Origin of the sequence: Pseudomonas sp. 51_B (genome assembly GCF_017491595.1) — a bacterium.
In the GTDB taxonomy this organism is placed as follows: Bacteria; Pseudomonadota; Gammaproteobacteria; order Pseudomonadales; family Pseudomonadaceae; genus Aquipseudomonas; species Aquipseudomonas promysalinigenes.
The window spans coordinates 1-57,671 of record NZ_JAFGYW010000014.1; the positions used below are offsets into that span (position 1 = coordinate 1).

Annotated in this window: 48 protein-coding genes (1 of these 48 running past the window's edge); 25 read left to right on the plus strand and 23 right to left on the minus strand. The window is 61.0% G+C overall.

Translation table 11 applies throughout. The annotated features are described in order from the left end of the window. Positions 1–412 precede the first annotated feature (412 nt). Together rhtA and J5M56_RS15740 are read left to right on the plus strand one after the other, a co-directional pair. Positions 413–1,300 (plus strand): threonine/homoserine exporter RhtA, encoded by an 888-nt coding sequence (gene rhtA, locus J5M56_RS15735; protein WP_186478515.1) that lies wholly within the window; start codon positions 413–415, stop codon positions 1,298–1,300. Between the two features lie 189 nt (positions 1,301–1,489). Beyond that, positions 1,490–1,771, plus strand: a complete 282-nt coding sequence (locus tag J5M56_RS15740) for a hypothetical protein (protein ID WP_060480660.1) — start codon at positions 1,490–1,492, stop codon at positions 1,769–1,771. 43 nt (positions 1,772–1,814) lie between these two features. On the opposite strand, the gene J5M56_RS15745 is transcribed toward J5M56_RS15740, so the two are convergent. After that, positions 1,815–3,632: an aminopeptidase P family protein gene (locus tag J5M56_RS15745; protein WP_207937276.1), complete on the minus strand. Its 1,818-nt coding sequence runs from the start codon at positions 3,630–3,632 to the stop codon at positions 1,815–1,817. Between the two features lie 224 nt (positions 3,633–3,856). Here J5M56_RS15745 and J5M56_RS15750 point away from each other — a divergent pair, with 224 nt between their 5' ends. Together J5M56_RS15750 and J5M56_RS15755 are read left to right on the plus strand one after the other, a co-directional pair. Next, positions 3,857–4,969 carry a DUF3182 family protein gene (locus tag J5M56_RS15750; protein ID WP_207937277.1) on the plus strand — a complete coding sequence of 371 codons (1,113 nt, stop codon included), beginning with the start codon at positions 3,857–3,859 and terminating at the stop codon, positions 4,967–4,969. Further along, entirely contained in the window at positions 4,953–5,723 is a 771-nt protein-coding gene (locus tag J5M56_RS15755; RefSeq protein WP_060479320.1) for an alpha/beta hydrolase, read from the plus strand. Before J5M56_RS15750 ends, J5M56_RS15755 begins: the two co-directional genes overlap by 17 nt. On the opposite strand, the gene J5M56_RS15760 is transcribed toward J5M56_RS15755, so the two are convergent. Further along, entirely contained in the window at positions 5,702–6,082 is a 381-nt protein-coding gene (locus tag J5M56_RS15760; RefSeq protein WP_207937278.1) for an antibiotic biosynthesis monooxygenase, read from the minus strand. The genes J5M56_RS15755 and J5M56_RS15760 overlap by 22 nt on opposite strands. 85 nt (positions 6,083–6,167) lie before the next feature. Between J5M56_RS15760 and soxR the strand changes: the two genes are divergently transcribed. Continuing rightward, positions 6,168–6,620, plus strand: a complete 453-nt coding sequence (gene soxR / locus J5M56_RS15765) for a redox-sensitive transcriptional activator SoxR (RefSeq protein ID WP_186478519.1) — start codon at positions 6,168–6,170, stop codon at positions 6,618–6,620. A gap of 85 nt (positions 6,621–6,705) precedes the next feature. Here the strand turns inward: soxR and J5M56_RS15770 are convergent, their stop codons facing one another. Further along, positions 6,706–7,269 (minus strand): XRE family transcriptional regulator, encoded by a 564-nt coding sequence (locus tag J5M56_RS15770; RefSeq protein WP_186478520.1) that lies wholly within the window; start codon positions 7,267–7,269, stop codon positions 6,706–6,708. An 82-nt stretch (positions 7,270–7,351) separates the two neighbouring features. Here J5M56_RS15770 and J5M56_RS15775 point away from each other — a divergent pair, with 82 nt between their 5' ends. The 7 genes from J5M56_RS15775 (at position 7,352) to J5M56_RS15805 (ending at position 14,509) form a co-directional block, all read left to right on the plus strand. Continuing rightward, positions 7,352–8,302: a DMT family transporter gene (locus J5M56_RS15775; RefSeq protein ID WP_186478521.1), complete on the plus strand. Its 951-nt coding sequence runs from the start codon at positions 7,352–7,354 to the stop codon at positions 8,300–8,302. Between the two features lie 149 nt (positions 8,303–8,451). Next, complete coding sequence (locus tag J5M56_RS15780) at positions 8,452–11,367, plus strand: monovalent cation/H+ antiporter subunit A (protein WP_207937279.1); 2,916 nt, start codon at positions 8,452–8,454, stop codon at positions 11,365–11,367. After that, the gene (locus J5M56_RS15785; RefSeq protein ID WP_003250128.1) at positions 11,367–11,711 is read left to right on the plus strand and encodes a Na+/H+ antiporter subunit C; all 345 of its coding nucleotides are present in this window, start codon (positions 11,367–11,369) and stop codon (positions 11,709–11,711) included. The genes J5M56_RS15780 and J5M56_RS15785 overlap by 1 nt, the downstream gene beginning before the upstream one ends. Next, positions 11,708–13,387, plus strand: a complete 1,680-nt coding sequence (locus tag J5M56_RS15790; protein WP_207937280.1) for a monovalent cation/H+ antiporter subunit D — start codon at positions 11,708–11,710, stop codon at positions 13,385–13,387. Before J5M56_RS15785 ends, J5M56_RS15790 begins: the two co-directional genes overlap by 4 nt. Continuing rightward, complete coding sequence (locus tag J5M56_RS15795) at positions 13,384–13,872, plus strand: Na+/H+ antiporter subunit E (protein ID WP_060479292.1); 489 nt, start codon at positions 13,384–13,386, stop codon at positions 13,870–13,872. Before J5M56_RS15790 ends, J5M56_RS15795 begins: the two co-directional genes overlap by 4 nt. Continuing rightward, positions 13,869–14,147, plus strand: a complete 279-nt coding sequence (locus tag J5M56_RS15800; protein ID WP_060479293.1) for a K+/H+ antiporter subunit F — start codon at positions 13,869–13,871, stop codon at positions 14,145–14,147. Before J5M56_RS15795 ends, J5M56_RS15800 begins: the two co-directional genes overlap by 4 nt. After that, a complete protein-coding gene (locus tag J5M56_RS15805) occupies positions 14,144–14,509 on the plus strand; it encodes a Na+/H+ antiporter subunit G (protein ID WP_060479294.1) in 366 nt (121 codons plus the stop codon). Before J5M56_RS15800 ends, J5M56_RS15805 begins: the two co-directional genes overlap by 4 nt. A gap of 11 nt (positions 14,510–14,520) precedes the next feature. Here J5M56_RS15805 and J5M56_RS15810 read toward each other — a convergent pair whose 3' ends face one another. Then, entirely contained in the window at positions 14,521–14,733 is a 213-nt protein-coding gene (locus tag J5M56_RS15810; protein WP_207937281.1) for a hypothetical protein, read from the minus strand. Further along, on the minus strand, positions 14,730–15,200 hold the full coding sequence (locus tag J5M56_RS15815) for a hypothetical protein (RefSeq protein ID WP_186478526.1): 471 nt from the start codon (positions 15,198–15,200) through the stop codon (positions 14,730–14,732). Before J5M56_RS15815 ends, J5M56_RS15810 begins: the two co-directional genes overlap by 4 nt. Positions 15,201–15,507: 307 nt before the next feature. Here J5M56_RS15815 and J5M56_RS15820 point away from each other — a divergent pair, with 307 nt between their 5' ends. Continuing rightward, positions 15,508–15,705, plus strand: coding sequence for a hypothetical protein (locus tag J5M56_RS15820; protein ID WP_060479297.1), 198 nt, complete (start codon positions 15,508–15,510; stop codon positions 15,703–15,705). 6 nt (positions 15,706–15,711) lie between these two features. Here the strand turns inward: J5M56_RS15820 and J5M56_RS15825 are convergent, their stop codons facing one another. From J5M56_RS15825 to J5M56_RS15875, 11 genes are all read right to left on the minus strand, one after another. Continuing rightward, a complete protein-coding gene (locus J5M56_RS15825; RefSeq protein WP_186478527.1) occupies positions 15,712–15,906 on the minus strand; it encodes a hypothetical protein in 195 nt (64 codons plus the stop codon). A gap of 186 nt (positions 15,907–16,092) precedes the next feature. Continuing rightward, entirely contained in the window at positions 16,093–16,497 is a 405-nt protein-coding gene (locus J5M56_RS15830; RefSeq protein ID WP_027919101.1) for a TraR/DksA C4-type zinc finger protein, read from the minus strand. Positions 16,498–16,786: 289 nt separating this feature from the next. Beyond that, positions 16,787–17,560, minus strand: coding sequence for an enoyl-CoA hydratase (locus tag J5M56_RS15835; protein WP_060479299.1), 774 nt, complete (start codon positions 17,558–17,560; stop codon positions 16,787–16,789). Positions 17,561–17,572: 12 nt separating this feature from the next. Continuing rightward, positions 17,573–18,700 carry an acyl-CoA dehydrogenase gene (locus J5M56_RS15840; protein WP_207937282.1) on the minus strand — a complete coding sequence of 376 codons (1,128 nt, stop codon included), beginning with the start codon at positions 18,698–18,700 and terminating at the stop codon, positions 17,573–17,575. An 8-nt stretch (positions 18,701–18,708) separates the two neighbouring features. Continuing rightward, positions 18,709–19,902 (minus strand): acetyl-CoA C-acyltransferase, encoded by a 1,194-nt coding sequence (locus tag J5M56_RS15845; protein WP_207937283.1) that lies wholly within the window; start codon positions 19,900–19,902, stop codon positions 18,709–18,711. Positions 19,903–19,913: 11 nt separating this feature from the next. Further along, on the minus strand, positions 19,914–20,681 hold the full coding sequence (locus J5M56_RS15850; RefSeq protein ID WP_186478530.1) for an SDR family NAD(P)-dependent oxidoreductase: 768 nt from the start codon (positions 20,679–20,681) through the stop codon (positions 19,914–19,916). A gap of 13 nt (positions 20,682–20,694) precedes the next feature. Further along, a complete protein-coding gene (locus J5M56_RS15855; protein ID WP_207937284.1) occupies positions 20,695–22,341 on the minus strand; it encodes an acyl-CoA synthetase in 1,647 nt (548 codons plus the stop codon). Between the two features lie 122 nt (positions 22,342–22,463). Then, positions 22,464–26,918 carry an NEL-type E3 ubiquitin ligase domain-containing protein gene (locus tag J5M56_RS15860; protein ID WP_207937285.1) on the minus strand — a complete coding sequence of 1,485 codons (4,455 nt, stop codon included), beginning with the start codon at positions 26,916–26,918 and terminating at the stop codon, positions 22,464–22,466. A 125-nt stretch (positions 26,919–27,043) separates the two neighbouring features. Beyond that, positions 27,044–31,558 (minus strand): NEL-type E3 ubiquitin ligase domain-containing protein, encoded by a 4,515-nt coding sequence (locus J5M56_RS15865; RefSeq protein WP_207937286.1) that lies wholly within the window; start codon positions 31,556–31,558, stop codon positions 27,044–27,046. 65 nt (positions 31,559–31,623) lie between these two features. Further along, positions 31,624–32,646 (minus strand): AraC family transcriptional regulator, encoded by a 1,023-nt coding sequence (locus tag J5M56_RS15870; RefSeq protein ID WP_186478534.1) that lies wholly within the window; start codon positions 32,644–32,646, stop codon positions 31,624–31,626. 57 nt (positions 32,647–32,703) lie between these two features. Beyond that, complete coding sequence (locus tag J5M56_RS15875; protein WP_207937296.1) at positions 32,704–33,564, minus strand: LysR substrate-binding domain-containing protein; 861 nt, start codon at positions 33,562–33,564, stop codon at positions 32,704–32,706. Positions 33,565–33,677: 113 nt separating this feature from the next. Here J5M56_RS15875 and J5M56_RS15880 point away from each other — a divergent pair, with 113 nt between their 5' ends. Both J5M56_RS15880 and phnX read left to right on the plus strand, forming a co-directional pair. Beyond that, positions 33,678–34,784, plus strand: a complete 1,107-nt coding sequence (locus J5M56_RS15880) for a 2-aminoethylphosphonate--pyruvate transaminase (RefSeq protein WP_207937287.1) — start codon at positions 33,678–33,680, stop codon at positions 34,782–34,784. Positions 34,785–34,816: 32 nt separating this feature from the next. Beyond that, positions 34,817–35,644 carry a phosphonoacetaldehyde hydrolase gene (gene phnX / locus J5M56_RS15885; protein ID WP_207937288.1) on the plus strand — a complete coding sequence of 276 codons (828 nt, stop codon included), beginning with the start codon at positions 34,817–34,819 and terminating at the stop codon, positions 35,642–35,644. A gap of 57 nt (positions 35,645–35,701) precedes the next feature. Here the strand turns inward: phnX and J5M56_RS15890 are convergent, their stop codons facing one another. After that, positions 35,702–36,262: an NADPH-dependent FMN reductase gene (locus J5M56_RS15890; RefSeq protein ID WP_060479310.1), complete on the minus strand. Its 561-nt coding sequence runs from the start codon at positions 36,260–36,262 to the stop codon at positions 35,702–35,704. A 156-nt stretch (positions 36,263–36,418) separates the two neighbouring features. Here J5M56_RS15890 and J5M56_RS15895 point away from each other — a divergent pair, with 156 nt between their 5' ends. Further along, entirely contained in the window at positions 36,419–36,637 is a 219-nt protein-coding gene (locus J5M56_RS15895) for a hypothetical protein (RefSeq protein ID WP_060479311.1), read from the plus strand. On the opposite strand, the gene J5M56_RS15900 is transcribed toward J5M56_RS15895, so the two are convergent. From J5M56_RS15900 to J5M56_RS15915, 4 genes are all read right to left on the minus strand, one after another. Further along, positions 36,621–38,870, minus strand: coding sequence for an Orn/Lys/Arg decarboxylase N-terminal domain-containing protein (locus tag J5M56_RS15900; RefSeq protein WP_186478593.1), 2,250 nt, complete (start codon positions 38,868–38,870; stop codon positions 36,621–36,623). The genes J5M56_RS15895 and J5M56_RS15900 overlap by 17 nt on opposite strands. Positions 38,871–39,025: 155 nt before the next feature. Next, positions 39,026–39,781 (minus strand): DNA polymerase III subunit epsilon, encoded by a 756-nt coding sequence (gene dnaQ / locus J5M56_RS15905; protein WP_225915491.1) that lies wholly within the window; start codon positions 39,779–39,781, stop codon positions 39,026–39,028. 51 nt (positions 39,782–39,832) lie between these two features. Then, complete coding sequence (rnhA, locus tag J5M56_RS15910) at positions 39,833–40,279, minus strand: ribonuclease HI (protein WP_060479314.1); 447 nt, start codon at positions 40,277–40,279, stop codon at positions 39,833–39,835. A gap of 13 nt (positions 40,280–40,292) precedes the next feature. Next, positions 40,293–41,066, minus strand: a complete 774-nt coding sequence (locus tag J5M56_RS15915) for a methyltransferase domain-containing protein (protein ID WP_060479315.1) — start codon at positions 41,064–41,066, stop codon at positions 40,293–40,295. 85 nt (positions 41,067–41,151) lie between these two features. On the opposite strand from J5M56_RS15915, the gene gloB reads away from it, so the two are divergent. The 9 genes from gloB (at position 41,152) to J5M56_RS15960 (ending at position 54,993) form a co-directional block, all read left to right on the plus strand. Then, positions 41,152–41,931, plus strand: a complete 780-nt coding sequence (gloB, locus tag J5M56_RS15920) for a hydroxyacylglutathione hydrolase (RefSeq protein WP_186478538.1) — start codon at positions 41,152–41,154, stop codon at positions 41,929–41,931. A 100-nt stretch (positions 41,932–42,031) separates the two neighbouring features. Next, on the plus strand, positions 42,032–43,456 hold the full coding sequence (locus tag J5M56_RS15925; protein WP_060479317.1) for a lytic transglycosylase domain-containing protein: 1,425 nt from the start codon (positions 42,032–42,034) through the stop codon (positions 43,454–43,456). A gap of 211 nt (positions 43,457–43,667) precedes the next feature. Beyond that, positions 43,668–45,440, plus strand: coding sequence for an extracellular solute-binding protein (locus J5M56_RS15930; RefSeq protein WP_186478594.1), 1,773 nt, complete (start codon positions 43,668–43,670; stop codon positions 45,438–45,440). After that, positions 45,437–47,263 (plus strand): extracellular solute-binding protein, encoded by a 1,827-nt coding sequence (locus J5M56_RS15935; RefSeq protein WP_207937289.1) that lies wholly within the window; start codon positions 45,437–45,439, stop codon positions 47,261–47,263. Before J5M56_RS15930 ends, J5M56_RS15935 begins: the two co-directional genes overlap by 4 nt. A gap of 1 nt (position 47,264) precedes the next feature. Beyond that, on the plus strand, positions 47,265–48,338 hold the full coding sequence (locus J5M56_RS15940; RefSeq protein WP_186478540.1) for a microcin C ABC transporter permease YejB: 1,074 nt from the start codon (positions 47,265–47,267) through the stop codon (positions 48,336–48,338). Position 48,339: 1 nt separating this feature from the next. Continuing rightward, on the plus strand, positions 48,340–49,359 hold the full coding sequence (locus tag J5M56_RS15945) for an ABC transporter permease (protein WP_186478541.1): 1,020 nt from the start codon (positions 48,340–48,342) through the stop codon (positions 49,357–49,359). Position 49,360: 1 nt separating this feature from the next. Beyond that, positions 49,361–50,956, plus strand: a complete 1,596-nt coding sequence (locus tag J5M56_RS15950; protein ID WP_186478542.1) for an ABC transporter ATP-binding protein — start codon at positions 49,361–49,363, stop codon at positions 50,954–50,956. 140 nt (positions 50,957–51,096) lie between these two features. Continuing rightward, positions 51,097–54,024 (plus strand): aminotransferase, encoded by a 2,928-nt coding sequence (locus J5M56_RS15955; RefSeq protein WP_186478543.1) that lies wholly within the window; start codon positions 51,097–51,099, stop codon positions 54,022–54,024. A gap of 63 nt (positions 54,025–54,087) precedes the next feature. Then, positions 54,088–54,993, plus strand: a complete 906-nt coding sequence (locus tag J5M56_RS15960; RefSeq protein WP_060478552.1) for a LysR family transcriptional regulator — start codon at positions 54,088–54,090, stop codon at positions 54,991–54,993. A 7-nt stretch (positions 54,994–55,000) separates the two neighbouring features. On the opposite strand, the gene J5M56_RS15965 is transcribed toward J5M56_RS15960, so the two are convergent. Both J5M56_RS15965 and J5M56_RS15970 read right to left on the minus strand, forming a co-directional pair. After that, entirely contained in the window at positions 55,001–55,699 is a 699-nt protein-coding gene (locus tag J5M56_RS15965; RefSeq protein ID WP_186478544.1) for a response regulator, read from the minus strand. Then, positions 55,696–57,671 carry the 3' portion of a sensor histidine kinase KdpD gene (locus J5M56_RS15970; protein WP_186478545.1) on the minus strand. It continues 679 nt past the right edge of the window, so the window shows 1,976 of its 2,655 coding nt (coding positions 680–2,655); the start codon falls outside the window, past its right edge — the gene reads right to left on this strand; it ends in the stop codon at positions 55,696–55,698. Before J5M56_RS15970 ends, J5M56_RS15965 begins: the two co-directional genes overlap by 4 nt.

A 57,671-nucleotide genomic window follows, 5' to 3' on the forward strand; every position in this document is an offset into this window, starting at 1 on the left:
AGGCGCGCATTCTACGCTTTCCTCATTTGCTGTCAAGCGTTTATTTTGAAGTTTTTTGCGAGAAACTCGTTTAGCTTCAAACACTTGACTCGCTGCGATCTCTCGTAGCGGGAGGCGAATCATACAGTGTTTAAAACCGCTGTCAACCTTCATCTCCACCCTATCGATCAGTCGACCGAAGCGCTTCCAATCTCGCCCGAACTTATTAACTCGTTGAATCTCAAGGAGTTTTTCGTTCCGATGTCGCTGGAAGTGAGGCGCAGTATAAAGGGATTCGAACCCACGTCAAGTCATAATCGTATGAAATCATGCCCCGCAGCGAAAAACGTCAGGCAAGACACCTTGCGCCCTCCCGCAGGATTTGCGCACTATATTGCACACCCTGTGCAGCTCAAAGGATTGTCGCCCTGAAATGAACACCGCCGCCCGCAGCATGGCCAGCACCCTTTTCCCCATTGGCCTGCTGCTTATTGCCATGGCTTCGATCCAGTCCGGAGCATCCCTGGCCAAGAGCATGTTCCCGCTAGTCGGTGCCCAAGGCACCACCACTCTGCGGTTGATTTTCGCCAGCATCATCATGCTTTTGATACTGCGACCATGGCGCGCGCGCATGACCGGCAAGACACTGCGCAACGTCATTATCTACGGGATGTCTTTGGGCGGCATGAACTTCCTCTTCTATATGTCGCTGCAAACTACCCCGCTGGGCATTGCCGTTGCCCTGGAATTCACAGGCCCACTGGCTGTGGCACTGTTCGCCTCTCGCCGTGCGCTGGATTTTCTCTGGATAGCTCTGGCTGTGGCCGGCCTGTTGCTATTGCTGCCAGTAGGGCATGGCGGACAGCCGCTGGATGTATTGGGTGCTGCGTATGCGCTGGGTGCAGGTGTCTGCTGGGCACTCTACATTTTGTTTGGCCAACGCGCAGGCGCGGAGCACGGCATCCAGAGCGCCGCCTTGGGGGTGGTGGTTGCAGCCCTGTTCGTTGCCCCCATAGGCATCGTTCATGCTGGCAGTGCACTGCTGAGTCCTGCAATCATTCCTCTGGCCTTGGGCGTCGCCATTCTCTCGACTGCACTTCCCTATAGCCTGGAAATGGTTGCCCTGACTCGCATGCCAGCTCGCACCTTCGGCACCCTGATGAGCATAGAGCCGGCGATTGGTGCTCTTTCAGGCCTGTTGTTCCTGGGCGAAGTATTGAGCACAACTCAGTGGCTGGCGATCCTCGCCATCATTGCGGCCTCGGCTGGCGCTACGCTGTCGATGCGGCGGGAAGCCAAGCCAGCCATTGTCGCAGACTGATTTGAGAATCAGCTTCATTTAGCTGTGATTAAACATTGTCCTCATCAGCCTCCCTCATTAAGCTGTAACCCGATCATCATCTTTACGCTATCTACTTGAGCGAACACGGAAGTCGAAGAAAATTCAGGAAGAACCAAAGCGATAACGCCAGGGTCACAGTGCTGATGGGCCCTGCATTTAAGGACAGGAATGAAACGTATCATGATCATCCTGGCTGTCCTGGCCATCGCTGGATGTGCCGCGACCGCCAAGACTGAGGTCAGGAAAGGAAAAAAGGGCGTGCATATCAATTGCTCCGGCCTGTCTTCGTCGTGGGACAAGTGCTACAGCAAGGCAGCTGCCTCCTGCAGCTCGCGCGGCTACAAGGTGGTTGCACGCTCAGGCGACGCTGACGAAGAGGCAGGGGATTACCTCTTCGGCATCAATCCAGCTGGCTACACCAGCCGCAGCATGATCGTCATCTGTAAGTAAGAGAGGGCAGCACACAAGCTGCCCTTTTTTGTGCATAGCACCATCACGCCACTTGGACGGGTGCAGTACGCATTCTCAGCCAGTCCAGTGCAGCGCCCTGCAGCAAGGGAGCAAGTCGCTCTGACACCAGGGCGTGATACTGGTCAAGCCAATCCAACTCTTCTTTGGTTAGCATGTCGGGAAGCAGACAGCGGGTATCGATGGGGCACAGCGTCAAGGTTTCGAAGTACAGGAAATCACCGAATGCACTTCTGCCCAGTGCTCGAGTGGCGACCAGATTCTCGATACGCACTCCCCACGCCCCCGGCCGGTAGGTACCCGGCTCGATGGAACTGATCATGCCTTCCTGCATTGCCGTGTGCGGCGCGGTTGCGGCCTGATAGGCAATCACCTGCGGCCCTTCATGCACGTTCATGAAATAGCCGACGCCATGCCCGGTGCCATGGCCGTAATCGACCTGATCTGCCCATATCGGTGCCCTGGCGATGGCATCGAGCAGCGGGGAAAGAATGCCTCGCGGAAATCGGGCGCGGGACAAAGCGATCATGCCCTTGAGCACGCGAGTGCAATCCTGCTTCTGTTCCAGGCTCGGCGTCCCTATTGGGACCATACGCGTGATGTCTGTGGTGCCGCCCAGATATTGCCCGCCGGAGTCGATCAGCAATAGGCCATCGCCTTCGATGATCGCATGGGATTTTTCGGTTGCGCGGTAATGCGGCATTGCGCCATTGCCGTTGAACGCCGCAATAGTGGCAAAGCTCAACGAGACGAACCCTGGCCGACGAGCGCGGGCAGCACTCAACTGTTCATCGACCGTCAACTCAGTGATGGTTTCTTGGCCCATATGGTTCTCTAACCAAGCGAAGAACTCACACAGCGCAGCGCCGTCCTGCTCCATTACCTGGCGTACATGCACCAGCTCGTCTTCGCTCTTGCAGGATTTGCTCAGCGTGGTCGGGTTCAACCCCTCTACCAGTTGCACCCGTTCATCGAGCGCTTTGAGCAAACCGCTAGTCACCCGAGCCGGGTCTATGAGCAACCGGCTGCTGGGCGCCAGCCCGGACAGGGCATCGTGCACTGCCGAATAGTCGCGCACTTCGATACCGTCAGCTTCAAGGACATGGCGCAGGTGCTCATCGACCTTGCCGGCCCCCACGAACAGGAAAGCCTGATCCATGCCGATCAAGGCGAAAGCGAGGAAAACCGGGTTGTAGGAAACATCGCTGCCGCGCAGGTTGAACAACCAGGCTATGTCGTCGAGAGTCGCAATGAAATGCCAGTCAGCACCCCTCTCCTGCAACTTGGCGCGCAGCTGGCCAAGCTTGCCAGCACGGCTGACCGTGGCGTGAGGCGGCAGGTGCTGATAGACGGGGTTATCAGGTAGCGTCGGACGCGCCTCCCATACTTCACCAAGCAAGTCCCGATCAGTGATCAGCCGAGCCTGACGTGACTCAAGGCTCTGCTCGAGCAGGCGCGCTTGAGACAGCGCCATTACCGCACCGTCCACCGCTACGGCGCCATTGGCGCGAATGTTCTCTGCTAGCCACTCCAAGGCGCCAGGTTTACCCGGCAGCAATTTCATCAAGGCTATACCGCTGCCGGTCAGCTCATTTTCCGCTTGTTCCCAATAGCGGCTGTCGGCCCACAAGCCAGCAAAGTCAGCAGTCACCACCAATGTGCCTACTGAGCCATCGAACCCCGAGAGCCACCGACGACCTTGCCAATACCCCGGTAGGTATTCGGACAAATGCGGATCAGCTGAAGGTACCAGTAGTGCATCGACGCCCTCACGCGCCATGACTTGGCGCACGCGCATCAGGCGCTCTGGCACACTTTGCTCAATCGTGTTCTGAACGTTCATGCGCACTCCTGCCAAAATTCGGGGGTAATTCCACAGGGAGAATAATGAAACAGCTGACACCGTGTCGCAATCGTCGACCGCTCTGACTAAGAGCAATCACGCTGAACGCTTTGCGAATAGGACAATTCCTACAGCTGACGCGAGACCGTCAGTCCATTCGGGCTGAACTTCCCACTGACTGAAGCTTCACAGCCTGTACATCCATTGCACACAGGCACCTAGCTATGCCCAGTGCCCTCCATCGGAAATCTGCCGTAGTTCTGCTCGACACCCGCGAGCGAACCCCAGAGCACGAACACGCCGTACACCTGAAGCTGGCCGCTCGCTTGGCGCAGCTTCTGGGCTGCCATGCGGTGCTGCCTGAAGCGCCGATTAGGGGAGACTCTCACTACTATTACCTTCCCACCGAAACCCTGGTCGACACTGAACGCTATGCCGCCTTGGGTATTTCCGGCGAGCAGGACTTCTTCGGCGGCTTGGTTAGCCAACCTTACATGGCCACCAAAGCCATATCCCACCCGCTCCCGCCTGATGCCCGATTTCCGCATGGCTGGACCAACGAGTTCGCTCCCCAGGCAAGTACCGCACTGCTGCGCGGCTATACGGTGTTCAGTAAAGTCGATGCCCGTCGCGCGGCCCAGTTGCTGCTGCTTGAAGGCCCACTGAGGATCAAGCCAGTGCGCGCCTGTGCCGGTCGTGGCCAGCAAGTCTTGACCCAAGCGGACGAACTGGAGCCGCTGCTGGCCAACATCGATGAAAGAGAGCTGGGAGTATGGGGGCTAGTACTGGAAGAAAATCTGAGCAACGTACAGACCTTCAGCGTCGGCCAGGTTCGCGTCGCCGGCCTGACCTGCAGCTACTACGGCACCCAGCAGCTTACCCGTGACCATCAAGGTGCCGAAGTATACGGAGGTTCCGAGCTCATCGTAGTGCGCGGCGACTATCTCGCTTTATTGCAGCGGCCCATGGAGGATTGCCTGCGCTTGGCGATCAATCAGGCCATGGTTTATGAGCATGCTGCCGAGCAGCACTTCCCAGGCTTCATCGCATCACGGCGCAATTATGATGTTGCCCGGGGCATCACAGGCCAAGGCCAGGTGCGCAGTGGGGTGCTTGAGCAATCTTGGCGAATGGGCGGGGCAAGCAGCGCCGAACTACTGGCTTTGCAAGCATTTGCTGATGATCCGGCTCTTCTGCAGGTATGCGCATCCACGCACGAGGTGTACGGCGCACCCGATTTACCTCCTGACGCCACGCTTTTCTATCAGGGAAACGACAGTGAACTCGGACAACTCAGCAAATACGCGCGAATCCGCCAGCATCGGCATTCAGAGTGAAACCGTGGAATTGCAGGTCGATGATGACAGCATCGTCGGCACCATAGTCAGCCCTGGCCCCAAGATGCCCGGCATACTTTTCGTCCATGGCTGGGGCGGTAGCCAACAGCGTGATCTGGCTCGGGCCCGGCACATCACCGGCCTGGGTTGCGTTTGTATGACTTTCGACTTGCGTGGCCATGAAAAGACTGAAGGCCAGCGCCTGACTGTGACTCGCGAACAGAATCTGAAAGACCTGTTGGTCGCGTACGATCGACTGGTCAGCCACCCGGCTGTGGACAGCGGTGCGATCGCTATCATCGGCAGCAGCTACGGCGGTTATTTGGCAACTCTCCTCAGCTTGCAACGGCCGGTGAAATGGCTGGCGTTGCGGGTGCCGGCGATGTATTGGGACGATGAGTGGAACATGCCTAAACAAGCCCTGGACCGTCAGCGACTGAACGTCTACCGCCAACGTGTTCTCGGCCCGGCAGACAATCAGGCCTTGGCCGCCTGCGCCGAATTTGCCGGCGACGTGCTGCTGGTGGAGTCAGAGCATGATGACTACGTGCCGCACACCACTTTGATGAGCTACCGCTCTGCATTCATCAATGCCCATTCGCTGACCCATCGTACCGTCGACGGTGCCGATCACGCCCTATCCAGCGAGCAGAGCCAGAAAGCGTACAGTTCGATCCTTGCCTCCTGGATCAGTGAAATGGTTATAGGCGCGCGTCTTGACCGCTATCCACACTACGCCCCTTGGTACGCGTGATCCGAAGCGAGCGGGCAGTGAAAGCCCCCATCGCTGCCTCGCACCAGCCCGCGTAGCGCCTGATAGGCAGCAAAATTGACGCTCCGCGCCTGATAGTGACTGAGCAATTCCAGAAAAGGCTCTTGAGCGAACCACCGGGCAGCTTGCTCCCACGCTAGCCGGGACTGCCACTGCAAGCATTGCAGAACCCGGCTGCCATCATCGCTGGCCTCAATTGATACACTCTGCAACCCCAGACACCGCTCAGCCAGCGCTTCACTGCGCGCGATCAGTGCTTCAGCCAGCGCTGCCTGGCGTGTGGAAGGCACCTCATATTCGATCATCCGGGTAAACCAAAGAGAATGTGGCGCGGTGGTCATGGCAGATCTCCTTCCTACGAGCGTTGCTACGGAATGGCCAGCAGGGTAAAACCTTGAGTTAACTCTAGGTCAAGCAGTATTTCTCATGCCTACTACCTCCTCTGTAAGCGAAGACAAGATGCTCAGCGTCGGCCAACTGGCTGCCCGCAGCGGCGTGGCAGTAACTGCGCTGCATTTCTATGAAACCAAGGGGCTAATCCATAGCACGCGTAACGCTGGCAACCAGCGCCGTTATCCCAGAGCAGTGCTGCGGCGGGTAGCGGTGATCAAGATGGCCCAACGTTTGGGCATACCATTGGCCCAGATCGCAGCTGCCTTGGCCGAGCTGCCAAGCGATCACACGCCCAACGCCGAAGACTGGCAGCGCCTTTCGGCGCGCTGGCGTGATGACTTGAGCCAACGTATTGAGCAGATGATCAAGCTGCGCGACCAACTCGATGGCTGCATCGGCTGTGGTTGCATGTCGCTAAAAGAGTGCCCGCTGCGTAATCACCAGGACCACCTGGCTGATGCAGGACCAGGGCCGCATCTGCCATGAGCGATGCGTGAACGGCTATTTACCGTGGACTAAACGAGCTGCTCGGTGCCCCGGTGCCGGTCAGCAGGGCGCTGCGGCGCGCCGCTCAGATCACCACGTTGCGTACGAAGCGCACCGGTTCGTGCCCATCATTACGGTAGGCGTAGCGGCAATTGCTGGGGAAGACATGAAACTGGCCAACTTCCAGACAGTGCTCCGTGCCTTCGATGACGAGCGTCAGTTGGCCTGCGGCCACATAGATTTGTTCACTCCAACCCTCGGCATCCGCCTCACTGGCGTAGCGCTCACCTGGCGCGAGGGTCCACTCCCAGATTTCCACTTCCCGCCGAGCACTGCTGCTTGCCAGCAACACGGCTTTGCTCTGCGGATGCTCACCGGCCCAGGCTAGCTCGTCGATACGGCTGGGATCACGCTGATCGGGCGCTTGAATCAGCGTGCTGAAAACCACCCCAAGCGCTTGTGCAATAGCATCCAGGGTCGTCAGGCTGACATTCTTCTCCCCCGCCTCGATCGCCACCAGCATGCGCCGGCTGACGCCGGAACGTTCTGCCAAAACACTCTGGCTCATGCCAGCTGTATTGCGCAGGCGCCGCACATTGAGGCTGACATGCTGTAGCACCGACGCCTGACGCGAAGAATCTTTGTGCACTATATTGCTCACCTTTACCCGTTGCGCAGTATACTGCTCATTTGCGGCGATTGTGCGCCGCCTTCTCCGAGTACGCAAGATCATGAACCAGCCAACCAGCAGCCCGCAGCCCACCTTGTCTTTGCGCCTGAGCAAAGCGGAAATGGTGCTGGTATTCATCACCATGCTATGGGGCGGCACCTTCCTGCTGGTCCATAACGTCATGACTGTAAGCGGCCCGATGTTCTTCGTCGGCCTGCGCTTCGCGGCAGCGGCGCTGTTCGTCGGGCTGGCTTCGGGGCGGGCACTGGCAGGCCTGACCTTCACTGAACTGAAGGCCGGCATGTTGATCGGGGTGTCGATCATGCTGGGCTACGGCTTGCAGACCATGGGCCTGCAGACCATCAGCAGCAGCCAGTCAGCGTTCATTACAGCGCTCTACGTACCTTTCGTACCACTTTTACAGTGGCTGGTGTTGGGGCGCCGACCAGGGCTCATGCCTAGCATCGGCATCGGCCTTGCCTTCATTGGCTTGATGTTGCTGGCCGGCCCCGAGGGAGGCGCCTTGCATTTCAGTGAAGGTGAAGTGGTCACCCTGGTAAGCGCAGTGGCCATCGCCGCCGAGATCATCCTGATCAGCCGCTTCGCAGGCCAAGTGGATGTGCGCCGCGTCACCGTGGTGCAATTGGCCACCGCTTCGCTGCTAGCGTTCCTGATGGTTGTCCCCACCCAGGAACGTCTGCCTGACTTCTCCTGGTTGCTATTGCTTAGCGCGTTAGGCCTAGGGGCCATGAGCGCGGTGATCCAAGTGGCGATGAATTGGGCGCAAAAGTCGGTGTCACCCACGCGCGCCACGTTGATCTATGCGGGAGAACCCGTGTGGGCAGGCATCGTTGGGCGCATCGCCGGCGAGCGCCTGCCAGGTATTGCATTGCTGGGTGGTCTGTTGATCGTCATTGCCGTAGTGGTCAGCGAGCTAAAGCTTCGCCGCAACCGTCAAGTGAGCGAAACCTTGCAGACGCCAGGGACACACGAGCAAGAGATCGGCCTGTGAAACGCCACTTGCAAACTATGCTCTGTAAAAAACTGTCATAAAAAAACAGCTTGTCACAGCGCTTTTGTAGGATTCTGCGACAGCTTGCGTGTTGGTGATAAACGGCCCGGCACGTATGATCCTTGCAAACCTTTCAAGAATAGAACGCTATGTCATTGATAGTGCTACTGCTTCTGCCGTTCCTGGGCAGTTGCCTGGCAGCTGTCCTGCCGCACAACGCGCGTAATGCCGAGTCCGTCTTAGCCGGGCTCGTTGCCCTGGTCGGCACCGTCCAGGTAGCACTGCTGTATCCGCAGATCGCTCACGGCGGCGTAATTCGCGAAGAACTCCTGTGGTTACCGAGCCTTGGCCTGAATTTTGTGCTGCGCATGGACGGTTTCGCCTGGTTGTTCTCGTTGCTGGTACTGGGCATCGGCACTCTGGTATCGCTGTACGCACGCTACTACATGTCACCGCAGGACCCAGTACCCCGATTTTTCGCTTTCTTCCTGGCATTCATGGGGGCCATGCTCGGCCTGGTAATCTCCGGCAACCTGATCCAGCTGGTATTTTTCTGGGAGCTGACCAGCCTCTTTTCCTTCCTGCTGATCGGCTACTGGCACCACCGCGCAGACGCGCGCCGCGGCGCCTACATGGCCTTGATGGTTACTGGCGCAGGTGGTCTGTGCCTGCTGGTCGGGGCGCTTCTGCTCGGCCATGTGGTGGGCAGCTACGACCTGGACAAGGTTTTGGCTGCCGGCGAAGCCATTCGCCAACACTCACTTTATCCGGTATTGCTGCCACTGATCCTGATCGGCGCATTGAGCAAGAGTGCGCAATTCCCCTTCCAGTTCTGGCTGCCCCACGCCATGGCGGCTCCCACTCCGGTTTCCGCCTACCTGCACTCGGCAACGATGGTCAAGGCCGGTGTATTCCTGCTGGCTCGCCTCTGGCCCGTGTTGTCGGGCAGTGATGAGTGGTTCTGGATCGTCGGCGGCGCAGGTGCCATAACTTTGCTGCTGGGCGCGTTCGCGGCAATGTTCCAAAACGACCTCAAGGGCCTGCTGGCTTACTCGACAATCAGCCACCTGGGCCTGATCACCCTGCTGCTGGGACTCAACAGCCCGCTTGCTGCGGTCGCCGCAGTGTTTCACATCCTCAACCACGCCACCTTCAAGGCCTCGCTGTTCATGGCCGCCGGGATCATCGACCATGAAAGCGGCACTCGTGACATACGGCGACTGAGTGGCTTGATACGCCTGGTTCCCTACACCGCGACCCTGGCCATGGTAGCCAGCGCGGCGATGGCAGGGGTGCCGTTGATGAATGGCTTCCTGTCCAAAGAGATGTTCTTCGCCGAAACCGTATTCATCAGCTCCACTGCTTGGGTCGAAGCCGCACTGCCAGTTATCGCCACCCTCGCCGGCACCTTCAGTGTGGCCTACGCCTTGCGTTTCACCGTTGACGTATTCTTCGGGCCGCCCGCTACCGATCTGCCGCACACGCCCCATGAACCTCCGCGCTGGATGCGTGCGCCCGTGGAGCTGCTGGTGCTGGCCTGCCTGGTGGTTGGCATCTTTCCGTCTCAATCGGTGGGCCCACTGCTGGCTGCCGCTGCACTGCCAGTGGTGGGCGGTACCTTGCCAGACTACAGCCTGGCTATCTGGCACGGCTGGAACGCACCGCTGATGATGAGCTTGCTCGCCATGAGCGGCGGTATCGTTCTCTATCTGCTGCTGCGCAAACAGCTGCGTCGGGGCCGCTTCCCCTACCCGCCGCTGATCGAACGCTTCAATGGCAAGCGCCTGTTCGAGCAAGGCCAGGTCCAGCTGATGCTAATAGCTAGGCGAGTTGAGCGTGTGACCACTAGCCGCCGCCTGCAATCACAGCTGTTCATGCTGGTATTGGCCGCCTTCATCGCCGGCCTCACCCCCATGCTCTACAGCGGCCTGAGCTGGGGAGATCGGCCAAAGATTCCAGGCTCCGGGGTATTTGTCGCGCTCTGGTTGATCGCCATTGCCTGTGCCATCGGTGCCGCCTGGCAGGCCAAGTACCACCGTTTGGCCGCCTTGATCATGGTGGGTGTCTGCGGCCTTATGACCTGCATCACTTTCGTATGGTTTTCAGCCCCTGATCTGGCTCTGACTCAACTGGTCGTCGAAGTGGTAACCACGGTACTGATTTTGCTGGGCCTGCGCTGGCTGCCACGGCGTATCGAAGGCGTCTCGCCACTGCCTGGCAGCCGTGATCGAGCCCGTGCCCGGCGCCTGCGCGACCTGCTGCTGGCTGTGCTGGTCGGTGGCGGTATGGCCCTTCTGTCTTATGCCATGCTTACCCGGCCGACGCCCAACGACATTTCTTCGTTCTATCTCAGCCGCGCCCTGCCCCAAGGCGGTGGCACCAACGTGGTCAATGTCATGCTGGTGGACTTCCGAGGTTTCGACACCCTCGGCGAGATCACTGTGCTGGTGGCCGTGGCTTTGACCGTGTTCGCGCTGCTGCGCCGTTTCCGCCCGCCGAAAGAGAGCATGCAGTTGCCAGCTCAGCAGCGGCAGTTGGCTCCAGACCTGGTAACCGACTTGATCAACCCACGGCATGCGACCGACACCGCTCTGGGCTTCATGATGGTGCCAGCCGTATTGGTGCGCCTGCTGCTGCCCATTGCCCTGCTGGTGTCGATGTACCTGTTCATGCGTGGCCACAACCAGCCAGGTGGCGGCTTTGTCGCTGGCCTGGTGATGTCGGTAGCGTTCATTCTCCAATACATGGTGGCAGGCACCCAGTGGGTCGAAGCACAGATGAGCCTGCGGCCCTTGCGCTGGATGGGCACCGGGCTGCTCTGCGCCACCTTGACCGGGGTCGGCGCCATGTTGCTGGGGTACCCGTTCCTCACTACCCATACTGCTCACCTACACGTGCCGCTGCTCGGCGACATGCACGTGGCCAGTGCGCTGCTTTTCGACATTGGTGTGTACACCGTGGTAGTGGGCTCGACCCTACTGATTCTCACCGCTCTGGCGCACCAATCAGTACGGGCTTACCGCCCGGCGAACCCGCCGAAGTCCAGCCAAGCAGGAGTCGCCTGATGGAAGAAGTCATTGCAGTCGCCATCGGCGTATTGGCAGCATCGGGGGTATGGTTGATCCTGCGCCCACGTACCTATCAGGTGATCATGGGGCTATGCCTGTTGTCGTATGGCGTCAACCTGTTCATTTTCAGCATGGGCAGCCTGTTCATCGGCAAGGAGCCGATCATCAAAGATGGCGTGACTCAGGACCTGCTGCATTACACCGACCCGCTGCCGCAAGCGCTGGTGCTCACCGCCATCGTCATCAGCTTTGCCATGACCGCACTTTTCCTGGTAGTACTGCTGGCCTCGCGGGGCCTGACCGGCACTGACCATGTGGACGGCCGGGAGCGTGACGAATGAGTGGCATTAGCCAACTGATGGTTGCGCCCATCCTGCTACCCCTGCTGACGGCAGCAGTGATGCTGTTGCTGGGCGAAAAGCACCGCCCGCTCAAGGCTCGCTTGAACCTGCTCTCCACCTTCGCAGGGCTGGGAGTCGCTGTAACGCTGTTGATGTGGGTGCGTGCACAAGGCCAGGCGGAGTCGATCGGCGTCTATCTACCGGGCAACTGGCCCGCGCCCTTTGGCATCGTACTGGTGGTGGACCACCTCTCGGCCCTGATGCTGACCCTCACCGGGGTTATCGGCGTCAGCGCGCTATTGTTCGCCAGAGCTCGGTGGGACGGCGCGGGGGCCAGCTTTCATGCGTTGTTCCAGATCCAGCTGATGGGCCTGTATGGCGCATTTCTCACTGCCGACCTGTTCAACCTGTTCGTGTTTTTCGAAGTGCTGCTAGCCGCATCCTACGGCCTGCTGCTCCATGGTTCGGGCAGAGCGCGGGTGCGCGCCGGGCTGCACTATATCGCCATCAACCTGTTCGCCTCCTCCCTGTTTCTGATTGGCGCAGCGATGCTGTATGGCGTCACCGGCACCCTGAATATGGCTGACCTGGCGTTGAAGATTCCGTTAGTGCCTGAAGCGGACCGTGGTTTGCTGCACGCAGGTGCGGCAATCCTGGCGATGGCGTTTCTAGCCAAGGCCGGGATCTGGCCGCTGAATTTCTGGCTGGTCCCTGCCTACGCCTCAGCCAGTGCGCCAGTCGCCGCACTGTTCGCCATCATGACCAAGGTCGGCCTGTATGCGGTTCTGCGACTGTGGACGCTGCTATTCTCCGGGCAGGCCGGGGCCTCGGCGCATTTCGGTGGGCAATGGCTGGTCTATGGGGGGCTGGTCACCTTGGCCGTGGCGACGGTGTCGATACTGGCCGCACAGCGCCTGGAGCGCATGGCTGCGCTGAGCATCCTGGTTTCTGCTGGCACACTGCTGGGGGCGCTGGGTTTCGCCCAGCCAGCACTCACTGGCGCAGCCCTGTTCTACCTGGTCAACTCGACCCTCGCGCTGTGCGCACTGTTCTTGCTCGCCGAGCTGATCGAGCGCTCGCGCTCGGCCAACGAGATGCCGCTGGAGGAGGAAGAAGATGCGATGCCTCCGCCGCTTGAGTCGCTGCATCCGCCCAAGGGCATCAACCTTGACGACGAGCAGAAAGCGGTGATCGGCCAGATCATCCCTTGGACCATGGCATTTCTAGGCCTTAGCTTCATCGCCTGCGCCCTGCTGATTATCGGCATGCCGCCGCTGTCCGGGTTCGTCAGCAAACTCAACCTGATCAACGCGCTGTTCAATCCGCAAGGCTTGGGAATGCCAGCCGAATCTGCGCTCCAACCTGCAGGCTGGGTACTAGTGGCGCTGCTGATTCTCGGGGGCATGGCCTCGCTTATCGCCTTCGGCCGAGTAGGCATCCAGCGCTTCTGGAAACCCGAAGAACGCCCTTCGCCCGCGCTGCGCGGGTTTGAGTGCCTGCCGATCGTGATCCTCCTCGGCTTGTGTATGGTCCTCAGCTTCAGGGCCGAACCGTTGTTGCGCTACACCCAGGACACAGCCGCCAGCCTCCAGGCGCCGGATGCCTATATCGAAGCTGTGATGGCCGCCCGGCCTCTACCCGGCCCCACAACACCTAATGTACAGGTGCAGCCATGAGCCGACTGTTCCCCGCTCCGCTGCTGTCGGCGGCCTTGTTCTTGCTGTGGCTGCTGTTGAATCTCTCAGTCAGCCCCGGCAACCTGTTGCTTGGGGCCGCACTGGGCGTCCTGGCCCCAATGCTGATGGCACCGCTGCGTCCGCAACACGCCCACGTGCGAAAACCTTGGGTGATGATAAAGCTGATTTGTCGTGTAGGCATGGATGTGGTTCGGTCCAACCTGCAAGTCGCGAGCACCGTACTGCGTGCTCGGCAGCGTCCACCACGTTCGGCCTTCGTGCATATTCCGCTGGACCTGCGCGACGCCCACGGCCTCGCGGCATTGGCAATGATCACAACCGTCGTGCCGGGTACCGTATGGTCGGAGCTGGCCCTGGATCGCAGCGTGCTGCTGCTGCATGTGTTCGAGCTGCACGATGAAGCGGCCTTCATCGAGCATTTCAAACTCACCTACGAACGCCCTTTAATGGAGATCTTCCAATGACAGGCCTGCTCGCCAACGCGGTTCTCGCCAGCCTGTTCATCTTCGCCCTGGCGATGGGTTTGACGCTGATACGGCTGTTTCGCGGGCCTTCAGCGCAGGACCGGGTGCTGGCCCTGGACTATCTGTACATTCTGGGCATGCTGACCATGCTGGTACTAGGGATACGCTACGCCAGTGACACCTACTTCGAAGGTGCATTGCTGATTGCTCTGTTCGGCTTTGTGGGTTCGTTCGCCCTGGCGAAATTCCTGCTACGTGGTGAGGTGATCGAATGACCGAAGCCCTTCAACTGCCCTTCTGGCTTGAGCTGGCTACTGCCGCACTGTTACTGATTGGTAGCGTATTCGCGCTGATCGGTGCCATTGGCCTGCTGCGCCTGAAAGACTACTTTCAACGCATGCATCCACCGGCGCTTGCATCAACCATCGGCGCCTGGTGCGTGGCATTGGCATCGATCATCTACTTTTCATGGCTCAAAAGCAGCCCAGTGCTGCATGCCTGGCTGATACCGATCCTGCTGTCGATTACCGTGCCGGTAACAACGCTGTTGCTTGCTCGTGCAGCGCTGTTCCGCAAGCGCAGGTCCAAAGAATCCGTGCCCGCAGAAGTGAGCAGTGGTCGAGACCGCGGCCACTGAGACGGCTGGGCTCAAGCTTCGCTGAGGCGCTGTAACTCGCGCCGGACCATGGCGACATAAGGAGGCGGGCCCAGCTGATACAACTGGGCCGCCACCCAGCTCAACCAGCCACTCCCCATGGCGCCACGCTGCCCCAGCAAGCGCTGGGCCTCAGCCAGTGCCTGTGCCTGGTGCTGCCGATGAAACTCAGCACGTGTACCAGGCTCCTCGTTAAGGTTGCTCACTCGCTGGCCTTGAACGTGGTCAGCTCGCCCTTGCGCCATTTAGCGACCTTGCCGGTTACCGCCTTGAGTAATTTGCCCAAACCTTCTTGAACCTGTTGCTGTGCCGCAAAGACCAGCATCACACCGTGGCCTTCGCGGAACACGATACCTTCGCCTTCCGGCACCGTTACGAATGCGTAGTCGCCGACGCCATAAACGTTCAGCTTGATTTCGCGAAAGCGCATTTCCAGCTTGCCGCCTTCCCGGCTAGGCAGAACCGCGGCGCGGAAGTGATCGCCTACTTTCAGCTCCAGGCGCTGCTTGTCATCGACCACCAAAGCGCTTTCGGTGTCGATCTCAGCCATGTAAAGGCCTTCAGGGTTTTGTTCGGTGACATAAATGAAACGGCCTTGAAACAGCTTGGCCAACTTGCCACGCAAATCGCCCAGGGCAAACAATGCGTGGGTATCCAGTGTACTGACTGCCAATGAAGTAATCCTCAAACCTGTGACATCCGTCCTCACTCAGCGTCAGTGAGGCACGGCGATTTCAATTCGATAGGCGAAAAGAATAATTAAGTGGAGCTCGAAACGTCTGTGCTTGCTGGCGATGCAGCTCGCAGGAAACTTTACTCTGGCTTGCCAGATATGGCCTTATCGCAGGCTTTAGGCCTATTCCCTATCAGGGAAGCGTAATGTCTGACAACAAACCCGCCAGAAAAGATGCGATAGATAACTGCAGCCCCCTAGGCAGAACGGGCTCAGGTATCCATCAGCGCATTACCGGGGAATGAATATGCACGAAAACACCGAAATCCGTCGAGAGGTAAAGAACATTTCTTACCGAACCTGCGTGTGCTACAGGCCACGATTCGTCGTCATACCCGCAGGTATCGAGTTCTTTCACGTCACCGAAAGCGCCACAGGCCGCGTCAAAGGCTTCCGCCGCCTGCACCGCGATGCCTGCGCGCTGGCCCGCAGCCTCGAAGCCTGACAGCGCTCAGGCTGCATGCCCTCGTTGCAGAAGCTCAAGCCACGCAGCCTGACACTCCAGAGCCTCGCCACGGGTGGCGAACGCTGTACCACGGCGCTCGCCATTCACCAAAACGACCCAACACACCCGCTTGCCCTGGATCTGCATGCCCGTAGGCACACCTGAACCGATCATCACCGCAACATTGACTTGGCTGTTCATCACGCCCTCCGGCACTTAGATAGCACCCTAACAATTAGGTCATGATACGCCCTGGTCCGTTGACGAAACAGCGCATCCCGGTATAGCAGTGTTACGCCTGAGGCAATAAATCTTGCGAGGTTTGGCCCAGCACAAACGCAAAAAGCCCCAGGGATTTCTCCATGGGGCTTGGCACACTGTGCCGGATCAGACCTGACGCTGATGACGATCGAGCTGCTCGTGGCGCTCCTGGGCTTCGATGCAGTATTTGGTGGTCGGGCTGATCAGCAGACGCTTCAGGCCAATCGGCTCACCGCTGTCATCGCACCAGCCAAAGCTCTCGTCCGAGATACGGTCCAGGGCCATTTCAAGCTGCGGCAGCAAGCGCTGGTCGCGGTCGATGGCATTGACCAGCCAGCTACGCTCTTCTTCGACCGAAGCTACGTCAGCAGGATCCGAAGGGGTATCCAGGCCTTCGATGGTGGCACGGCTCAACTCGATGCGTTCATGGGTTTCGACTTTCATCGCCTGCAGCAGGCCAGCGAAGAAAGCCAGCTGGTCAGCGTTCATGTAGTCATCGGCCGACATGGCCAGCAACTGTTCCTTGGTCATCGATTTCTCTATGAAAAAATGTGCATTTGGGCGATTCAGGTGCCGCCGGTGCCTCGGCACCGGCAACGGAATTCTTCAAGCGCCAACTGGCACTCTTTTACAGGGGGCGGCAGTCTAAGGCGCCAAGCCGCCATGAGCAACAGCAAACACGGGGGAAATTGCCCGAAAAGTACTGGAATCCGCCAGCTGGCACTCGAAACGGTTACATAAAGCAACGCGCCACGCGTTCCCGAAGGATAACGTGGCGCTCAATACACAGGCATTGCTCTTCGATAGCGAGGTGTCGAGATCAGCGATCTTCGAACTGCGCCTCGCGTTTGGCGATGAAGGCCGCCATGCCTTCTTTCTGGTCAGCGGTGGCGAAGGCTGCATGGAACACACGTCGCTCGAAACGCACGCCCTCGCTGAGGGTGACCTCAAAGGCACGGTTGACGCTTTCCTTGACCATCATGCTGATCGGGATCGACTTGCTGGCAATGGTCGCGGCCACTTTCAGCGCTTCTTCCAGCAACTCTGCCTGCGGCACGATGCGCGCTACCAGCCCAGCACGCTCGGCTTCCTCAGCCCCCATCAGGCGACCAGTCAAGCAAAGCTCCATGGCCTTGGCCTTGCCAACCGCCCGGGTCAAGCGCTGAGTGCCGCCCATGCCCGGCAACACACCCAGGTTGATTTCCGGTTGGCCGAACTTGGCATTGTCGGCAGCGATGATGAAGTCGCACATCATGGCCAGTTCGCAGCCACCGCCCAAGGCGAAGCCGGACACAGCGGCGATGATCGGTTTGCGCCGGCTGGCGATGCGATCGGCATCGGTGAACAGGTCGTCGACGTATATTTGCGGGTAGTGCAGTTCAGCCATCTCCTTGATGTCAGCACCGGCGGCAAAGGCCTTGGCAGAGCCGGTCAACACCACACAGCCAATGTTCGGGTCCCGCTCCAGCTGGTCCAGCGCCTGGTTGATCTCGCCGACAATCTGCGCGTTCAGTGCGTTTAGCGCCTGCGGACGGTTGAGGGTAATCAGGCCGACCTTGCCGTGTATGTCCAACAGGATGGTTTCAAATGCCATGCAGTCTCTCCTTCACAGATTGCGCGCAATGACCATGCGCTGAATATCGCTGGTGCCTTCGTAGATCTGGCAGACCCGAACGTCGCGGTAGATCCGTTCCAGCGGAAAGTCACTCAGGTAGCCATATCCGCCAAGGGTCTGCAAGGCATCCGAACAGACCTTTTCGGCCATTTCAGAGGCAAAAAGCTTGGCCATTGAGGCTTGCACCAATGCTGGGTGCCCGGCATCTCGAAGCGCTGCGGCATGCAACACCATCTGCCGCGCCACGGCAACCTGGGTTGCCATGTCGGCCAGGCGGAAGGCCACTGCCTGATGATCGATCAACCGCTTGCCGAAGCTGTGCCGCTCATTGGCATAGTCGCGCGCGACTTCGAACGCCGCCCGGGCCATGCCCACTGCCTGCGAGGCGATACCGATACGCCCGCCTTCCAGATTTGCCAAAGCAATCTTGTAGCCCTCACCCTCCTCGCCCAGGCGGTTGGCCACCGGTATGCGAACATTGTCGAAGACGATCTGGCAGGTGTCGGAGGCATGCTGGCCGAGCTTGTCTTCGACACGCGCCACCTGGTAGCCCGGCGAATCGGTGGGCACGAGGAAGGCGCTGATGCCGCGCTTGCCAGCAGCGGGGTCGGTCACGGCGAACACGATCACCACACCTGCGTGCTGCCCCGAGGTGATGAATTGCTTGCTGCCACTGAGCACATAATGATCACCTTCAAGGCGTGCTCGGGTCTTAAGGCTACTGGCATCGGAACCCGCCTGCGGCTCTGTCAGGGCAAAGGCCCCAAGCATCGCGCCGCTGGCCAGCGGCGTGAGAAACTGTGCTTTCTGCTGCTCGCTGCCGAACCGCAGGATAGGCACGCAACCCACCGAGTTGTGTACGCTCATGATGGTAGAGCAGGCGCCGTCACCCGCAGCGATCTCCTCCAACGCCATGGCATAGGCTACATAACCGGTGTCGCTGCCGCCCCACTGCTCAGGCACCAGCATCCCGAACAAGCCCAGCTCGGCCATCTCTGCGACAGCCTCTTTCGGGAAGCGGTGCTCTTTGTCCCATTGCTGGGCAAATGGTTTCAAGCGTTCCTGGGCGAAAGCCCTTACCGCGTCGGCGATCTGTTGTTGCTCGTCAGTTACCAGCATGGCTCACCTCAGTACACGCATTCGACGGCCATGGCCGTGGCTTCGCCACCGCCGATGCATATGGCAGCCACACCGCGGCGCAGATTGTTCTGGCGCAGGGCCGACAGCAGTGTCACCAGAATACGCGCGCCCGAAGCGCCGATTGGGTGACCCAGGGCGCAGGCGCCGCCGTGGATATTGACCTTGTCGTGAGGCAGGTCGAGCTGCTTCATGGCCGCCAGGGTGACCACCGCAAACGCTTCGTTGATTTCGAACAGGTCAACTTCAGTGAGATTCCAGCCTGTGCGCTTCATTAGGTTGTCGATGGCCTTGATCGGTGCTGTAGGGAACAACGCTGGGGTGTCAGCGAAGGCTGCATGACCGTGAATTACCGCAAGCGGTTTGATGCCTCGCTTGTCCGCTTCGGATCGACGCATCAACACCAATGCGGCGGCTCCGTCAGAGATCGAACTGGCATTGGCTGCGGTCACGCTGCCTCCATCGCGAAAGGCCGGCTTGAGCTGAGGAATCTTGTCCAGGCGCGCCTTGGGTGGTTGCTCGTCGTCCCTGATGACGCGTATCTGCTTGCCTTCGGTGACCTCCACCGGCACGATTTCGGCGGCAAAACGTCCGCTACTGATCGCCTCCTGAGCGCGGGTCAGCGAGGCGATGGCGAACTGGTCCTGGTCTTGGCGGCTAAATCCGTTGGCTTGGGCACAGTCTTCGGCAAAGGTCCCCATGAGGCGGCCTTTGTCGTAGGCGTCTTCCAGACCGTCCATGAACATGTGGTCGATGATTCTGCCGTGCCCCATACGGTAACCGCCACGCGCCTTGTCCAGCAGGTAAGGTGCATTGCTCATGCTCTCCATGCCGCCGGCCACCACCACATCGGCACTACCGGCCAGCAGCAGGTCGTGGGCCATGATGGCCGCCTGCATACCCGAGCCACACATCTTGTTCAGGGTAGTGCAGGTAGTGTGCTTGCCCAGCCCGGCGCCCAGCGCCGCTTGGCGTGCCGGTGCCTGGCCCTGCCCGGCAGGCAGCACACAGCCAAACAGCACCTGTTCGACACTGGCAGGTTCGATGCCCGCGCGCGCTACTGCGCCGCGAATGGCTGCACTGCCCAACTGGGCAGCAGTCAGGCTCTTGAGATCGCCTTGCAAGCCGCCCATGGGCGTGCGCACGGCGCTGACGATTACGATTGGATCATGGGTGATGGACATGTTCGCTCTCCTTACCTGGCAGCCATGCGCAATGCGCCGTCGAGGCGGATGACCTCGCCGTTGAGCATGCTGTTCTCAATGATGTGGCGGGCCAGTGCCGCGTATTCCTGCGGGCGGCCAAGGCGCGGCGGGAACGGTACGCCAGCGGCCAGCGACGCACGCACCTCCTCGCTCATGCCCGCCATCATTGGCGTTTCGAAAATGCCCGGTGCGATAGTCATCACCCGGATGCCGAAGCGCGCAAGTTCGCGAGCAACTGGCAATGTCAGGCTGGCAATGGCTCCCTTGGAGGCTGCATAGGCGGCTTGGCCAATCTGGCCGTCATAGGCGGCAATGGAGGCGGTGTTGATGATCACGCCGCGCTCGCCCCCTTCATCTGCAGGCGCGTCGGCCATTGCCGCCGCAGCCAGGCGCAGCAGGTTGAAGCTGCCAACCACGTTGACATTGATGACGTTGACGAAGCTGGCAAGACCATGGGGCCCCTGCTTGCCCAGCACCTTTTCGGCGCCGACGATACCGGCGCAGTTGACCAGCCCATGCAAGGTGCCAAAGGCACCTAGCGCAGCGTCGATCGCTGCCTGGGCCGCGTGTTCATCACTGATGTCTGCAACAGCGAAGCGGGCATTGTCACCCAGCTCGCGCGCCTTGGCCTCGACAGCCTGGGCATTGAGATCGACCAGCATGACCTTGGCGCCTGCATCGATGAGCATCCGCGCAGTCGCAGCACCCAACCCGGAGGCCGCGCCGCTGACAATGAAGTGTTTATTGGCAATGTGCATGATAGGTTTCCTTTCAGGCGCTGGCAGGGGTGGCCTGTTGCGCAATGTTTTTGGCGACTTCCTGGTTACGCAGGATGAAGCGTTGCAGCTTGCCGCTCGGGGTTTTGGGCAGCTCACTGACGAATTCGATTTCTCGCGGGTACGCGTGGGCGTACAGGCGCTGGCGCACATGCTGGCGCAGGGTTTCCTCAAGCCCGAGGCTGGGCTCATAGCCGCTGGCCAATATCACGAAGGCCTTGATCAACTCGGTACGTTCCGGGTCGGGCTTGCCGATCACGGCCGCCTCGATCACCGCCGGGTGTTCGATCAACGCGCTTTCAACGTCGAATGGGCCAACCCGGTAACCGGAGGTGGTGATCACATCATCACTGCGGCCAACGAAGCTGATACTGCCGTCCGGGTTCAGCTCTACGGTGTCACCGCTCAGGTAGTACTTGCCTTTGAATGCCTTGGTCGGCAGGCCGTGATACCCGCCAAACCAGCACAGCGGTGAATGTTCGCGATCAACCGCCAGGATGCCGGGCTGACCGGCCGGTAGCTCGCAGCCCTGCTCGTCGAGTACCACAATGCGATGGCCAGGAATGGCGAAGCCGGCCGATCCCAAGTGCACCGGGTGCTGTAGGCCGTGATGATTACAAAGCACCATCCCCAGTTCGGTTTGGCCGTAATGGTCGTGAATGGTCACGCCCAGTTCGTCGCGGAACCAGCGGATGACTTCTGGGTTGAGCGGCTCGCCAGCGCTGCTGACCACCCGCAAGCGGCCCTTGATAGGTGCCGAGAATGCACTGCCAGCGGCGATAAGCAGGCGGTACGCCGTGGGCGAGCCGGCCAGATTGGTGATGTTCAGTTTGTCGATGACGCGCGCACAGCTCTCGACGCTGAACGGGCCATCGTAGAAGGTAGTGGCGTGCCCCAGCGACAAGGGCCCGGTTACCGCGTAGTACAAGCCATAGGCCCAGCCCGGATCGGCCAGGTTCCAGAAATTGTCATCTGGCAACAGTTCAACCGCATCGCGCATGTAGCCCTGAAACGCGACGATCGCTCGTAGCGGCACCTCCAGAGGCTTGGCCGGCCCTGTGGTACCTGAGGTGAACATCAACAGGAAGGGGTCGTCGCATGAACGCATTACTGGCTCGCACTGCTCAGATGCAGCCTCAAGGCACTGATGGAAGTCCAACTCGGCGCTACGGGCTTTGACGGTAATGATTGTCGGGCATTGGTCCACATCATCGAGCTTGGCACGGTTGGCCTGATCAGTGACCACGACCCGGGCGCCGGACTGCTGCAGGCGATGCTCGATGGCCTTAGGGCCGAATGCAGTGAACAAAGGCTGGTATACGGCGCCAAGGCGCCAGGTGGCGAGAATGGTGACCAGCAGCTCAGCAGTGCGTGGCAGCAAGCCAGCTACCCGGTCACCTGGGCCTACCCCTTGGGCCTTGAGCACAGTGGCAAAACGGGCGGCCTGTGTTTTGAGCTGATCGAAAGTGTAGCGCGTGGTGTTGCCATCACGATCCTCGTGAATCAACGCCAGCGCGCCTTGGCCAGCATGGCGGTCGCAACACTCGACACAGGCATTGAGCGAATCGAAGTTGCCATGCAAGGCACTACTGGCTGCCTGGCCAAGGTCGAACCCTCGAATGGCCTCAGCGTAATCGCGCATCGTTGGACTCCTGGATTATTGTTGTTGGAGTGAAACCATCGGTCCAACGATGTTCGCGCCGCCCAATCGCCGCGGCAATGGTCAAACCTGTCAAAGTGGATGACCGGTTTGGCCGCATTCTGCTAGGCATTCTGACGCTCTGCCGCACGCAGATAAGACTGCGTCAAGCCGCTGATTAGGCGCTGCGTCTCGGCATCCTTGAGCAGTTGTAGGTTCTCGACCTGGTCATGACGAGCAGCCGCAGGCAAAGCTGGCTGTTGAATTTGCACCCTGAGGATACGCTGGGTGTAGTCCGCCTCGATGGCTTCAAACATCCGGGCGTGCCGTTGGCGCAGGTAATGACGCCAGAAATCACGACGGCTCAGGCTATCGGTCAGGGCTTCCAAGGTCTGCGCGCGATTCACTCGCTGCAATACGCCATCGATCTGGGCCTGTGTCAGCTGGGCTGAGTCGGGATAGCGCATAGCACGGGGTTGATCCGGCAAGTTCAAGCGCTCACGCAGCCCGACCCTGAGGGCCAAGTCGACTGCCAACTGATCGACGGCTTGCCCTGCGGCCGACCGTTGCCGGGCCTCACGGTAGGCTGCCGATTGCAGCTGATCCAAGCGGAACAGTTGCCTGCCAAGCTCCACCAGCTGCGCACTAGGGTGCCCATTTGCGGTTTGCGCCAGCGCTTGCCTGACCCATATCTGCAGCGCACTGAACTGGCTGGCGACCGCGTCCGAACACGACAGTGGCACATCGGCCTGGCTAAATACTTGGCGGCAAAGCACAGGATCGCCGTCCAGCGCCCCCAACAGCGTCCAAACACCCTCCATCAGTGCCTCACGCCCAGCACCGGCGTGTAGATAGTCAGCCGTGAACTGCAACCGCGCTAGCAGGCGGAACAATGCGTCGCTGCCGGGTTGTTCCTGCAAGCGTTGCCACAATGCCTCTCGTGTTGTTTGAATCTGCGCGGTCGGGTGCTCCGCCCACAGCGCTCTGGCGCTTGGCAGGTCCACGGCGGGAAACGATTCTGATGGGTGCCCATGTACCTCAATGACGTCCAACGCATACAGGTTTCGAAGCTGTGCGACAGGCAAAGGGTTGCGCTCGACCAACAACGCACGGCGAAACCCATAGGGCATCAGCTGGATCTCTTGCGGTACGTCGCGCAGCAGGTTGTCGCGCAAGTCCGCGCACTCAAGCATCCCACATAGCTCCAGGCGTTGCGGCCAGGCGCCCAATCGGCAATGGCGCAAGTTCAGGGTAGCGAGACGGGAAAGCTGGTTGAAGCGTAAGTTCAACGCTTCCAGAGGGTTGTAGCTCAGATCCAGATGAACAAGTTCGGGCAAGCTATGAAGCACCTCGACGGTAGCGGCATCCAGGCGAATTTGATTGTGCGCCAGGCGCAACACGCGAATGCTCGGCAGATAACCCACCCCCAGCGGCAGGCGCAGCAAACGGTTGCTGCTCAGGTTCAAGTCGGTCACAGCACTGAATGGTCGCAGGAAATCGACCGGGATCTCGTTAATCGGCGAATCGCGCAGGCACAGTGCCGTGATGCGATGAAATTCAATTTGTGGTGGCAAAGCTGGCAACGTTCTCAGGTGCGCTCCAGCAAGAAGCAAACGCTGCCCTTGGTCAGAGGGGTTGGCTTCAGCCTGAAGCCGCCACGCCCGCAGGATGCTGTCCGCGGTCAACCTGCGCGCAGCTTGTTGGCTTTCCTGCAGTTCCGCGCCCACCCAACGGTTCAAGTGCTCAATCAACTGCTCGTGATCATCCTGCAATTGCACCAGCCGCTCGAACACAGGCTGCGGCCCTTGTGCCAGGCGCGCCTGCTCGTCGTCGAGCCCTTGCTCAGTCAAGCTTGGGTACAGAGCACGCAACTGATCTCGAACAGTCGCTTGCTGTCGAGTGCCCAGACCTCCAGGGCGGCCGCTCAGCGGGTAGCCAATGCGCCCATGCTCCAGGCGGCGCACTGGGTTGGCCCAGCTACCCTGCTCGGGCCACCCCAGCATACGCGTGATGCCCCAATGGGTAGCGGGCAGCCGAGCCAGCAGGCGCTCACGCAACTGGCTCGCCGAAGCGCTGCCTGCGATTTGCATTGCGCTTCGTTGCTCAGGCGTGAGTGCCGCAGCGACAGCCTCGAAAACGCAACCTGGGTCGCCAAGCGTGGCGCGCAGTGCCTCACCACGGCCGTCGTAGACCGTGAAGGTGCCCTCATGCCACACCAGCCTGCGTTCCTGCTCGGTTTGCCCACCACTGCCCAGGTGTTTAATCGAGCGCCCATCCAGTGCCCCCTCACGCAAATCGATGTCAAGCCCCTGAAGGTCAAAGCTATCGAGCAAGGTCAGCACCAGCTCACCTGTCACATCGCTGTAGGCGGTGCTCAAATACAGGCCGGTCAAGCCTCGGGTCAGACGGGCCAGGCGCAACAGTGCCCGCGCATTCTTTGCACACTGCAACGGCAATCGCCTTTCGACACGGGCCATTTCGCGTTCAAGATCACTTGCCTGGCTAACCACTTCGCTGACATAGGCTGAGGGCAAACCGGGAAAATCCCGGTGCACCAGTGCTGTCATCGGGTCTTCGGCGAAAGGTTGCACGGTAAGGTAGCTGAACAGTTGCGGGCGCAGCCAGGCCTCGTCGGCCAGCACGTGGTCCAACCCCCTGCCACCACGATTCTGGCCCTCGCACCATGTCAACAACTCAATGTCCGAAGCCGTCAGGGTCTGGGCGCGTACATGCTCGAAGAATGTGCCAACCCGCGCATGGGCCTGGAAGGCTCGCAGGGTCTGCCTCAGATGCACAGGCGTTGGCCGGTTCTCAACCAGAATACCGCGCAGTGCATCTTCGTCGACATCGGCAACCTGCATCACTTGCATGGCCTGGCGCGCCTCAATGGGGGGATGTTGCGGCCATAACACATCGAGCATGCGCTCAGGCCCCTGCCATGTCAGCGGTTGATCACGTAGCAGCCGCCAACTGCGCTCGCCGTTGTGCAGCACCATCGGCCCGTAGCCACCGCTCGTGGAGGCATGGCGTAAGCGGTATGGCCCGTCAGGTTGTGGTCGATGCATCTCGTAGTAGCGCCCGTCCATACGCATCCAGCGGCGCCTTCCATAGCCATAGCGTCCATCTTCGAGCAGATCGATATTGCCTGGCACGCTTTGGTAATTGACAGCGTCGAAGTGCCATAGGCGGCTGCGCCCGTGCGCTAGGCTCACAGGCTCCAAACCCGCGATGAATGCATTGCGCAGGTAGCTAACGCCGGCCACGGTCACAGCGCCAGCCGCCACAGTTTCGGCAACGCTCAGCAAGTGCTCCAGAGCTTCATGCTGATGGCCCCTGGACCAATCGCTTATCCCCTCGAAAACTTCCGAACAGGTTTGCACCACCAACTGTCCCAACAGCAATGCACCCACCACCGGGATGAAGAAGCCGGCCAGGTTGAGCAAGTCCAAACCGGCCGATTGCCAAGCTTCGTGCCTTGCACGTGAAGCGGCGGCCTGAGCATCGGCGCTGGGTACAAGCAGTAGGCGGGCATCATTTTTCACGTGCGCAACCTGCAGGGTCGCCATCGCCGCGAACAATTCGCCCTGCGCAGCTAGCCCCTTGAGCTGCAAGTCCGGGTGGGCATCCTGCAGGCGCAAGCCAAGGGTCATGATGAAACCTGGCCGCTGGTCCACGCCGATCAGCTGGCTGAAATACTGCCTATAGGCCTGGCTGCCCAGCTGGGTCGCCATCGCCTTATTCAACGCATCCAGAGTATCGAAGCGCCGAAGCGCCTTGTCTGGGTCGCCAGGCAGGTACAGCACAACGCCCCTGACCAAGCCCGTTTGGTCGCGCAATACAATCAACAACCCCTCGGCGGTTGGCCGCCCAAGTACGTGCAGCATCCCAGGGTAAGCCCGCAAGCCGCCCTCGAACTTCTCGGCGTCGCTCTGGCCTATCTCGCTCAGTGCAAGTTCCTCGGCGCCGCTGATGTCCCCCTTCAGAGCAGCCACTTTGCAAGCAAGCTTAAGGGCTGCTCGCTTGTCTTGAGCCAAGAGCTCGAGGGCCTCCTGTGTGAACACCGTACCAAGCTCCGCTTGGTACCTGGCACCTACGTCAAGCGCGCGGCACGCCCTGACCAGCTGGGCTGCGGAACCGCTCAGCACCAGGTCACTGCCGGGCGCAACTAGGCCGGTTCCGTCGTAAAAGCTAGCATTGGCCGGGAAGTTACTCATCAGCTGCAGCAAACCATTCCGTCTTACTTCGCCATACCCGTAGGTCGGCAGTGCCAGATTGGCCCCCATATCGAAGCGTGGCGTTACCACACGCCACTCCAGATCCGCAAAGGTGACCCCGGCGGGCAAAGGCTTTTGCAGTACGCCGGCCAGATGCTGCTCGGCGAATGCCTGCAAAGGCAGCAGCTGCTCGGTACAGGCTTGCACACGTGCCTGGCTTGCCTTGTACTCGGTGAAGCGGCTACGCAGTGCGGCAATCTGGGACGCCGAAGCCCGAGCCAGCCAATCAGGCAGCCGAGCACTTATGAAAGCGTCCGTAGCAGTGCTAAGGGTCGATTCGGACGCGGGTATTAGGTGATCCGTCATGGGAGTGCCTGCTGGGTACTGGGAAGCGTTTATGGTCGGTTGCTGGCAGCACCACAGGCAGGGGGAACTGCGCCTGGTACCGCTATGGGCTGCCATCTGCTTAGGCCAATGGTGCAAGAGGCGGGTTAGCTGGCAGGGTCTGGCAGCTCGGCCAAAGCCTCTCGGGTCAGGCGCAGCGCCAGTTCCTTCACCGCAGCCTGCCGCTCGTCCGCCAGGCGGTTGGCGGCAAGCAGATAGTCGCCGCTGCTCGAAGGTGAATTGTCCAGGGCTTCGAGTTGCGACCAAAATGGTGCTTCGACCTCGCTGAACAGCTGGCCATGGCTGCTGCGCAAGCTGTCCAACCAGAAATCTCGCTGGCTGACGTACCGCGCCAAAGCGTCGGTGGTCTCGGCGTGTCGGACAGCCATTGCCGCGGTGTCCAGATGATGCTGATTGACCCCTGAAAGGGCTGGAAAATGCATGGTGCGGGGCTGGCCTGGCAAGTCCAGTACCCGCGCCAAACCGATGCGGTAGGCCAGGCTCATTTCAACTTCATCGACATCCTGACCTTGAGTGCGGCGTACTTGCATGTCTTCGCGAGCCAAGGTTTCTACCTGATCAAGCCTGAACAAGCGCCTAGCCAGTTCCAAGCGAGCTAGCCGGCCGGCCTGTGGCGGGCTTTCGCGCAACGCCTGCGCCACATAGGCCTGTACTTCCAGTCTGCTGAAGCACGACGCCACACTGTCCATGCAGGTACGCGGGTGTGCAGCCAGGCTGAACAGATCATCACGCAGGCTGGTGTCGCCGGCGGCTTGCTCTAGCACTACCCAGACCCTACGGCGCAGGTCTGCAGGCACTCGTTCAAAGTCTTGGGTTCCGGTCAACGCATCCAGCAGCTGGAAAAAATCCTGGCTGCCAGGCTCGACGTTCAGGGCGTCCCACAACGCTGATCTGGCCTGATACTGCTCATCCGAATTTTCCAACCACAGCCCCCGCGTGCTGGCAGTCGGCGGTGGCGTGCCCGCGCCCGCCTCGATTGCCCGCATCGGCGGGCCGACACGTTGACTGATAGCCTCTGGCAGTGGATTACCCTCCAGCAAAAGGGTACGGCGCCAACGTTCAGGGGCAGCAAGCACAGCGTCGGAGACGCCCGTGATGTGGTTGTCGCGCAGATCGGCAACAATCAGCTGGGCACACTGTTGAAGATCTTCGGGCAGCGCCAGCAACTGGGTGCCCCGCAGGTTCAACTCCTCCAGCCGCAGCATTGTCTGAAGTTGCACGCTGGTAGCCCCCAAAGGGTTGTAGCTCAGGTCCAGGGTGCGCAACCGGGTGAGACTTGCCAGCGCTCTGGCTCCGGCAACGGTGACGCTGATCTGGTTGCCAGCCAAGCGCAGGTTGCGCAACTGGCCAAGGTGAGCGAGATCATTGGGGATACTGGTTAAAACATTGTTACCAAGGTTCAGCCAGCGCAGTTGAGTGAAGCAACGCAGAAACCCATCAGGAAGTTCATCCAGGCTCAGGCCCATCAATGTCAGGTGCGCGACGTGGCCGAAATCTGTGTTGGCCGGCAGATGCGGTAGGCTGCGCAAGGGGATGTCGTGCAGGCTCAGGGTAAGCCCTTGGGGCACATCCCATTGGTCGATGATACGCTCGCCTATCAACTGCCAACTGCGCTGAAGCTGCAGCGCGGCCTGCCGCCTCAGGGCACTGGCGGTATCACCACGCGCCCGGCTCACCCACTGCGCAAGGGCCTGTTCCAACATGCGGTATTGGCGCTCTTGCAGCAACAGGTTGCTATAGGCAGAGCCCGGACGCTCCAGCAACAGTTCCAGGTAGATCTGCACTTCGGCCTCGTTGAAGCCGGGGTAAAGCGCACGTATGCGAGACTGCAGCAGGTTCTGGGCACCACCACCCCCAGTCATCCGCCCGCTCAACAGGTAACCGACGCGGCCATCGGGCAGGCGCCGGACTGGGTTGCTCGGTGCGCCCGCGTCAGGCATGCCCAGTAACCGCAGCATGTCCTTGCGTTGCCGGGGTAGCCAGCCCTGCAGGGCCTTGCGCAGTTTCGCCGCACCGTCGGCACCGGCCCAGCCAAGGCGCGCTTTGTCTGCACCGCTCAGGCAGCTCAGGAGCAGTTCCAGCAGCTCGCCTGGCTCACCGGTCGCGCCGTGCAATGGAGTCTGTGTCGGGCCAAAGAGGCGGAATTTGCCGGCGGCCCTGACCAGTATCGGGTAGGGTTTAGCCAACGCTGGCTGGTGCAGACTGGCGAGCAACCTGCCCGTGGCCGAACGTTCGTGTAAAGCCAAAGGCTGTGTTGCAGGCCACCGCCCGGCCTGGCTCAACAAGGCAAATACTAGCCTGACCTGATCCGCCCGGTAGCTGCATCTAAGGTATAAGCCCTCGCGCATGCGGGTCAGTTGGGCCACTTGCAGCAACTGGCGTGCCTGCTTGGCTACTGCCAGCGGTATGCGCAAACCTGTGCGCATTGCCACACGCTGCTCGTTGCTCAGGTGCCTGAGCAGGCTCACGGCATAGGCATCGGGCAGGCCAGGAAAGTCTCGCTGCAGCAACGCGCGCTGTGGGTCATCAGCCCAATAAACGTTGGCGAAGTGCTCGAACAGACGCTCGCGCAGTTCATCAGCCTGTTGCACGATGGTGTCGCTTTGCGTTCGCAGGTCAAGCGTCTGAACCCCCAAGTGGTCGACGCACCATTGCCACAGTTCGGCATCGGTATCGGCAGCGCCGCTGCCTACTGCGCCCAGGAAGTGTTCGACTCTGGCATCCACCGCGAAGCGTTCCAAGGTATCGCGCAAGGCTACCGGAAGTGGTCGATTTTCCACCAACAGGCCACGCAGCAAGGCTTCATCCACCCCTGCCACCGCCATCACCTGGGCAGCTCGCTCATCCGTAAAGGCTTGCGCTGGCGGCCATAGTCGCCCCAGCAACAAAGCCTGGCCCTGCCATTCCAGAGGCCGTTCGTAGGTCAGGCGCCAGGCTCGCTCTCCGTTGAATTCCAAGGCCGGGCCAAAGGCCTGTGGATCGCGTGCATCCAGTAAACGCCAAGGGCCTTGGTCACTGTTAGCCCGCACTCGGTAGTACACCCCCTGCTGGAGCCACCAGTGGTCAGTCCCGTCACTGAGCAAGCCATTGTCGAGCGTCGTCAGTGGCGAGGGCGGGTTGGGATCGACATACGGCGCCAGAGTATTGAACCAGAGCCGCTGCTCACCTTCGTCATTGATCACAGGCTCCAGCCCGTCGACCCAGGCACTGCGGGTGAAGGCTCCCGCTACAAGACTGGCGCCCGCCGCTGTGGCTGCATTGACTGCAACTGACTCAGCCACTGCGAGCATATGCTCCAGCGCTTCGTGCTGGTGGCCTTGCGACCAATCGGCAACGCCTTCGCAAACTTCACGCAGGGTGCTAATGACCATATCTGCCAACAACAGCTGACCCACTCCGGGCACAAAGAGCCCCGCCAGGTTTACCAGGGCAAGCCCAACCGACTGCATGAGCGCGAGACGATCGCGGGACTGACGCGCATCGACATCAGCATTGGGCACTGCCAGAAACCTTGCATCCTCGCGTATACGCTCCAAATGTGCCGCCGCAAGGGTTTCGAACAACGCTCCGTCCACCCTTTGCAACGAAGGCGCAAGGTCTGGCTCATCATCGAGCAAACGCAAGTTAAGTGTGTGCATAAACGCCGCGCGATCCTGCAGCGCCACGCGCTGCAGGAGCTTGTGTCTTTTTACTGGCGACTCCATCCACACCAACAGCAGCGTGTTCACCGCCCCCCAGGTGGCGAAATGTCGAACCGGATTGTCCGGATCGTCTGGCATAACCAGCAATATTCCGTTTACCGCCTTGACCTCGATCGGCACACTGACGCTGGGCAGCCAGCTGCCGCTGAGCTCCACTGCCAGCACACCATCGAGCACACTGTTAAGCATCTGCAGCGGGCCGCAACGTACGTCAGTGCTCACTGCATGACGGGGTGAGCGACCCTGTGCCAAGTCGCGCAATACCCTTAGCTCTTCAGACGGTATCAGCCTGCGGCTGGCGGCGATTTCGGTTCGCAAAGCCAGGGCCAGGCGTATATCGGTGGCCACTTCCCGCGCGAAGTTTTCAGTCAGCAGCTGCGCCAGATGCTGCTGATACTGGTGGCCCACATCCACAGAACGGCACAGCTCAACGACACCGTCGCTGTCTTTGCTCAAAACCTGCTCCGCAGCCCCGGCGGCCTGATCAGCCGGGTACACCAAGGCGGTCTCGCTGTAAAACGACTCGCCTGCCTGAAAGTTCTGCATCAGTTTTTGCAGGGCCGGCATGCGCACGAAGTAACTGTGGTCGACCGGCAATTGATCCGGTTTGAGGGTGAATTGACGACGCTCTTCCCGCCAGACCGCTCGCGCCAGGTCGATGTGCAACCCCATTGACCTGCCCAGTTGGGTCTCGAGCATGCGCTTTGCGAACGCGTCCAATGGCTGCAATCTTGCTAATACAGCGGCAATCTTTCGTTGGCTTGCCATGTGCAACTGGTAAGCCTGCCGTATATCGATGACTTGCCGTGCTGACAACGAACCAAGCCAGGCGCTCATGCGTTCAGCAAGAAACTGATCGGCCGCATGGGCCAGTTTGGCGGGGTGGGTGGCGATTGGCATGCAGGTAACCCTTGGGTGGGAAACGTGCAAAGATGCGCGCCACGCCAAGCGCCGGGCAGGGGGAATCAATGACTGGTCTGTCGAGCCTGAATCAAGGCCCGATAGTGCCCAGGGTTGCAGCCAAACCACTTGCGAAACGCCTTGTAGAACGAACTGCTGTCGGCAAAGCCCAGACGCTCGGCGATTTCGCCCATTGCCACATCGTCCCCGCTCAACCAGGCAATCGCCAACTCACGGCGGACGCTGTCTTTCAAGCCTTGATAGGTCTGGCCCTCTTCGGCCAAACGGCGGCGCAAGGTCGAGACTGACAGGCACAGCTGCCGTGCAAGTTGGTCGGCATCGGGCCATTGCCCGGGTGCCAATTGCAACAGATCGGTACGGATACGCCGCCCAAGGCTAGACGGGTCACGGTACTTGACCAGAATGTTGCCGGGGATTTCCGCCAGAAAGCGCTGCAGCTCTTGCTCAGTGCGCCGCAGTGGCAATTGCAGGCACTCTGAAGGAATAATCATGCGCGTGCGCGGGCGCATGAACTGAAGGTTTTCGGAGAACATGACTCGGTAATCATCGCAAAATGGCGGCTCGGCGCAGCGCAGATCGATAGCCAGAATCGGAATACGCCGCCCCGCAAGCCAGCACGCCACGCCATGCACGATCATCCAGAAAGTGAAATAGGTGAAGGCCCGACGGGGTTCTTCACGTGGCTCATTGATCACGATTTCGGCCAGGCCCTGCTGGCGTACCAAGCCAGGCTGCATGTCCTGCAGCATCAGCGAAAGAAACGTCAGTGCGGTCTCAATGCCAGCCCCGAGGGTTGGTTGCCCCATACTGGCGCGGCACATGAACGCTAGGCTGCCGCTGCGCAGGCCTCGCGGGTCCATGGCGAAGAACTCATCGTTGCAGCGGCGCGCCAGCAAGCGCCATAGGCGGGCATAGGACTCGGCACTGACCCGTGCCTGGGGCTGGTGAAGGTGTTCGAAGGCAATGCCGGCCCCGGCCAGCAGGCTGGCGTCAGGCTCTGCGGCGGGGCAGGTCTGCAGCAAGGCTTCACGCACCAACTGCATGGAAATGGTGTCTTTGTCGCTCATCGACGTTCCTGTCGGCGGGTTGCCGGCCATCTTAGGCCGCCTCAGGCAAAACAGCCATCACTGCGCTGCCAAGCCCAGAAACGCTTGGATCAAGCGCAATTCGCTGCGCCGTTGCAGGCACCCGAGCCAGTGCTGGTTGACCAGCCCCTCACCGGCCAATGGCCGCGCTACCACCCTTGGATCGTTGGCCACCTCGGTGGAAGAAACCACCCCAACACCCAGCTCGGCTGCCACCGCTTCGGTAACCGCTTCCCGGCTGTCCAGTTCCAGCAACACCCTTGGCTGCACGCCCGCCTGCAGGCACGCCTTATCAAAGGTACGGCGCGTGGTTGAGCCAGGTTCGCGCAGCACCATGATCTGCTGATGCAGCGCGGCCAGCGGCACGTCGCCTTTAGCGCTGGCCCAGGGATGCCCGGCGGGCACCAACACACACACGCGCGATTGGCAGAGCGGCTGCAAATAAAGCCCCTTGCGAGGCGCTATCTCGGTCAGCACCGCCACGTCGGCATGCTCGGACAGCAATGCCGCCAGTGTCTGCTGAGCGTTGCCAAGGCGCAGATTCACCGTGATGCCAGGGTAGCGTTCGCGCAACTGCGCCAGCATGGGCATGACCCGATGTGGGCCATCGGCAGCCACTTCCAAGCGTCCGGTCAGTAATTGTCGGTTGGCCTCAAGCATGGCCTGGGCTTGCTCTGCCAAGCCGAACATGGCGCGAGTGATGGCGGCCAGGCGGATGCCCTCTTCGGTCAACTCCACCCGACGTGCAGTGCGTCGCAACAGGGTGACCTGGTAGTGCTCCTCCAGGGCTTTGACATGACCGGTGACCGCCGGCTGACTGATGAACAGCCGCTCTGCCGCGCGGGTAAAGCTGCCCTCACGGGCAACCGCATCGAAGGCACGCAACTGGAACAGGTTCATACTCATCGGCCTGACTTATAGCTGGGATAACAACAAGCAATTTGATTGATACAAGCCTGGATTGCAACCTAGCCACCCATCGTTACTGCCCAGCGCCCGCGAGGAATAACGCAATGCGCAATGCCCCAGTTCTTCTGACTCCAGGCCCCCTTACCACATCGATGCGCACCCGCCAGGCCATGCTGGTGGATTGGGGATCTTGGGATCGCGACTTCAACCAACTGACGGCCAATGTCTGCGAGCAACTGCTCGCGATTGTCGGCGCCAGCGCCAGCCATCACTGCGTGCCTCTGCAAGGCAGTGGCACCTTCGCGGTGGAGGCTGCTATCGGCACGCTGGTACCGCGCGACGGTAAAGTGCTGGTGCTGATCAACGGCGCCTATGGCCAGCGACTGGCCAAGATCTGCCAGGTGCTGGGCCGCAGCTACAGTGTTTTCGAAACCAGCGAGGATCAGCCGACCACAGCTGCCGATGTCCAGCGCCTGCTGGCTGGCGACCCGGCGGTAAGCCACGTGGCCTTGATCCACTGCGAGACCAGTACAGGCATTCTCAACCCGCTGGCCGACATAGCCCAGGTGGTCCAGCGCCACGGCAAGCGCCTGATCATCGACGCCATGAGCTCGTTCGGCGCGCTACCGATCGACGCCCGCGAAATTCCATTCGAAGCACTCATCGCGGCCTCCGGAAAGTGCCTGGAAGGCGTGCCTGGCATGGGTTTCGTATTTGCCGAGAAAAACGCTTTGGCTGGCGCCCAAGGCAATGCTCACTCGCTCGCCATGGACCTGCATGACCAGCACGCTTACATGGCCAAGACCGGCCAGTGGCGCTTTACCCCGCCCACCCATGTGGTCGCCGCCCTCTATGAAGCGTTGCAGCAGTACCACGAAGAAGGTGGCCTACCAGCACGCCACCAGCGCTACGCCGGAAACTGCGAGACCCTGCTCCAAGGCATGGCCGCCATTGGCCTGCGCACCTTCCTGCCCGCCGACATCCAGGCGCCGATCATTGTCACCTTCCATGCTCCCCGCGATCCCCGCTACCAGTTCAAAGACTTCTACGAGCGAGTCAAAGCCAAAGGTTTCATCCTTTACCCGGGCAAGTTGACCCAGGTCGAAACCTTCCGTGTCGGTTGCATCGGTGTGGTCGGTGCCGATGGCATGCAGGCGGCGGTAAATGCCGTGGCCGATGCACTGCGGGAAATGCAAGTGCTGGACATCTGACCCTCGCCCCCTCAATTCAGGAATTAGCGCTGATGAACTACAGCCACCCTACCCAGCTGCAAGCCGCCATCCTCGACTGGGCCGGCACCGTGGTCGACTTCGGCTCGTTCGCCCCTACCCAGATCTTCGTCGAAGCCTTCGCCGAGTTCGACGTGCAGGTGTCCGTCGAGCAAGCGAGGGGCCCGATGGGCATGGGCAAATGGGACCACATTCGTACCCTGTGTGACCTGCCTGACATCGCCGAGCGCTACCGTCAGGTGTTCGGCCGCACCCCGACCGACGATGACGTGACTGCCATCTACAATCGCTTCATGCCGCTGCAGATAGAAAAGATCGCCAAGCATTCGGCGTTGATCCCTGGGGCGCTGCACACCCTGACCCACCTGCGCCAGAGCGGCTTGAAGATCGGCTCGTGCTCGGGCTATCCGAAGGTTGTCATGGACAAGGTGGTGGAGCTTGCAGCGCAAAACGGCTACGTCGCCGACCACGTGGTGGCCACCGACGAAACGCCCAATGGCCGGCCATGGCCGGCCCAGGCACTGGCCAACGTAATAGCGCTAGGCGTAGAGGATGTGGCGGCGTGCGTAAAAGTCGACGATACCGTACCAGGTATCCTCGAGGGTCGGCGCGCTGGGATGTGGACCGTAGCGCTGGTGTGCTCGGGCAATGCCCTTGGGCTGAGCTGGGAAGGCTACCGGGCGCTGAACGCGCTAGAGCTCGACAGCGAGCGCAAGCGCATTCACGAGCTGTTTGCGGGGTCCCGGCCGCACTACCTGATCGACACCATCAATGAACTACCCGAGGTGATCGCCGACATCAATCGACGACTGGCCGAAGGCGTAATGCCCCAGTCCTGCTGAACTGCCGATATGGCGCATTCGCACGTAGCCCCGGCAATGCGCCATAACGATGACGGTTCAGACAGATCTGTTCAGCTTCACCCAGGTAGCGAACTTGTCGATGAAGCCTTGGAGGAACGGCCGGGTCTTGTCATTGAGCTTGCCTGCGTCGTCGAACAAGGTTGCGGCACCGCCAATGTACGCTTCGGGCATTTGCATGCACGGCATGTCGAGAAACACCAGTGTCTGGCGCACCGCATGGTTGGCACCGAAACCGCCGATGGCGCCGGGCGACACGCTAGCCACCGCCGTTGGCTTACCGCCCCAAGCACTCTGACCATAAGGCCGCGAGCCTACGTCGATGGCATTTTTCAGGCAGCCGGGCATGGAGCGGTTGTACTCCGGGGTGACGAACAACACCGCATCGCTACGGCGAATTTCGTCGCGAAAACGCTTCCACGGCTCTGGCGCGCCCTGGGCCTCGACATCCTCGTTGTACAGCGGCAAGTCTGCGATTTCGACGATCTTCAAGGCGAGGCTGGACGGCGCCAGCTCCGAAAGTGCGTGGGCCACCTTGCGGTTATAGGAGTCCTTTCTCAAGCTGCCAACCACAACCGCTACCGAATATACCTGGCTCATTGCATGATCCATCCTGTGCTGGGAAAAGGAACGTGAATAGTTATAGATGACCGTTTTCGATCGCCCGAGTTTTTTTCCAACCTGCGAAAACTTCCTGCCACTCTCAATGGTCTATCAGGAAGACATTTCGTACGCAATTCAGAGGTTTCCCCACAAATGGCAGCAGTAATGGTCGGCCAATTCCACGCCCGTGATGCCGAAGGCCGTGTCTATCCGGTCCACGAGTTCCAGGAGTCCACCCTCCAGGCCGACGGCAGCGTGATTGGCGCCCCGATCACCACCTATCGCCTGGCTATTGGCGATCGCGTCAACCACCTGGGTGAGAATCGCTTCGAACTTGCCCAGAGCGGCGTTGAGATCATTCGCATTCCTTGATGCAATCGACCGTGTACCGGCCGCCTTCGCATTGCAGGCCGTGCACGTCGGCGACAAAGCCTGGAAAACCAGCGTTGAAGGCACGGGCGAACGCCAAGTAGTCGAGGATCGAGCGGGTTGCTTCGGTGAACCGTTCGCCCGGCATGATCAATGGGATGCCTGGCGGGTAAGGTACCAGCATGACGGCAGCGACCCTTCCCAGCAGCGCCTCGATGGGCACCGCCTCCACTTCCCCTCGTACCATCTGGTCGTAAGCGCATGCCGGGCTCATAGCCACCTGTGGCAGGCAGGTGAAGAGCCGCTTGAGTTGTTTCGCGGTGGCGTTGGCGCGATAGCATTCGTGCAACTGATCGCACAACTCGCGCAACCCTGAGCTGCGATAACGCCCGGCATCTGCCGTGACCAGACTGGGCAGGCAGACACTGAGGGCTGTATTGGCGTCGTAGTGGCGCTTGAATTCCAGAAGCTCCGTCAGCAGCGTGCTCCACTTGCCCTTGGTGATGCCCATGGTGAACAGCACCAGGAAGCTGTATAGCCCGGTCTTCTCCACAACCAGCCCACGCTCCCAGAGAAATTTGCTGACCACCGCCGCTGGTATGCCGTGTTCACCCAAAGCCCCATCGGTGCTGAGGCCGGGCATGACCAAGGTCACTTTCAGCGGGTCGAGCAGTACGTAGTCATCGGCCACCTCGCCAAACCCATGCCACTGGGCGCTGGGCTGCAGCAGCCAATCTTGTACAGCCAGCTGCTCGATGCCCTGCGCCGCTGATGGCTGCCAGATGCTAAACCACCAGTCAGCAGCGGCGATGTGCTCGCGCAAGTTGGCCAGGGCGCGGCGGAAACTCAAGGCTTCGTCGAACATTTCTTGCAATAGCGAGCGCCCAGCCGGGCCCTCCATCATGGCCGAGGCCACGTCCAGGGAGGCGAGAATCCCGTACTGCGCAGAAGTGGAGATGTGCATCATGAACGCCTCGTTGAAGCGGTCGCGGTCCAGCTGGCGCTGAGCGCCATCCTGCACATGGATCATCGAGGCCTGACTGAAGGCGGCCAGCAGTTTGTGGGTCGAATGGGTACTGAACACCAGCGGGCTGGTCTCGCTGCGCGTCGTTCCCATGGCGAAGCGTCCCTTGAAGAATTCATGGAAGGCCGCATAGGCGAACCAGGCTTCGTCGAAGTGCAGCACCTGCACACTCGCCCCCAAGGCCTGTTTGATCAGCTCGGCGTTGTAACACAAGCCGTCGTAGGTGGAGTTGGTTACCACCGCCAGTTTGATGCGAGGCTCGCGCCCGGCGGCCAAGGGGTGGGCGCAGACCTTGGCACGGATCGATTCAGCGCTGAACTCGCTGAGCGGGATCGGGCCGATGATGCCCAGCTCATTACGCTCCGGGCACAGGTAGATCGGGATGGCACCGGTCATGATGATGGCGTGGACCACCGACTTGTGGCAGTTGCGGTCAACCAGCACCAGGTCATCGCGCCCGACCATGGCATGCCAGACGATTTTGTTGGCAGTGGAGGTGCCGTTGATAACGAAATAGGTGTGATCAGCCCCGAAGTTACGCGCCGCACGGGCCTCTGCTTCGGCCAGCGGGCCGGTGTGGTCGAGCAACGACCCCAGTTCGGGCACCGAGACCGATAGATCAGAACGCAGGGTGTTTTCACCGAAAAACTGGTGGAAGGCCTGGCCAACCGGGCTTTTACGATAGGCCACACCCCCACCATGACCGGGTGTGTGCCAGGAGTAATTGGACTGCGCGGTATGTTGCACCAAGGCTCTGAAGAACGGCGGCAGCAGGCCATCGAGGTAATTGTGCGCGGCGCGCGCGACCTGGCGAGCCAGAAAAGGCACGGTGTCTTCGAACAGATAAAGAATACCGCGCAGTTGGTTAAGCTCGCTCATTGCCTCGGCCGGCGCATTTTCCAGGGTCACCTGCTCGCCCAGGGCAAAGATCGGCAAGTTAGGGGCACGCAAACGGGCCAGGCGGATGAGCTCAGCCATGTTTTGCAGCAGATGGCTATGGTCTGCCACACCTTCAGCCGCAATCAGCATGCAGGCCAGGCCATGGTGGGTGGTAGCGACCAAACGGGCCTCTGCATGATCGGCCGCCTTGATGATGGTAAAGCCGTCCTGGCACAGTTCCTCGGCGATGCCGCGAACGCGCTCGCCTGCAACAGTGTCGGCGTTGATGGCGCGGTGAACGATGAGGATCGGGAACTTGAGGTCCTTGTACATCGGGCTGCTACCTCCAAAGGACATGTAGTCCTGTTAAGGGTAGTCGGCCCTGTCTTGACTGCGCTGGCCTCTTCGCGGGTAAACCCGCTATTGGCACCTAGAAGCAAATCTGTGGCACAGCGCCTGGCCGCGGTGAGGCCAGTTGAAAAAACCGATCAGCTGGCAGGCGGCTCAGTCAGGGTTTGCCACATCGAGGGCCCGCCAGCCGACTTGGCAACTGCCGCCAGCCGTTCGGCATGGGCCTCCAACTCCTCGGCATTGGCCAGGATCACCCGCCCCGGCGCACGTCCGACGATGCGGCGAATCTCGCTGCCACCGCTGGCCTGCTCATCATCGTTAGCATCAGCCCCATGACCGGCCAGCGACAGGCTGGTCTGGCCACCGGTCATCGCCAGGTAAACGTCGGCCAGCAACTCGGAGTCGAGCAGCGCGCCGTGCAACTCGCGGCCTGAGTTGTCGATGTCGTAGCGTTTACACAGCGCATCGAGGCTGTTGCGCTGCCCCGGATGGCGCGCACGGGCCAACAGCAGGGTATCGAGGATGGTGCAGTGGTTGGCGATGTCAGCTCGGTCGCTCTGCCCCAGCAAAGCGAACTCGTTGTTGATGAAGCCAACGTCGAATGCAGCGTTATGGATGACCAGGGTGGCACCCTGGATGAACTCGAAGAATTCTTCGGCTACATCGGCAAAGCGCGGTTTGCCGACCAGAAACGCATCAGTGATACCGTGGACGTTGATCGCGCCTTCGTCGCTTTCGCGGTCAGGCTGCAGATAGACGTGAAAATGCCGCCCGGTCAGGCGCCGGCCAATGACTTCGACACAACCGATCTCGATAATCCGGTGACCTTCGCTGACCGGCATACCGGTGGTTTCGGTATCGAGAATGACCAGGCGTTTGTCTTGCTGCTCCACGCGGGGCGCTCCAACTTGCATCGTTTACTGAGGCGGCGATTGTAACGCAGCTCAACGCTGGGCGCGCACTTGCTCGACGCCGCGATTGGCCAATTGGTCGGCCCGCTCGTTGCCAGGGTGGCCGATGTGCCCGCGCACCCACTTCCAGGTCACCTTGTGGCGGTTGACCTGTTCATCGAGCAACTGCCACAGGTCGGCGTTTTTCACCGGTTCTTTGGCCGCGGTTTTCCAACCGCGTTTCTTCCAGTTGGCCATCCATTCGTTGATACCTTTCATCACGTACTGCGAGTCGGTGGTGAGCACAACGTCGCACTCGCGCTTGAGTGCCATCAGCCCCTGAATAGCGGCCATCAGCTCCATGCGATTGTTGGTGGTTTCGCGCTCGCCTCCCCACAATTCCTTCTCGACGCCCTTGAAGACCAGCAGGACGCCCCAGCCCCCGGGGCCGGGGTTGCCCTTGCAGGCGCCATCGGTATACATCTCGACGCTATCGCTCATGTACCACTCATGTTCAGTGCTTATCGGTATCCGGATCGGCGGCGGTACGGTTGACCTTGGCCAAAGGCAGCGGCAGCAGCTTGCCCATCGGTTCACGCCGCGCTTGGCGCAGAGGCCGCAGGCCCACCACCATCTTGCGGGCCACCAGCAGGTAGACCCCGCCCCCCGCACACTGCCACCCTCCGGCCATCCGCTCCCAACCGGCCAGGCGTTGTTGCCAAGCCGGCGAAGTGAGCGGCGGACGATAGCACCCGAAGCGGCGTTTCTCCAGCGCAAAGCCCAGCAGGTTGAGCCAGTCGCCCACCCGTGACGGGGAGATGCAGCGCGCTTTACGCAAGGCGCCCTTACTGAACAGGTGACGCACGCCCCAGCCGCTCCAGGGGTTGATGCCGACGATCAGCAAGTGACCACCAGGGCGCACCGCACTGGCCGCTTCACGCAGCAGCCCGTGGGGCGACAGGCTGAAGTCCAAGCCATGCTGCAGCACCACCACATCGGCGGCGTGCTCGCTCAACGGCCAGGCCTGTTCTTCGCAGACGATTTCCACGCCCGGCAGCGGTGCACCAAGGCGCACGTTGCGCTGCACCTGCGGGGCGCTGGGCGGCGCATCGGCACTAGGGCCATAGTGCACCAGATAGCCACCGAAGAAGCGCCCCAGCTCTTCTTCGAGCAGCTTTTCTTCTTCTTTGAGCATCATTAGGCCAAGTGGGCCGTTGAACCACTCACGGGCCTGGCTGATCAGTTCGACCCACTGCGGGTCGGCCTGAGCAAAGGCTTGATCGGTCATTGCGCTCTCCCTCGAAGGTTCTCGCTGTGCGTCATCGCGGCTAAGATGCCTTCATGTGCCACGCTTGGCGATACGGATCCGCATCATGATACAGATCGACGCTCTTCCCGCTTTCTCCGACAACTACATCTGGTTGTTACAGGATACTGCCAAACGCCGCTGCGCGGTGGTCGACCCCGGTGACGCCGGCCCAGTACACGCCTGGTTGGCGGCCAACCCTGGCTGGGTGCTCGATACCATCATGATCACCCATCACCACAACGACCATGTCGGCGGCGTCGAGCGCCTAAAGCAGCTAACCGGTGCCCGTGTCTGTGGCCCAGCCCATGAATCGATCCCTGCCCGCGACATGGCGCTGGACGACGGCGATCAGGTCAGCGTATTGGGCATCGCTTTCGAAGTATTGGCGGTGCCCGGCCATACCCTTGGGCATATCGCGTATTTCAGCGATCAACCGGCAACCCCTTTGCTGTTCAGTGGCGACACCTTGTTCGCTGCCGGCTGTGGGCGCATGTTCGAAGGCACCGCGCAGCAGATGCAACCAGCCCTTGCGCGCCTGGCGGCGCTGCCTGAGCAAACCGAGGTCTATTGTGCCCATGAATACACCTTGAGCAATTTACGTTTTGCCAAAGCCGTGGAGCCCTCTAATCCGCACGTTCTACAGCGGTTCGAGGAAGTTACCCGATTGCGCGCTGAAAATCGCATCACACTGCCATCAACTATTGCACTCGAGCGGCTGACAAACCCCTTTTTACGTACCGCTGAAACATTAGTTAAACAAAAAGCAGACGAATGGAAGGGACATTCGAACGACTCGCAGGTCACTGTTTTTGCTGCTTTGAGGTCTTGGAAGGACACCTTCTGATAACCTCAAGATATATCGTACAGGGATGTCAACGGTTGACCCGGGCGGGTGCGGTTTCTAGAATCGCCGAAATTTTTTGCCCGGATAACCCTGTCAGCCGATGTCTTCTCGAAGCCGCAGAACCGCTCATTCAGTCGCCCTGACGCGCCTGGCCCAAATCAGTGCGCTGGCCCTGGCCGCCACCCTGGTGGGTTGCCAGAGCACCCGTCAGCTCGATGAATCCGACAGCGTTCGCGCGCACAGCTACCAGGCCCGAATCAAGCACAAGCCCTCACCGCTGGCGGTCAAACCGGCGCAACCACCACAGGACGTGTGGGAGCGTATGCGCCAGGGCTTCGCGCTGCAGGACAGCATCGACGTCAACCCACGCATCGAGCAGCAGCGCCTGTGGTTCGCCAGTAACCCGACCTTCATCGAAAGCGCAGGCGAGCGCGGCAGCCTTTATCTGCATTACATCGTCGAGCGTCTTGAAGAGCGCGACATGCCCCTGGAGCTGGCCCTGCTCCCTGCCATCGAAAGCGCCTACAACCCAATGGCCTACTCGCGCGCCAGTGCTGCCGGCATGTGGCAGTTCATGCCGGCCACAGGTCGTCACTTCAATCTGCGCCAGACCAACTTCTATGACGGGCGCCGCGACATCACCGCCTCGACCAACGCTGCACTGGACTACCTGACCCGCCTGCATGACATGTTCAACGGCGACTGGCTGCTGGCCTTGGCTGCTTACAATGCTGGCGAAGGTACCGTCAGCCGGGCCATCGAGCGCAACGAGAAGCTGGGGCTGCCAACCGACTACTGGAACCTGCCGCTGCCCCAGGAAACCCGTGACTACGTGCCCAAGCTGTTGGCCCTGTCGCAGGTCGTTTCCACCCCTGAGGCTTATGGAGTGAACCTCAACCCGATCGCCAATGAGCCCTATTTCGAAGCGGTAGCCATCAATGATCGCCTCGATCTGTCACGGGTCGCCGCCTTCGCCAACATCGACGAAGACGAGCTGATCCAGCTCAACCCAGCCTTCAAGAAACGCATGACGGTCGATGGCCCCAAGCAGCTGCTGGTGCCGACTGCCAAAGCGCAGCTGCTCAGCGACAGCCTGTCGAACCTCAAGCCTGAACAGCTGATCAGCCTGCAGCCTAACAAGGCCGTGTTCGCCGCTGCCGTGGCAGAAGCCCGAGGGCCGGCAGCCCGCAGCTACAGGGTCAAGCGTGGCGACAGCCTGAGCACTATCGCCAGGGCCAACCGGGTTGCCGTCAAAGACATCCAACGCTGGAACAAGCTGTCTGGCAATCGCGTGAAGGCAGGCCAGGTATTGGCCCTGCGCGGTGGCAGCGCACCGAGCGCGGCGGGCAACCGGGTGGCGGCCTCTGGGCAACGCTCCACCCAATACAAGGTGCGCAAGGGTGACTCTCTGTATCTTGTTGCCAAACGTTTCAATGTCGAAATGCAGCACCTCAAGCGCTGGAATCCTCGCAGCGGGCATGCACTCAAGCCCGGCCAGACGTTGACCGTCTACCTCTCGCACTGATCGATACCGGGGCTGCTTTGCAGCCCTTTTGCGACGCAAGGTCGCTTGCAGCAGAGCGAGTACTCGATCGTCTGCTGACTCTCTCTTTTTCCATACCCGCCAAGCTGTTACTGTACTGCGACCCAAGCCCAACGCCTCTGGATCGGATGCCGACTTGATACGTCCCCTCCTGCTGTCACTCAGCCTGGCCTTGAGCTTCCCTACCTTCGCGATGGTGAGCGAAAGCCACGGATACGCGCAGTTCGGCACGCTCAAGTACCCAGCCACATTCACCCACTTCGACTGGGTCAACCCGCAAGCGCCCAAGGGCGGCACCTTGCGGGCCATGGCGTTCGGAACGTTCGACACGCTAAACCCTTATACCTTCAAAGGCACCAGCCCGGTCACCACGCCAAACTTCTTGCAGTACGGCGTCAACGAGCTGAACGAAACGTTGATGGTCGGTACCGGTCAGTACGACCCTTCCGGTGACGAAGCGACGTCCAGTTACGGCCTGATCGCCCGCTCGGTGGAATACAGCGAAGACCGCAGTTGGGTGGTCTTCAACCTGCGCCCGGAAGCGCGCTGGCATGATGGCGCGCCGATCACCGCCGCCGACGTGGCGTTTTCCTACCGTACCCTGCTCAAGCAAGGGCACCCGCTCTACCGCACCAATCTGCAGGAAGTACAACGCGTTGATATCCTCGGCCCACTGCGTATCCGCTTTGTGTTCAAGCGTGCTGGTAACCCGCTGCTGATCCTGCGCCTGGGCGAAATGCCAGTGCTGCCCAAGCACTACTGGCAAAAGCGCGACTTCGAGGCCACTACGTTCGAACCGCCGCTGGGCAGTGGCCCCTATCGCATCACTCAAGTAGAACCTGGCAGGCGTCTGGTATTTGAGCGGGTCAAGAACTACTGGGGCAAGAACTTGCCGGTCAATCGGGGTAAGTACAACTTCAACCGAGTCGAGTACGAGTTCTACAGGGATTCCACTGTGGCCTTCGAAGCGTTCAAGGCTGGTGAATTCGACATTTATATCGAGCACCAGGCCAAGAATTGGGCCAACGGATACAACTTCCCTGCGGTGCGCCGTGGCGAGGTGATCAAAGCACAGATCCCTCACCGCATCCCAACCCAGACCCAGGGGCTGTTCATGAACAGCCGCCGGGCGACCTTCAGCGACCCCAAGGTGCGCCAGGCGCTGGGCTTGATGCTCGATTTCGAATGGACCAACCGCGCACTGTTCAGCAGCGCCTACCGCCGCGCGACCAGCTACTACCCCAACAGCGAGTTCGCCGCCAGCGGCCTGCCCACAGGCAAGGAATGGCTGCTGCTGGCGCCGCTGCGTGAACAACTGCCCAAGAAACTGTTCACCCAGCCCTATCAGGTCAGCCATACCGACGGGCGGGGTATTGGTCGCCAGACCCTGCGCCAAGCCCTTGGCCTACTCAACCAGGCCGGCTGGAAGCTCGATGGCCAACGCCTGGTCGATGCCAAGGGTCAACCCTTCAGGATGGAACTGCTGCTGGTAAACCCAAGCCTCGAACGCATCCTGCAACCTTATGTCGAAAACCTCGCCAGTATCGGTATCGATGCTCGCTTGCGTACCGTGGACCGTGCCCAGTACAAACAACGCCTGGACCAGTTCGATTTCGACATGATTCTGATGACCTTGAACCAGACCCTGAGCCCAGGCCTTGAGCAATGGTTGTACTTCCATTCCAGCCAGGCCGCGATCAAGGGCAGCAAGAATTACGCCGGGGTCAAGGACCCTGTGGTCGACCACCTGCTCGACACCTTGCTGGCAGCGCGCAGCCGTGACGATCAGGTTGCCGCCGCCCGCGCCCTGGACCGGGTGCTCTCGTGGCAGTACTACATGATTCCCAACTGGTACCTCGACAATCACCGCCTGGCCTACCGCAACCGGTTCGCCTTCGTCACCACGCCGCCCTACACCCTTGGGTTGAATACCTGGTGGATCAAGCCTTCGGAGAACGCCCAATGAAGCCGACGCATCGCCTGGCCTGCAGCCTGCTGTTCGCCTGCCTGAGCCTGCCCGCGCTGGCCGCGCCGCAACATGCGCTGACCTTGTACGATGAACCGCCGAAATACCCGGCAGATTTCAAGCACTTCGATTACGTGAACCCTGATGCGCCCAAGGGCGGCACGTTTCGCCAGGCCAGCTTTGGCGGGTTCGACAGCCTCAACCCGTTCATCAATAAAGGGGTGCCCGCCGATAACGTTGGCATCATATATGACACCTTGATGCGCCAGAGCCTGGACGAGCCGTTCACCGAGTACGGTTTGGTCGCCGGCAAGATCGAAAAAGCCCCTGACAATAGCTGGGTGCGCTTCTATCTAAGGCCCGAAGCGCGGTTCCACGACGGCCACCCGATGCGCGCTGAGGACGTGGTGTTCACGTTCAACACCCTGATCAAAGACGGCGCACCGCTGTACCGCCAGTACTACGGCGATGTCGCCGATGTAGTCGCCGAAGACCCACTGAAAGTGCTGTTCAAATTCAAGCACAACAACAACCGCGAACTGCCGTTGATCCTGGGCCAGTTACCAGTGCTGCCCAAGCACTGGTACGAGAACCGCGAGTTCACCCGCGGCAATCTCGAGCCGCCGCTTGGCAGCGGCCCCTACAAGGTCGCCCAGGTCAAGGCTGGGCGTTCGATACGCTATGAGCGGGTCAAAGACTACTGGGCCAAGGACCTGCCGCTCAACCGAGGCTTCTACAACTTCGACGCCATGACCTTCGATGTCTACCGTGACAACAACGTGGCTTTGGAGGCATTGAAAGCCGGCGCGTTCGATTATGAGCTTGAAGTCAGCGCCAAGAACTGGGCCACAGCCTATGATGTGCCCGCCGTGCGCGAGGGGCGCCTGATCAAGGAAGAAATACCCAACGGCAACCCGGTGGGTATGCAAGGTTTCATCTTCAACCTGCGCAAGCCTGTGTTTCAGGATGTGCGAGTGCGCAAGGCGCTGAGCTTGCTGTTCGACTTCCAGTGGACCAACAAGCAGTTGTTCAACGGCGCGTACATACGCACCGGCAGCTATTTCGAAAACTCGGAAATGGCCGCAACGGGTCTGCCCTCACCCGCCGAGCTGAAAATCCTCGAACCGATGCGCGGCAAGGTCCCGGACCAGGTGTTCAGCCAAGCCTTTGCCAACCCGGTGACCGACGGTAGCGGCATGATCCGCGAGAACCAACGCCAGGCCTATAAGCTGCTCCAGGAGGCCGGTTGGAAGATTGTCGATGACAAGATGGTCGACCAGAATGGCAAGCCAGTGAGTATCGAGTTCCTGCTGGCGCAGACTCAGTTCGAGCGCGTGCTGTTGCCCTTCAAGCGAAACCTTGCCGACCTGGGCATTGGCTTCGAAATACGTCGCGTGGACGTTTCGCAGTACATCAACCGCTTGCGCTCGCGCGACTTCGACATGATCGTCGGCGGTTTCTCGCAATCCAATTCCCCGGGCAACGAACAGCGCGAATACTGGAGCAGCGCCGCCGCCGACAACCCCGGCAGCCGCAACTTCATCGGCCTGCGCGACCCGGCAATCGACCAGCTGGTAGAAGGGCTGATCAACGCCGACTCCCGCCAGAGCCTGATCGAGCACTGCCGCGCCCTGGATCGCGTGCTGCAATGGGGCTACTACGTGATACCCAACTGGCACATCAAAACCAACCGTGTGGCCTATTGGAACCACATTGGCCACCCCAAGGTTTCACCCAAGTACGACGTCGGCATCGATACCTGGTGGATCAAGCCAAACGTGGCCCCGGCGGTCACCGAAGCGCCAACGGATGAGGCCAACTGACATGCTGGCATATATCCTGCGCCGCCTGCTGCTGATCATCCCTACCCTGTTCGGCATTCTGATCATCAACTTCATCATCGTGCAAGCCGCCCCTGGCGGCCCGGTTGAACAGATGATCGCCAAGCTCGAAGGTTTCGACGGTGCCACCAGCCGCATCGCAGGTGGTGGCGCCGAAGTCTCCGTGGCCGGCTCCAACTACCGCGGCGCCCAAGGCCTGGACCCAGCCCTGATCGCCGAAATCGAGCACATGTACGGCTTCGACAAGTCGGCGCCCGAGCGCTTGTGGATCATGGTCAAGAACTACGCCACGCTGGATTTTGGCAACAGCTTCTTCCGCGATGCCAAGGTCATCGACCTGATCGCCGAGAAGATGCCCGTGTCGATTTCACTGGGGCTGTGGAGCACACTGATCATGTACCTGGTATCGATCCCCCTGGGGATCGCCAAGGCAGTGCGTCACGGCAGCCACTTCGATGTCTGGACCAGCTCGGCCATCATCGTCGGCTATGCGATCCCTGCATTCCTGTTCGCGATCCTGCTGATCGTGCTGTTCGCCGGGGGCAGCTACTTCGACTGGTTCCCGCTGCGGGGGCTGACGTCCAACAACTTCGATGAACTGTCCACCACTGGCAAAGTGCTCGACTATTTCTGGCATCTGGTACTGCCGATCACCGCTTTGGTCATCGGCAACTTCGCCACCATGACCCTGCTGACCAAGAACAGCTTCCTCGACGAAATCAACAAACAATACGTGGTCACCGCCAAAGCCAAAGGCCTGAGCCGGCCGCGGGTGCTGTATGGGCATGTGTTCCGCAACGCCATGTTGCTGGTTATCGCCGGCTTCCCGTCGGCATTCATCGGCATCTTTTTCACAGGGTCATTGCTGATCGAGGTGATATTCAGCCTCGATGGCCTTGGCCTGATGAGTTTCGAAGCGGCGATCAACCGCGACTACCCGGTGGTCTTCGGCACCTTGTTCATCTTCACCCTGCTAGGGCTGGTGGTGAAATTGATCGGCGACCTGACCTACACCCTGGTCGATCCACGCATCGACTTCGCCAGCCGGGAGCACTGACATGGCACTGTCCCCCCTCAACCGCCGGCGCTTCGAGCGCTTCAAGGCCAACCGCCGAGGCTGGTGGTCGCTGTGGCTGTTCCTGATTCTGTTCGGCCTGAGCCTCGGCGCCGAGCTGATCGCCAACGACAAACCCATCGCGGTGCGTTATGAAGGCTCTTGGTATTTCCCTGCGTTCAAGCGCTATCCGGAAACCACCTTCGGTGGCGAATTCCCGTTGGAGGCCAACTACAAGAGCCCGTACATCCGCGACCTGCTGGAGAAAAAAGACAGTCTGGTAATCTGGGCGCCCATTCCATTCAGCTACCAGAGCATCAACTACGACCTGCGTGTACCAGCCCCGGCGCCGCCCTCCACCGACAACTGGCTGGGCACAGACGACCAGGGCCGGGATGTGCTGGCGCGGGTGATCTACGGTTTCCGCGTCTCGGTCCTGTTCGCCCTTACCCTGACCGTGCTGAGTTCCATCATCGGGGTCATTGCCGGTGCCTTGCAGGGGTTCTACGGCGGCTGGGTGGATCTGGCGGGGCAGCGCTTTCTGGAAATCTGGTCCGGCCTGCCGGTGCTGTATCTGCTGATCATTCTTGCCAGTTTCGTGCAACCCAACTTCTGGTGGCTGCTGGGCATCATGCTGCTGTTCTCGTGGATGAGCCTGGTCGATGTGGTGCGCGCTGAATTTCTGCGCGGGCGCAACCTGGAATACGTGCGCGCGGCCCGCGCCCTGGGCATGCGCAATGGCGCGATCATGTACCGGCACATCCTGCCCAACGCCATGATTTCCACCATGACCTTCATGCCATTCATCCTCACCGGAGCCATCGGCACCCTGACCGCGCTGGACTTCCTCGGCTTCGGCCTACCGCCGGGCGCACCGTCGCTTGGGGAGCTGGTGGCACAAGGCAAGTCCAATCTGCAAGCCCCGTGGTTGGGTATCAGCGCCTTCGCCGTGCTGGCGATCATGTTGAGCCTGCTGGTGTTCATCGGCGAATCCGCCCGCGATGCCTTCGACCCGAGGAAATGAAATGAGCGAACAGAACCTGATCGAAGTGCGCGACCTGGCCGTGGAGTTTGTCACCGGCGAGCAGGTCAACCGTGTGGTCGACGGCATCAGCTTCGACATCCGCAAGGGTGAAACCCTGGCGCTGGTCGGCGAAAGCGGTTCGGGTAAATCGGTGACCGCGCATTCGATCCTGCGCCTTTTGCCCTACCCGCTTGCCCGTCACCCTGGCGGCAGCATTGGCTACGAAGGCAAAGACCTGCTTAAGCAAAGCGAAAAGACCATGCAGCGCATTCGTGGCGACCGCATCGCGATGATTTTCCAGGAGCCGATGACCTCGTTGAACCCGCTGCATAGCATCGAAAAGCAGATCAACGAGATCCTGCTGTTGCATAAAGGCCTGACCGGCAAGCAAGCCACCGCACGAACCCTGGAACTGCTGGAAATGGTCGGTATCCCCGAACCGCATAAACGCCTCAAGGCGTTACCCCATGAGCTTTCAGGCGGCCAGCGTCAGCGGGTGATGATTGCCATGGCGCTGGCCAACGAGCCCGAGCTGCTGATTGCCGACGAACCCACCACAGCGCTCGATGTGACTGTGCAGCTGAAGATTCTCGAGCTGCTCAAGCAACTGCAAGCGCGCCTGGGCATGGCATTGCTGTTAATCAGCCACGACCTCAACCTGGTGCGGCGCATTGCCCACCGGGTGTGCGTGATGCAGCGCGGGCAGATTGTCGAACAGGCTGAGTGCGCGACCCTGTTCAGTGCGCCACAGCACCCCTACACGCAAATGCTGATCAACGCCGAGCCTAGCGGGCTGCCTGCGCACAATCCAGTTGGCGCGCCTTTACTGGAGGTCGAAGACCTGAAGGTGTGGTTCCCGATCAAAAAGGGCCTGTTGCGTAAGACGGTTGACCACGTAAAGGCAGTGGACGGCGTCAACTTCAGCCTGCCACAAGGGCAGACGTTGGGAATCGTCGGTGAGTCCGGGTCGGGCAAATCGACGCTGGGTCTGGCGATCTTGCGCCTGATCTCCAGTCAGGGCGGCATTCGTTTCCACGGTCAGCAACTGCAAGGGCTCAACCAGAAACAGGTACGTCCACTGCGCCGAGAGATGCAGGTGGTGTTCCAGGACCCATTCGGCAGCTTGAGCCCGCGCATGTGTGTGGCGGACATCGTCGGCGAGGGGCTACGGATTCACAAGATCGGCACGCCTGCCGAGCAGCAAGCCGCGATCACTGCGGCGCTGGAAGAAGTGGGCCTGGACCCGAGCACCCGCCACCGCTACCCGCATGAGTTTTCTGGCGGCCAGCGCCAGCGTATCGCCATCGCCAGAGCATTGGTATTGAAACCAGCCCTCATCCTGCTGGATGAGCCGACTTCGGCACTGGACCGCACGGTGCAGCGGCAGGTGGTGGAGTTGCTGCGCAATCTGCAGCACAAGTACAACCTGACTTATCTGTTCATCAGCCATGACCTGGCGGTGGTGAAAGCATTGAGCCACCAGTTGATGGTGATCAAGCACGGGCATGTGGTGGAGCAAGGGGATGCGCAAACTATCTTCCATGCCCCGCAGCACGCGTACACGCAGCAACTGCTGGAAGCGGCTTTCTTGAGCTAGAGCAGGCACGTGACGGTGTTTAGGGGTTGGCAGGTGGATGGCAATCGTTGTCAGAATTTCTGATCACGATTGTCTTTCATCATCAGCCAGATCGGGCATAAATTCTGCCCGGTCAACTCCCTGCAGCAACGGTAGAATCCATGCCTAGCCAACAACAGCCCACGTCCCCTGCCCTCGACACGTTGATCCAGCGCTCAGGCCTGCCCAGCCCGTCGCTTAGCCAAGCCCAGGCGCATGCGCTACTGCAGGCGCAGTATGGTCTGGCGGGCGAACTGTCATCGCTGGGCAGCCAGCAAGACCTGAACCTGCGCGTGGATGCGCCTGAAGGTCGCTTCGTGCTCAAAGCCTGCCACGCCAGCTATGCCCAGGTCGAATTGCAGGCACAGCATGCCGCCCTGGCCTACCTGCACGATCAGGGCCTGCCAGTGCCAGCGGTGCAAGCAGCGCAAACTGGCGAAAACTTGCTGGCAGTGGAGATCGAAGGCCAACCCCTGCGGGTACGCCTGCTCGACTACATCGATGGCCAGCCGTTGACCCGCCTCAAACACATGCCGCAACGCCTGATGGCCGAACTGGGCGCGCTGTGCGCACGCCTTGACAAAGCCTTGGTCGGGTTCGACCACCCAGGCCTTGAACGTACCCTGCAGTGGGATCCTCGCCACGCCCAGGCGCTGATCGCGCATCTACTGCCAGTGCTGCAAGATGCCGGGCAACGCTTGCGCGTCGAGCAAGCCACACGCTTGGCCAGCGAGCACCTGGCCCCATTGGCTGATCTGCTGCCGACCCAAGCGGTGCACTTGGACATCACCGATGACAACACCGTCTGGGCCCGCGACCAGCAGCGCCAATGGCAACTGCAGGGGGTGATCGACTTTGGCGACCTGTCGCGTACCTGGCGCGTGGCCGACCTATCGGTGACCTGCTCAGCCTTACTGCACCATGCAGAAGGCGACCCGCTGCGCATTCTGCCCGCAGTCAGCGCCTACCAGGCGCTCAACCCACTGACCGAAGCCGAACTGCGCGCGCTATGGCCAATGGTGCTCAACCGTGCCGCGGTGCTAGTGCTGAGCAGCGCGCAACAACTGGCCGTGGACCCCGGCAACGAATACACCCGCGCCAACGTCGCCCATGAGTGGCAAATCTTCGATACCGCCACCGCCGTGCCTCTGAGCCTTATGCAAGCGGCGATTCTCCAGGCTGCTGGCCTCAAGACGGACACTGTAGAGTTCAGCGCCTGCCTACCTTTACTGCCTGAACTGGCAGGCAAGCCCGTCAACCGCATCGACCTGAGCGTGCTCAGCCGCCATTACGAAGCCGGGAACTGGGAGCAGGCGGGCTTTGACCAGCATCTGCTTGCCACGCAGCCGGCACCGGCCTGCACCCTGCATGGGCAATACCGCCTGTCACAAACCCACATCGACCGCGCCGAAGAACCCGCCACGTGCGCCCTGGGCGTAGACCTGCATGTGCCCTTTGGCCAGCGCATACAGGCGCCCGCAGCGGGTACCTGGCATCACCACAGCGGTGGACGCGGCTGCTTGCGCACACCGAACTGGGCCCTTTGGTTGCAGGGTTTGGAAGGCGCCCTTGCCGATGGCCAGGCAGTTGCGCCTGGGCAATCCCTGGGCACTAGCGCCGGCTTGCTGAGTGTGCAGCTGTGTCTGGACACGCACCTAGAACCGCCGTTTTTCGCCACGCCTTCGCAAGCCGCTGCCTGGCTGGCGCTATGCCCGTCGCCAGCGGTACTACTGGGCATCGATTGTAATGCTGAGCCGTTGCCCGACCCACAGGCCCTTCTGGCCCGGCGCGACGCCAGCTTTGCCCGCTCGCAGAAACACTATTATGAACAACCGCCACAGATCGAGCGCGGCTGGCGCAACTACCTGATCGACATGCAAGGACGCTCCTACCTGGACATGCTCAACAACGTCGCAGTGCTGGGGCACGGACACCCGCGCATGGTCGCCGAATCTGCGCGCCAATGGTCACTGCTCAACACCAACTCGCGTTTCCATTACGCTGCCATCACCGAGTTCTCCGAACGCCTGCTCGAACTGGCCCCTGAGGGCTTCGACCGGGTCTTCATGGTCAACAGCGGCACCGAGGCCAATGACCTGGCCATCCGCCTGGCATGGGCCTACAGCGGCGGCCGCGACCTGCTTAGCGTACTGGAGGCTTACCACGGCTGGTCGGTGGCCACCGACGCCATTTCCACCTCCATCGCCGACAACCCGCAGGCTCTGGAAACCCGACCGGACTGGGTACACCCAGTAGAGGCGCCGAACACCTTTCGCGGGCGCTTGCGTGGGCCCGACACTGCCGAGGGCTACCTGCGCGACGTCGACGCCAAGCTGGCCGAGCTCGATGGCCGTGGCCGCCAGTTGGCCGGCATCATCTGCGAGCCCGTTTACGGCAATGCTGGCGGTATCTCGCTACCGGCCGGTTACCTGCGCGGGGCCTATGCCAAGGTTCGCGCCCGCGGCGGGGTATGCATCGCCGACGAGGTACAGGTGGGCTACGGCCGCCTAGGCGAGTACTTCTGGGGCTTTGAGGAACAGGGCGTGGTGCCGGACATCATCACCATGGCCAAGGGCATGGGCAACGGCCAGCCGCTGGGTGTGGTGATCACCCGCCGCGAGATTGCCGAGGCACTGGAAGCGGAGGGCTATTTCTTTTCATCGGCCGGCGGCAGCCCGGTCAGTTGCCGCATCGGCATGGCGGTACTGGACGTGATGCAGGAAGAAGGCCTGTGGGACAACGCTCGCGACACTGGCCGCTATTTCAAGGCGCGCCTGCAGGCACTGGTAGGCAAGCACCCGCTGGCCGGTGCCGCCCACGGCTCGGGGTTCTACCTGGGCCTGGAGCTGGTACGCGACCGGGAAACCCTGGAGCCTGCAACCGAGGAAACCATGGCGCTTTGCGACCGCCTGCGTGAGCTGGGGATCTTCATGCAGCCGACTGGCGACCACTTGAACATTCTCAAGATCAAGCCGCCCATGTGTACCACTCGCGCCAGCGTCGATTATTTCGTCGACAGCATCGACCGTGTGTTGAGCGAAGGTCTGTAAGGGGGCTGTCAACCGGGCCGTGCAGTGTTCATACTTTCCGGCCCTTGCTCAAGGTTTGCGCCCATGGCATTTAGCAGCGACTCCCTGGCCATTTTCCTCGCCGTCCTGGAAGCGGGCTCATTCTCAGCGGCAGCACGCAAATTGGGGCGCGTGCCGTCGGCGGTGAGCATGGCCATCGCGCAACTGGAGGCCGAACTGGACCTGCCGCTGTTCGACCGAGCCACACGCAAGGCGCTGCCCACCAGCGCCGCCTTGGCCTTGGAGCCACAGGCGCGGCAGGTCATCTGCCAGCTAAACCTGCTCGATGCACAAGCCCTGCAACTACATCAGGGGCTGGAAAAGCGCCTGACCATCGCCATGGCCCCAGAGCTGCAGACCGGCCGCTGGAGCCAGCCGTTGGAAGTACTGGCCAAGGAGTTTCCAAGCCTTGAAGTCGAAGTGCGCTCGGCGACTCAAACCGAAGCAGTGCGTTTGCTGCATGACGGCAGTGTGCAGCTGGCACTGGTGTTCGAGCGCCCTGGTATCGACGAGCGCGAATCATTTCTCGAAGCTGGCAGCCAGCTGCTGGTGGCCGTGGCCTCGCCACGCCACCCCGCCGGCAACAACAGCGGCACGCCACTGCCAGAGGAAGCCTTCGCCGAACAGCGCCAGATCATCGTGGCCTCCGGCAAGGCCACCGGCTCCGACCCGCGCATGGTGCTGTCGCGGCGGATATGGTTGACCGACAGCTACCTGGCGACTTTGGACCTGGTGCAGTCCGGGCTGGGTTGGGCCTATCTGCCACAGCCGTTGGTCGAGCCATTGATCGCCTCAGGAGCACTGGCTGAAGTGCGCTTTGACAACATGGCCAGTCGCTTGCGGCTGTGGGTCGACATCATTTGGCTCAAGCCACGACCCTTGGGCTTGGGTGCGCGGCGTTATCTTGAGGTGATGCGCCAGCTGTTCGAAACGGAACCGGCCAGGGCCTGAGGCGCAATCAAGCCGCAGTTGGCGCGACCAATCGATACCCCACGCCGGCTTCGGTGATGATGAACCGCGGCGCGGTGGGGTCATCGCCGAGCTTGTGCCGCAAGTGCCCCACCACAATCCGCAGGTAGTGGGTGTCGTCGACGTGGGTGGGCCCCCAGATGTCCTTGAGCAATTGCTGCTGGGTGATCACCCTCCCCGGGTGCCCGGCCAATTGCGCCAGCAAGGCATACTCTTTGCGCGTCAGGGCGATTTCCACGCCATCGAGAGTGACTTTGCGAAAAGCGAAATCCACGCGCAAAGGGCCAAAGCTGACCGCCACTTCACTGCCGCCCGACTGCGGCACCTGGCGCAGCAGCGCCCGCACCCGGGCCAGAAACTCCTGGATGCCGAAGGGCTTGGTCACATAGTCATTGGCGCCACCATCGAGCGCATCGACCTTCTGGACTTCGCTGGCCCGCACCGACAATACCAGCACCGGCACGGCGCTCCACTCACGCAACTCACGCAGCACCTGCTGCCCGTCCATGTCCGGCAAACCCAGGTCGAGCACCACCAGGTCTGGCCTGGCCAACGCAGCCTGCGCCAGGCCTTCGCTGCCGGTGGCGGCCTCGATCACCTTGTAACCCTGGGAGCTGAGGCTAATACGCAGGAACTTGCGGATCTGCGGTTCGTCGTCGATGACCAATAAGGTGGCGGACTGGCTCATGGGGTTTCGCTTTCGGCTTCAGGTTGCTGGGGCAGCGGCAAGCATAGAGTGATGCAAGTGCCATGGCCATCGATGCCTTCACCGACCAGGATCTGCCCTCCATGGGCGCCGATCATGCCCTGGCAGATCGCCAGGCCCAGGCCAGTGCCCTGGCCACCGCGATCGCCGCGGGCGGCGGTGTAGAACATGTCGAAGATCTTCTCGCGTTCGGCGACGGGGATCCCCGGCCCCTGGTCGCTGACGGCGAACTGCAGGTGCTGGCCCTGCACCGACACCTGCAGCTCTAGGCGGCCTTGGGGAGGTGAGAAGCGGGCGGCGTTCTCTAGCACGTTGATCAGGGCCTGTTCGATCAAGGCCGCGTGAACGAACAACAGCGGCAGTTCCCCAGGCACGTGGGTGCGCACCTGCAGCGGCGCCAACACCGCGCGTAGGCGGTTCAGGGCACTGCCGACGATGTCGGCAGGGGCCACCCAATCGCGAGCAAGCTTGAGGCCACCGTGGCCCAGTCGGGTCATGTCGAGCAGGTTCTGGATGTAGCGATCGAGGCGCTCGGCCTCATCACGCGTACCTTCGAGCAGCTCGCGGCGGTCTTGAACAGGGATCGCTTCGCCCAGCGCCAGCAAGCTGTCGATGCTGCCCCGCATGGCCGTCAGTGGGGTGCGCAGGTCATGGGAGACCGATGCCAACAAGGCGCTGCGCAGCTGCTCGGTTTCGCCGTGCAGGCGGGCTGCTTCGAGCTGCTCGCCCAATCGCGCCCTGGCCAACGCCTGAGCCAGGGGTTGCCCAAGGGCCATCAGCAGCCGCCGCCGCTGAGCGCTCAGCGGCTGCCCAGAGCGCGGGCGAACCCCCAGCAAAGCCTGCGGCTGATCTTCAACCGCCAATGGCCACCACCACCAACGGCCATCGGGCAGCGTATCGCTGCCCAGGCCTGCGGCCTGGCCATGCTGCCAGGCCCACTCGGCGGCGGCACGCTCGTTGTCGCTCAAGGCTTGGGCATCACCGCTTGCCACTTGCAGCAAGCCTTCATCGTCGCGCTCCAGCAGGCACACCTGCGCGTCGCTCCAAGCATTGAGGTGTCTGCCGGCAGCATCGAGCACAGCCTGACGATCGGCAGCACCGGTCAGTCGTCGTGACAGATCGAGCAACTGATTGGTTTGCGCCTGAGTGTCCCGCAGCGCCTTGAGCTGGCTGCGCTGACGGGCGGCAAGGTTGCCGGTTAGGGCGGCCATGAGCAGGAAGAACACCAGCGTCAGCACGTCTTCCTCGCGCTGGATACTGAATGAGAAGTTCGGCGGGATGAACAAAAAGTCGTATGTCAGGAATGACAGCGCTGCACAGGCCAGTGCCGGCCCCAGGCTACTGCGCACCGCCACCAGCAGTACGGCGGCGAGAAACACCAGTGAGATGTTCGGCAGCGCCAGCACGTTCGACACGGCCCACGCCAGGCCTGCGGCCAACGCCGTTGCCATCAGCGCCAGCAGGTAGTGGCGCCAGACCCACACTCGGCTGACCGCTGCATGGGCTGGGCGTGCCTGGCTGTCGCGGTCCAGCACGTTGATCTCCAGGCCATGGTTTTCGCGCAGCAGCCGGGCGCCAACACCGGCACCGAACAGGCGCCGGCGAAGACGGTCACGGGATTGGCCAACCAGCACCAAGCTGGCGCGGCGCTCGCGTGCGTGCTGGATCAAGGTGCGTGCGACCTCGCCGGCACGCAGCAACACCACCTCGCCCCCCAGGCGCTCGGCCAATTGTTGAGCTGCCTGCAGGCGCTGGCGGGCCGTTTCGTCACGCAGCCGGCCGTTGTCAACGTGCACTAGGCTCCAGGGCAAATGACGACGCTGGGCAACCCGGCTGGCGTGCCGCACCAAGCGTTCAGCCTGCTCGTCACCGTCCACGCCCACCAGCAGGCGCCCACGCAAGGCTGGGGCCGCCTCACCACGCAGGCGGTAGCCGTGGGCGAGGTCCGCGTCGA

Coding starts and splice junctions, on each gene's coding strand:
- rhtA (WP_186478515.1), top strand. CDS start 413: ATGAACACCGCCGCCCGCAGCATGGCCAGCACCCTTTTCCCCATTGGC.
- J5M56_RS15740 (WP_060480660.1), top strand. CDS start 1,490: ATGAAACGTATCATGATCATCCTGGCTGTCCTGGCCATCGCTGGATGT.
- J5M56_RS15745 (WP_207937276.1), bottom strand. CDS start 3,632: ATGAACGTTCAGAACACGATTGAGCAAAGTGTGCCAGAGCGCCTGATG.
- J5M56_RS15750 (WP_207937277.1), top strand. CDS start 3,857: ATGCCCAGTGCCCTCCATCGGAAATCTGCCGTAGTTCTGCTCGACACC.
- J5M56_RS15760 (WP_207937278.1), bottom strand. CDS start 6,082: ATGACCACCGCGCCACATTCTCTTTGGTTTACCCGGATGATCGAATAT.
- soxR (WP_186478519.1), top strand. CDS start 6,168: ATGCCTACTACCTCCTCTGTAAGCGAAGACAAGATGCTCAGCGTCGGC.
- J5M56_RS15775 (WP_186478521.1), top strand. CDS start 7,352: ATGAACCAGCCAACCAGCAGCCCGCAGCCCACCTTGTCTTTGCGCCTG.
- J5M56_RS15780 (WP_207937279.1), top strand. CDS start 8,452: ATGTCATTGATAGTGCTACTGCTTCTGCCGTTCCTGGGCAGTTGCCTG.
- J5M56_RS15785 (WP_003250128.1), top strand. CDS start 11,367: ATGGAAGAAGTCATTGCAGTCGCCATCGGCGTATTGGCAGCATCGGGG.
- J5M56_RS15790 (WP_207937280.1), top strand. CDS start 11,708: ATGAGTGGCATTAGCCAACTGATGGTTGCGCCCATCCTGCTACCCCTG.
- J5M56_RS15795 (WP_060479292.1), top strand. CDS start 13,384: ATGAGCCGACTGTTCCCCGCTCCGCTGCTGTCGGCGGCCTTGTTCTTG.
- J5M56_RS15800 (WP_060479293.1), top strand. CDS start 13,869: ATGACAGGCCTGCTCGCCAACGCGGTTCTCGCCAGCCTGTTCATCTTC.
- J5M56_RS15805 (WP_060479294.1), top strand. CDS start 14,144: ATGACCGAAGCCCTTCAACTGCCCTTCTGGCTTGAGCTGGCTACTGCC.
- J5M56_RS15820 (WP_060479297.1), top strand. CDS start 15,508: ATGCACGAAAACACCGAAATCCGTCGAGAGGTAAAGAACATTTCTTAC.
- J5M56_RS15825 (WP_186478527.1), bottom strand. CDS start 15,906: ATGAACAGCCAAGTCAATGTTGCGGTGATGATCGGTTCAGGTGTGCCT.
- J5M56_RS15830 (WP_027919101.1), bottom strand. CDS start 16,497: ATGACCAAGGAACAGTTGCTGGCCATGTCGGCCGATGACTACATGAAC.
- J5M56_RS15835 (WP_060479299.1), bottom strand. CDS start 17,560: ATGGCATTTGAAACCATCCTGTTGGACATACACGGCAAGGTCGGCCTG.
- J5M56_RS15840 (WP_207937282.1), bottom strand. CDS start 18,700: ATGCTGGTAACTGACGAGCAACAACAGATCGCCGACGCGGTAAGGGCT.
- J5M56_RS15845 (WP_207937283.1), bottom strand. CDS start 19,902: ATGTCCATCACCCATGATCCAATCGTAATCGTCAGCGCCGTGCGCACG.
- J5M56_RS15850 (WP_186478530.1), bottom strand. CDS start 20,681: ATGCACATTGCCAATAAACACTTCATTGTCAGCGGCGCGGCCTCCGGG.
- J5M56_RS15855 (WP_207937284.1), bottom strand. CDS start 22,341: ATGCGCGATTACGCTGAGGCCATTCGAGGGTTCGACCTTGGCCAGGCA.
- J5M56_RS15860 (WP_207937285.1), bottom strand. CDS start 26,918: ATGACGGATCACCTAATACCCGCGTCCGAATCGACCCTTAGCACTGCT.
- J5M56_RS15865 (WP_207937286.1), bottom strand. CDS start 31,558: ATGCCAATCGCCACCCACCCCGCCAAACTGGCCCATGCGGCCGATCAG.
- J5M56_RS15870 (WP_186478534.1), bottom strand. CDS start 32,646: ATGAGCGACAAAGACACCATTTCCATGCAGTTGGTGCGTGAAGCCTTG.
- J5M56_RS15875 (WP_207937296.1), bottom strand. CDS start 33,564: ATGAACCTGTTCCAGTTGCGTGCCTTCGATGCGGTTGCCCGTGAGGGC.
- J5M56_RS15880 (WP_207937287.1), top strand. CDS start 33,678: ATGCGCAATGCCCCAGTTCTTCTGACTCCAGGCCCCCTTACCACATCG.
- phnX (WP_207937288.1), top strand. CDS start 34,817: ATGAACTACAGCCACCCTACCCAGCTGCAAGCCGCCATCCTCGACTGG.
- J5M56_RS15890 (WP_060479310.1), bottom strand. CDS start 36,262: ATGAGCCAGGTATATTCGGTAGCGGTTGTGGTTGGCAGCTTGAGAAAG.
- J5M56_RS15895 (WP_060479311.1), top strand. CDS start 36,419: ATGGCAGCAGTAATGGTCGGCCAATTCCACGCCCGTGATGCCGAAGGC.
- J5M56_RS15900 (WP_186478593.1), bottom strand. CDS start 38,870: ATGTACAAGGACCTCAAGTTCCCGATCCTCATCGTTCACCGCGCCATC.
- rnhA (WP_060479314.1), bottom strand. CDS start 40,279: ATGAGCGATAGCGTCGAGATGTATACCGATGGCGCCTGCAAGGGCAAC.
- J5M56_RS15915 (WP_060479315.1), bottom strand. CDS start 41,066: ATGACCGATCAAGCCTTTGCTCAGGCCGACCCGCAGTGGGTCGAACTG.
- gloB (WP_186478538.1), top strand. CDS start 41,152: ATGATACAGATCGACGCTCTTCCCGCTTTCTCCGACAACTACATCTGG.
- J5M56_RS15925 (WP_060479317.1), top strand. CDS start 42,032: ATGTCTTCTCGAAGCCGCAGAACCGCTCATTCAGTCGCCCTGACGCGC.
- J5M56_RS15930 (WP_186478594.1), top strand. CDS start 43,668: ATGGTGAGCGAAAGCCACGGATACGCGCAGTTCGGCACGCTCAAGTAC.
- J5M56_RS15935 (WP_207937289.1), top strand. CDS start 45,437: ATGAAGCCGACGCATCGCCTGGCCTGCAGCCTGCTGTTCGCCTGCCTG.
- J5M56_RS15940 (WP_186478540.1), top strand. CDS start 47,265: ATGCTGGCATATATCCTGCGCCGCCTGCTGCTGATCATCCCTACCCTG.
- J5M56_RS15945 (WP_186478541.1), top strand. CDS start 48,340: ATGGCACTGTCCCCCCTCAACCGCCGGCGCTTCGAGCGCTTCAAGGCC.
- J5M56_RS15950 (WP_186478542.1), top strand. CDS start 49,361: ATGAGCGAACAGAACCTGATCGAAGTGCGCGACCTGGCCGTGGAGTTT.
- J5M56_RS15955 (WP_186478543.1), top strand. CDS start 51,097: ATGCCTAGCCAACAACAGCCCACGTCCCCTGCCCTCGACACGTTGATC.
- J5M56_RS15960 (WP_060478552.1), top strand. CDS start 54,088: ATGGCATTTAGCAGCGACTCCCTGGCCATTTTCCTCGCCGTCCTGGAA.
- J5M56_RS15965 (WP_186478544.1), bottom strand. CDS start 55,699: ATGAGCCAGTCCGCCACCTTATTGGTCATCGACGACGAACCGCAGATC.